Here is a 56,878-nt window from a genome sequence, read left to right on the forward strand (position 1 = left end):
GCCGTAGCTGTTCGTCTTGAAGTCGACGGTGATCCGCTCGCCCGCCTTCCCCGTGAAGGGGTGGCACACAAGGCCGAACGGTGAGACGGCGGAGCCGGTGACCGGCGGAAGATCCCAGGAGGTGCCCGTCTCCCGCGCACACCCGGTGGTGGCGGCGAGCGGGGTGACGGTCACCTGCGTCTCGAGCGGCTCGGTGCCCCAGCTCGTGTCGACGAGCTTCAGCGTGAAGGCCCCGGCCCGCGGCAGCGCGCACCAGCCGTCGCCCCACGTGTGGTCGTAGCAGTCCACCTGCGTCTCACCGTCGAAGACCTGAGCGGCTGTTCCAGTGCGCTCCGTGAGGACGCGGTGCAGGCCGGGCTCCTCGGCGGTGAACGTGAAACAGGCGCTGCCGTCCGCGGGCACGGCGGCCTTGCCGACCGCGGAACCCGGGTCGCCGAAGGGGGCGAGGGGCAGGGTGGGGCAGTCGTCGGCGGCGGTGTCCGACGCGGCTGCACCGGAGGCGGCACGTGACGCCGCAGGCTCCGTTGCGGTGGCCGTCGGAGTGGCTGTTGCTGTGGCTGCGGGCGTGGCGCCGTCGGCCGCCTGCGCCGCACCGACCGGCAGCAGGCCCGTCAGCAGCACCGAGAGTGCGACGGTGAACAAGACAACGGTGTACGCCACGGATCTTCCGCGCGCACACAGGTGGTAGGGCATGGCCATCCCCCCAGACGGCGTCGAACGACGCAGGTGAATGCCGGGGCCGCAGGTGACCGCGGGTCGAGGGCGGCGCCGGCGAAATCAGCGAATGATCGCACAGATGTGCCCCTTGATACACCTGTTGTCGAGTGCCCCGGAGCCACCCGCCGAACTGGAACGCGACATGGCGCGGCGCCGCCGCACACCCGGGCACCCGGCCTGGAACGACAAAGAACCCCCGGGTCTGGTGACCTGGGGGTTTCGCATGGAGCGGGTGACGAGAATCGAACTCGCGCTCTCAGCTTGGGAAGCTGATGTTCTACCATTAAACTACACCCGCGTAAGACGCCGACCGAGTCGGTGTCCGAGCGATCGCCACTTTACCTCATGTCGGGCCCCCGGTGTTGATGCCGCGGGGCCTGAGGCCGTTTCAGGCATGGGATGCGGCTGCGGGGGAACGGAGTTGGGGCGTACGGTGGTGCGGTCGAAGAGGGCCCCGGCGGGGATCGGAGTGCCGCCTGGAGGGTCGTCCTTTTGATCCCGTACTGTGGCTTTTGTCGTCAGGCGAGCAGCAGCCCGACGCGCCTCTTGGGGAAGGGACTCTTGGACTTGATGGAGCGCACCGTCGTCCGTTGTGCCGATGGGCACGTGTTCAGCACCGCTTCGTTCCCGATGCAGCAGGCCGAGCGACTCGGCCCCGGCCGGCTGCTTCGGTGCCCGCGCTGCGCGCGGCTGCGGAGCGTGGTTCCGGTGACCTTGCAGAAGCAGTAGCCGGGCAGGGCGCGGACCGTAGCGGACAAAGCGGGCATACAGCAGCGCGCAGGCGCGTGGAGTCGTCCGGTTGTGGGCGCTCCGCGCGCCTTGCGTATCCTCGGGGCGTGCTTCTCTCTGACAAGGACATCCGGGCCGAGATCGATGCCGGGCGGGTGCGTATCGATCCGTATGACGACGCGATGGTGCAGCCGTCGAGCATCGATGTGCGGCTGGACCGCTACTTCCGGGTGTTCGAGAACCACCGTCACCCCCACATCGACCCCGCCATCGAGCAGGCCGATCTGACCCGGCTCGTGGAGCCGGAGGGGGACGAGCCGTTCATCCTGCACCCCGGCGAGTTCGTCCTGGCGAGCACCTACGAGGTCATCACCCTGCCCGACGACCTCGCCTCTCGGCTGGAGGGCAAGAGCTCGCTCGGGCGGCTGGGCCTGGTGACGCACTCCACCGCCGGCTTCATCGACCCCGGCTTCAGCGGGCACGTCACCCTCGAGCTGTCCAACCTTGCCACCCTGCCCATCAAGCTCTGGCCGGGCATGAAGATCGGGCAGCTGTGTATGTTCCGGCTGACCTCGCCCGCCGACTTCCCCTACGGCAGCGAGCGGTACGGGTCGCGGTACCAGGGGCAGCGGGGACCGACCGCCTCCCGGTCGTTCCTCAACTTCCACCGGACCCAGGTGTGAGCGGGCCGGTCATGAGCGACGCTGGCAAGAGGACGGGCGAGGGGACACCGGCATGAGTGACGTACGCGAGAACCTGACCTACGAGAAGTTCGGCGTCGCCGTGCGCGAGCTGGCGCAGACCATCGCCGACGACGGCTACGAGCCCGACATCGTGCTGAGCATCGCCCGCGGCGGCGTCTTCGTGGCCGGTGGGCTGGCCTACGCCCTGGACTGCAAGAACATCCACCTGGTCAACGTGGAGTTCTACACGGGCGTCGGCACCACCCTGGAGATGCCGGTCATGCTGGCTCCCGTGCCGAACGTGATCGACTTCTCGCAGAAGAAGGTGCTGATCACCGACGACGTCGCCGACACCGGCAAGACGCTCAAGCTGGTGCGCGACTTCTGCCTCGACACCGTCGCCGAGGTGCGCAGCGCCGTCGTCTACGAGAAGTCGCAGTCGCTGGTGAAGTGCGAGTACGTCTGGAAGCGGACCGACGAGTGGATCAACTTCCCGTGGTCGGTCGAGCCGCCCGTGGTGCGGCGGGCCGGGCAGGTGCTCGATGCCTGAGTGCGGCTGAGCGACGTGGAACGGAGAAAGGGGCTCCCCTCGGGGAGCCCCTTTCTGTGTGCTGCGCGGGGCTCAGACGGTGCCGAGCTTCACGATCGACAGCAGGGCGATCAGCTGGATCGCGGACGCGCCCAGGGCCTTCGGCCAGGGCAGGTCGTGGGAACGGCTCACCATCAGCGTGAGCAGCAGGCCGCCCGCGACCCACGTGGCCCAGCCCAGCAGCTGCACGAACATCGCGTCGCCGCCGGCGAACATCGCGAAGACGAGGCGCGGCGCGTCCGTGAGCGACATGATCAGCATGGACAGGCCGACCGTGGGCTGCCAGGCGCCGTCGCCGCCGAGCTGACGGGCCAGGGTGTGGGTGACCACGCCCAGCACGAGGGCGCTGAGCACCATCGCGACGGCCGTCGTCAGGACGATGGGGATGGCGTTCGAGAGGGTCGCGTTGATCGCGTCCTCGCGGGCGCCGTCGAAGCCGAAGACCGCGAGCAGGCCGTAGAGGAACGTCACGATGAGGGCCGGGCCCCACATCGAGTAGTCCCGCATCTGCAGGAAGGTCTGGTTCGGGGCGAGGACGATCCCCTTCAGCAGGGCCTTCCAGTGCAGGCGCGGGCCGACCGGGCCGGGCGGCGGGGCCGCCGAGCCGGCGCGGTAGGTGTCGCCCTGGGTGTAGGGGTCCTCGCCGACCGAGAAGGCCTGGGTGTGGCCGGGGTTGTTGGCCGCGTACGGGTCCTGCGGGCCCTGCGGTCCGGGCGGGTACGCGCCGTCGCCGAAGTACTCCGGCTCACCGCCCTGCCCGCCGTAACCGCCGCCCTGCCCGCCGTGAGCGCCACCGTGCCCGCCGTGACCGGCGTTCGGCTGCGGCCAGCCCGGACCGCCGCCGCTGCCGTACGGCGGCTGCTGCGGGTAGGGCTGCGGCGCCTGCGGGTAGCCGTACGACGGCCCCTGCGGCGTCTGCTGCCCGTACGGAGGGTTGTGCGGTCGCGTCTGAGGAGCGCCGTTGTTACGGCCGCGTCCGATCCTGAATCCAGCCACGCCTTCGAACGTACCTGGTCCCGCGCGGTGGCGTGCCGGGCCCGGGGTTCCGGGCCCGGCTTTGCGGCCGAGCTGTGACATCCCTTAAGGGGCAGGGGCCTTGGGCCTCGGTGGGCCGTCGGGGTTCCGCCGTACGGGGGTCGCCCGGGCGCACCGGTGCGGGTCAGAGCATGTCCTGGCCGAGCCTCAGGTAGCCGGTCGTGGACATGTTGAGGGAGCCGGGGCCGAAGCTGACCGCGTTCTTCGTGGTGATGCCCGAGGCGGATCCGCGCAGGCTGTAGACCGCGCCGGAGGGGTGGTTCTCGCCGTCGGAGCCGATCGACAGGTCGGCCTTGCCGTCGCCGGTGAGGTCGGACAGGCGGACGGCGGAGCCGAAGCGGTCGGCGGACTCGGCGGTGCCGGGGACGCCCTCGGTGTTCTGTGTGAACGACCGGGCGCCGGTGCCGGTCAGGCCGGCCGCCGAGCCGCGCAGCACCGTGACGCTGCCGGCGATCTTCGCCGAGCCGACGGTCTCGTGGATCGTGCCGACGGCCAGGTCGCCGTAGCCGTCGCCGTTCACGTCGCCGACGGAGAGGTCGTTGCCGAACCAGTCGCCCTCCTCGTCGGCGCCCGGGACCCCGGCGGTGTCCTGGTCGATCGTGGTCTGCGGGCGGGTGCGGACCCCGTCGGCGCTGCCCGGCCATACGCTGACCGAGCCGCCGAGGCTGCGGCCGTCGCCGCCGTAGGCCGCGGTCACGACGTCGGCGAAGCCGTCCTTGTTCAGGTCGCCGACCGCGGCCACCTCCCAGCCGCCGCTGACCAGGAACGCCTGCTCGGTGAGACCGGAGGCGGCCCCGAGGTAGACGAAGCTGCCGTCCTCGTACGTGGACGCCTTGCTGCCGGTGGCGACCAGGTCGTCCGTGCCGTCGCCGTCGACGTCACCCGCGGCGAGGTGCTGGGCGCCGCGGATGCTGTTGCCGGGCTGGAGGCCGGTGGCGAGCTCGTACCGGGCCGTGGAGCCCGAGGTCTTGGTGAAACCGCGGTGGATCCAGACGTCGCTGCCGGTGCTGCCGGTCGCGAGGTCGGGGCGGTCGTCGCCGTCGAAGTCGCCGACCGCGAGGGACATGCCGTACTCGTCGTGGGCCGACACGGCCGGGTCGGCGACGCTCTTGCCGCCGGACAGGCCGTTCTTGCCGCCCCAGACGACGGTGACGGAGCCGCCGTCCGCGTCGGAGCCGACGTCCTCGCCGACGCTGCCGATCACGAGGTCGGCGTAGCCGTCGGCGTTCAGGTCGCCGGAGGCGAGGGCCTTGCCGAAGCGGTCGCCCTGCTCGGCGGTGCCGGGGATGCCGGCGGTGTCCTGGGTGAGGACGGTGCGGCGGGCGGCGCTGATGCCGTTCGCCGAGCCGTACGTGACGACGACGGCGCCGGCGTCGGTCCTGCCGCCGACGGGGGTGTAGGGGGCGGCGGTGGCCAGATCGCGGTAACCGTCGCCGTTGAAGTCGTCGGCGTACTTCGCGGGGGCGGCGGAGGCCGGTGCGGCGAGGAGGACCGGGGTGAGCCCGGTCGCCAGGAGGGTGGCGGCGAGGGCGGCCGCTGTCTGCCTGCGCATGGGTGACCTTTCTGTAGGGGTGTGGGTGAGGGGGTCTAGCCCGCGAGCACGTCTCCGAAGGCGGCGCCCTTGACCGGGCCGCCCACCGTCGCGGCGCCGAAGGACGTGGACCCGGTGGCCGTGACGCCGGACGAGGTGGACTTCAGCAGCCACACCGCGCCGTCGCCGTCGTTCTCGTAGGCCGCGCTGGACACCAGCTCGGCGCGGCCGTCGCCGCTCGCGTCGGTGAGCCGCACCGCGTAGCCGAAGGAGTCGTAGGCCTCGACGGTGCCGGGGACGCCCGCGGTGTCCTGGGAGAAGGACTTGGCGCCGCTGCCGGTCAGGCCGGACGCCGAGCCGCGCAGGACCGTGACCGTGCCCGCCTGCTTCCGCGAGCCGATGACCTCGTACGGGGCGCCGACCGCGATGTCGGTGTAGCCGTCGCCGTTGCTGTCGCCGGCGGACAGGCTCCAGCCGAAGCGGTCGTTCCTCTCGGCCGTGCCCGGCACGCCGGTGGTGGCCTGGGTGATGCGCACGGGGGCGCGGGTGCTCAGGCCGCCGGCCGCGCCGTAGGTCACGGTGACCGCGCCGCCGGGTCCGCCGTTCGGCTCGGTCGCCGACTTCTCCATGAAGTTGCCGGTGACGATGTCGCCGAAGCCGTCCTTGTTCACGTCCGCGACGACCGCGTCGTAACCGCCGGCGACCTTGCTGCCCGGCGTCAGCCCGGTGGCGGTGCCCTTGTAGAGCACACTGCGGGTGCGGTGGCCGTCGCCGGACGCCTCCTGGCCCATGACGAGCAGGTCCGAGCGGCCGTCGCCGGTCACGTCGCCCGCGACGATACGGTCGGTGTTGACGCCCGAGCGGGTGAGGGTGTCGATGCCGGTGTGTCCGGCGGCCTTGCCGGCGCGGGTGAACGGGCCCTTGAAGAGGTTCAGTTCGGGGTGGGCCATGTTGGCCGCCGCCAGGTCGGTGTCGCCGTCGCCGTCGAAGTCGCCGGTGGCCACGGACCAACCCAGTTCGTTGCGGTACTCGGGGAGGGGGCCGGTCAGGTCCGTCGCGCTCTTCAGGCCGCCCGCACCGCCCCAGACGACGGTGACGACGCCCGAGTCGTCCGTGGAGCCGATGCGCTCGCCGTGCACGCCGACGACCAGGTCCGTGTAGCCGTCGCCGTCCAGGTCGCCGGTGGTCATCCGGTCGCCGAAGTGGTCCTGCGTCTCGGGCACGCCCGGGATGCCGTCGGTGGCCTGGCTGATGATCTGCCGCCTGGAGCTGTCCAGGCCGGCGGCGGTGCCGTACACGACGGCGACGTACCCGGCCGCGGTCTTACCGCCGACTGTGCCGAGCGGAGCGGCGATGGCCAGGTCGCGGTGGCCGTCCCCGTCGAAGTCACCGGACAGGCCGGAGGGGGCGGTGGGGGCGGCGGTGGCCGTCGCCGGGAGGGCCGTGAGGAGGCTTGTGGTGAGGGCCGTGGTGAGGGTCGTGGCCAGGAGGAGGGTTCGTGTGCGCATCGGTTCGGTCCCGGGGGTCGGAGGCGGCGGTGACGGCGGCGGTTCGGGGGTGGTCAGGAGGAGAGAGCCGTGCCGTAGCCCGGGGTGCCCGCCGTGGAGACGCCGGTCGTGGCCGGGCCGAAGCTCGTCGATCCGGATGTCGTCGGGCCGGTGGCCGTGCCGCGCAGGAACCACACCGCCCCGTCGCCGGAGTTCTCGCCCGGCGCCGCGACCGACAGGTCGGCGCGGCGGTCGCCGGTGACGTCGGTGAGCGTGACCCGCTCGCCGAACCGGTCGCCCGGCTCCGAACCGCCGGGCACACCCGCGGTGTTCTGGGTGTAGGACGCGGAGCCCTTGGTGGTGAGGCCGGACGCCGAGCCGTACAGCACGGTGACGGCGCCGGCGGAGTCGTTCTCGCCCGCGGTGCCGACCACCAGGTCGGCGTGGCCGTCGCCGTCGACGTCACCGAGTGCCACGTCGCTGCCGAACCGGTCGCCCTTCTCCGAGGCTCCGGGCACGCCCGGGGTGTCCTGCGTCAGGACGAGCGGGGCGCGGTCCGTGGCGGGGCCCTCGGGGCCGCCGTAGACGACGGTGACCTTGCCGCCGAGGGCGCCGCCCGGGTCGGCGGAGGTCTCGCGGTCGTTCCCCACGACGATGTCGGCGTGACCGTCCCGGTCGATGTCGCCCACGGCGGAGACGAACCCGCCGGGCAGCTTCTGCAGCCAGTCGTCGTAGTTGCCGATCTTCAGGTCGGCGAGGCCGGTGGCGGCGGCACCGTCGTGCGCGGTGCGGCCGTGCAGCACCACGCGGGGGTGGCCGTCGCCGGTGACGTCCCCGGAGGAGAGGTGGGTGATGCCCGCGGCGGAGGACCACCAGGAGTTGCGGCCGCCCGAGGCGCCTTCGGGTGAACTCGTCCTCGTGATCGGCCCGTCGACCCGGGTGAGGGTGACCGGGCCGGTGGAGCCGGACGCGACGTCGAGGTCGCCGTCATCGTCGAAGTCGCCCACGGCGAGGGTCCGGCCGTAGCGGTCGTAGTCGGTGTCGAACGGGCTGTACAGCGAACGGGCGCCGCTCAGACCGGACTTGGATCCCCAGACGATGGTGACCGTGCCGTTGTTGGTGTCGTAGGAGTCCTCGCCGGGGACGCCGACCAGCAGGTCGGCGTAGCCGTCGGAGTCGAGGTCCGCGGAGGCCAGGGCCGAGCCGAAGGCGTCGTCGGCCTCGGCGGTGCCGGGGATGCCGGCGGTGTTCTGGGTGAGCAGCGTGCGCGTCGCGGTCTTCGGCCCGCCGGTGGCGCCGTAGACGACGCTCACCGCGCCCGCCCTGGCCTTTCCGGAGACGGTGGCGCCGGGTGCGCCGATCGCGAGGTCGGCGCGGCCGTCGCCGTTGAAGTCCCAGGGGGCGGCGGCCGGGGCGGCGTGCGCGGCGGCGGTGAGGGCGAGCGGGGTGAGGGCCGCCGCGAGCACGGCGGCGGCGATACGGGTGCGCATGGGGATGGGTGCCTCGCTGGGAAGTCGTCGGGGGGTCACTGGGCGAGCACGGAACCGAGGCCGGTGTAGCCCTTCAGGCCGGCACCGGAGGACGTGATGCCCTGGGCGCCGCTCGTGGTCAGGCCGGAGGCCGAACCGCGCAGCGTCCACAGGCCGCCCGTGTCGTTCTCGCCGCTGACGCCGACGGCCAGGTCCGCCTTGCCGTCCTTGGTCACGTCGGTGAGGCCGACCGATGAGCCGAAACGGTCCCCGGACTCGGCCGATCCGGGCACACCGGCGGTGTCCTGGGTGTACGACTTCACGCCGGTGGCCGTCCTCAGGCCGGAGGCGGAGCCGAACAGCACGGTGACCGAGCCCGCGTCCCGCGCCGAGCCGACGTCCTCGCCGGGGGCGGAGACCACGACGTCGGCGTAGCCGTCGCCGTTGACGTCGCCGGTGCTCACCGCCGAGCCGAAGGCGTCGTCGGCCTCACCCGCGCCGGGCACACCCGCCGTGTCCTGGTGGACGACGGTCGGCTGCTGCGCCGGGTCGGGGCCGTTCGGGCCGCCGTACCAGACGGTGACCTGGCCACCCTTGTGACCGCCGGGCTTCAGGTCGAACGGGTCCGTCGGGTCACCGAGGACGAGGTCGCCGAAGCCGTCGCGGTTGACGTCGCCGATCGCACCGGGGTAGCCGTCCGCGTTCGTCAGCTCGGACATCTTGTACGTCATGCCGGTCCAGCGGAACCAGTTGATCTCGCCGCCGTTGTCGCCGTCCACGTTGAACGGGTAGACGCGCTCGGCCGCGCCGTCGCCGGTGAGGTCGCCCGCGATCACCTCGAACGTGGTGCCGACCTCGCCGACGCGGACGTTGCTCACCGGGCCCCCGGTGCGCGTGAAGGGACCGTTGTAGAGGCGGGTGTGGCTCTGGCCGGTGAGGGTGACGTCCGTGTCGCCGTCGCCGTCGAAGTCACCGGTGGCGATGCCCCGGGAGAAGTTGCCGTACTCCGCGAGCGTGCTCGGCTGCGGCAGGCCCTTGCCGCCGGTCAGACCGGACTTGCTGCCCCACAGGACGGTGCCGGAGCCGACGCCGTCGCGGTCGCCGACGCTCTCGTTGGAGGCGCCGACCACGAGGTCGGAGTAACCGTCCCGGTCCAGGTCGCCGGCGGCGAGCGCGGAGCCGAACAGGTCGCCCGACTCGGCGGTGCCGGGTACGCCCGCGGAGTTCTGGGTGACGACGGCCTTGCGGGCGGCCGAGACGCCGGACGACGAGCCGTACAGCACGACGACGGCACCCGCGCAGGAGGCCGAACCGACGTCGGCGCACGGGGCGCCGGCCGCGACGTCACGGTACCCGTCGCCGTTGAAGTCCCCGGCGAGCCGGGAGGGGGCGGCCGAGGCGGGGCCGGCGGTGGTGAGGAGGCCGGTGGTGAGGGTGGCGGCCAGCAGGAGGGTGCGCTTGCGCAAGGGAGTGCTCCGGTGAGGAAGGGGCCGGACCTGGACGGCCCGGCCCCGAAGGGGTGGAAGAGAACGACTCGGTCGCCGGCTCAGTCGCCGAAGTTCGCGCCGAAGTTCGGGTAGCCGGTCGTGGAGACGCCCGTCGCGCCGGGCCCGATCGCCCGCGAGCCGGTCGCGGTGATCTTCGTGCCGGTGGACGGCAGGTAGAGGACCGAGCCGTCGCCCGCGTTCTCGAACGAGCCGGCCAGCAGGTCGGCGCGGCCGTCGCCGTTGACGTCGTCGAGCTTGACGTCGACGCCGAGCATGTCGCCCTTCTCGTCCGAGCCGGGGACGCCCGCGGTGCTCTGCGTGAAGGACTGCGCGCCGGAGGCCGTGTTGATGCCGGAGTCCGAGCCGTACAGCACGACCAGCTGGCCGGCGTCGGTGACGGAGCCGACGTTCTCGCCCGCGACGCCGATCACCAGGTCCTGCTTGCCGTCACCGTTGACGTCGCCGAGGTCCAGCTCGTAGCCGAAGTAGTCGTTCTTCTCCGAACTGCCGGGCACGTTCCCGGTGTTCTGGGTGATGCCGGTGGTGGAGCCGATGCCGTCCGCGGCGCCGTAGGTGATCCACACCTTGCCGCCGTCGGCGGCGCCGGGGAACTCCACGCCGCCGTCCGCCTTGTTCCAGTACATGCCGCTGACGATGTCACCGAAACCGTCGCCGTTGATGTCGCCGATGCCGGTGATGGGGCCGGCCTTCAGCTGCCGGGCCCCGGAAGCCGACAGGCCCGTGCTCGTGCCCAGCAGAAGGTAGTTGGCGTTCCAGTAGCGGCCGGTCTCCGTCTCGAAGCCGTCGACGACCAGGTCGGTGCGCCGGTCGCCGTTGACGTCGCCGGCGGTGAGGTTGACCGCCCCGGTCCCCTCGCCGGAGGTGTCCACCGGCGCCTTGACGGAGGTGCGGCCCTTGACGGCGGTGCCGGTGGGGCTGATGCCGCCCTTGAGCACGTAGATGACGTTGGAGGTCGTGCCGACGGCCAGGTCCGCCTTGCCGTCGCCGTCGAAGTCGCCGGCGGCGAGCTTCCTGCCCCAGCGGTCGTGCTTGGTGGGGGCCGCGTCCGCGATCGTGACGCCCTTGCCGGTGATGCCCTGCGCCGATCCCCACAGGACCGCGACGGTGCCGCCGTCCTTGTCGCTGCCGACGTCCTCCATGGGGGCGGAGACGGCGAGGTCGTCGTAGCCGTCGCCGTTGAAGTCGGCGTAGGCGCTGTCGACGCCGAATACGTCACCGGCCTCGGCGGTGCCCGGGCTGCCGGCGGTGTTCTGGCTGATCACGGACCGCTTCGCGGAGGTCACGCCGCTCTTCGTGCCGTACAGGACGACGAGCTGGCCGGCGTCCTTCTTGCCGCTCACGTACCCGCCGACGGCGGAGAACGCCACGTCGCCGATGCCGTCGTGGTTGAAGTCGGCCTGCGGGGTGTGCGTCGCGTCGGCGGCGGTCGCCGTACCCGCGGTGGCCGTCAGCAGGGTGCCGGTCAGCGCCGCGGCGGCGGCCGTCGCGAGGGCGAGGCGCGGGCGGGGGCGCGGCCCGGGGCCCAGGCCGTGGCGCCGGTGCGGGCGGGTGAGCGCGAACGGGCGCCCGGCGGGGCGCTCGTGCTGCTGCATGCGGGTCTCCTGCTGCATGCGGGGGACGTCTCGGGGACGTCCGCAGTCGATGTGGGGCCGGAACCATCCGGTTCGCCGGGAGTTGTCCGGGCGTTCACGGGCGGTCGGCGATCAGGAGACCTGTGTGAGGGCGTAAGGGTTGTACGTGAGTTCGGTGAACTTTTCGAGCGGTCCCACATCGTCGCCTGCCTGGTCGGGGGCCTCACATCACCCTTTCCGGCCGGAAGATGCCCAGAACGCCGACACCCCCGCCCGATGACCCGGGCAGGGGGTGTCCGACGTGAGGGTGGGCCGGGGGCTACTTCACCGGCTCCGGCTCCGGGGCGTCAGCGGAGTCCGACGTGCCCGCCGGCGGCTCGCCGTCGTCGCCGTCGGAGTCGTCCGGGCCGGCGTCGGCGGCCTCCGCCGGGACCGGCGTCTTCACCGAGTCCAGCAGCAGCTGGGCGACGTCGACGACCGTGATGGACTCCTTGGCCTTGCCGTCGTTCTTCTTGCCGTTGACCGAGTCGGTCAGCATGACCAGGCAGAACGGGCAGGCCGTCGAGACGATGTCGGGGTTGACCGACAGGGCCTCGTCCACGCGCTCGTTGTTGATGCGCTTGCCGATGCGCTCTTCCATCCACATCCGCGCGCCGCCCGCGCCGCAGCAGAAACCCCGCTCCTTGTGGCGGTGCATCTCCTCGTTGCGCACACCGGGGACGGCGGCGATGATCTCGCGCGGCGGCGTGTAGATCTTGTTGTGGCGGCCCAGGTAGCACGGGTCGTGGTAGGTGATGATGCCCTCGACGGGCGTGACCGGGATGAGCCTGCCCTCGTCCACCAGGTGCTGCAGCAGCTGCGTGTGGTGGACGACCTCGTAGTCGCCGCCGAGCTGCGGGTACTCGTTGCCGATCGTGTTGAGGCAGTGCGGGCAGGTGGCGACGATCTTCTTCGCGGACTTCGGCTTCGCCGACTCGGGCGTCACCTTGCCGTCGTCGTCCATCTCCTCGCCGAACGCCATGTTCAGCGCCATGACGTTCTCCATGCCGAGCTCCTGGAACAGGGGCTCGTTGCCCAGGCGGCGGGCGGAGTCACCGGTGCACTTCTCGTCGCCGCCCATGATGGCGAACTTGACGCCCGCGATGTGCAGCAGCTCCGCGAAGGCCTTCGTGGTCTTCTTGGCCCGGTCCTCCAGGGCGCCGGCGCAGCCGACCCAGTACAGGTACTCGACCTCGGTCAGGTCCTCGATGTCCTTGCCGACGACCGGGACCTCGAAGTCGACCTCCTTGAGCCACTCCAGGCGCTGCTTCTTCGCCAGGCCCCAGGGGTTGCCCTTCTTCTCCAGGTTCTTGAGCATCGTGCCCGCCTCGGACGGGAACGCCGACTCGATCATCACCTGGTAGCGGCGCATGTCGACGATGTGGTCGACGTGCTCGATGTCCACCGGGCACTGCTCGACGCACGCGCCGCAGGTGGTGCAGGACCACAGGACGTCCGGATCGATGACGCCGTTGTCCTCCAGCGACCCGACCAGGGGCCGCTCGGCCTCGGCGAGCGCGGACGCGGGGACGTCCTTCAGCTGTTCCTCGGACGCCTTCTCCTCGCCCTCCATCGTCTTGCCGCCGCCGGCCAGCAGGTACGGCGCCTTGGCGTGCGCGTGGTCGCGCAGCGACATGATCAGCAGCTTGGGGGAGAGGGGCTTGCCCGTGTTCCAGGCGGGGCACTGCGACTGGCAGCGGCCGCACTCGGTGCAGGTGGAGAAGTCCAGCAGGCCCTTCCAGGAGAACTGCTCGACCTGGGAGACGCCGAAGACGTCGTCGTCGCCCGGGTCGGTGAAGTCGATCGGCTTGCCGCCGGACGTCATCGGCTGCAGGGCTCCCAGAGCCGTGCCGCCGCTCGACTCGCGCTTGAACCAGATGTTCGGGAACGCCAGGAAGCGGTGCCAGGCGATGCCCATGTTCGTGTTCAGCGACACCACGATCATCCAGATGAACGAGGTGCTGATCTTGATCATGGCGACCAGGTAGACCAGGTTCTGCAGCGCCGTGACCGACAGGCCCTCGAAGGCGAGGACCAGCGGGTACGAGGCGAAGTAGGAGGCCTGGTAGTGGTCGACGTGGTGGAGCGCGCCCTCCAGGCCGCGGAGCACGTAGATCGCCAGGCCGATGGTGAGGATGACGTACTCGACGAAGTAGGCCTGGCCGGCCTTGGAGCCCGCGAAGCGGGACTTGCGGCCGGGCCGGTTCGGCAGGTTCAGCAGGCGGATCGCGATGAGGACGGCGATGCCCAGGACCGTCATCACGCCGATGAACTCGATGTACAGCTCGAACGGCAGGAACGTGCCGATGACCGGAAGCACCCAGTCGGCCTGGAACAACTGGCCGAAGGCCTGGGCGAGGGTCGGCGGCAGCGTCAGGAAGCCGACCGCGACGAACCAGTGCGCGATGCCGACGATGCCCCACCGGTTCATGCGCGTATGGCCGAGGAACTCCTTCACCAGCGTGACGCTGCGCTGGTAGGGGTTGTCGGTCCGGGCACCGGCCGGGACCGGCTGGCCCAGCTTGAAGTACCGGACGAACCGGCCGATCGCGCGTGCGAGCAGCGCGACGCCGACCACGGTCAGTACCAGCGACACGATGATCGCGGCGAGTTGCATGGGGGCTCCTCGGGCCTGCGAGGGGTTTCGTCGGGGTGACCTGTCGCTCTTCAGGCCCACCCGAAATTACTAAGCGGTAACTTATGCAGTCCGTCTGAGACTACCCCTATCTTCCGCCGCACTGTAGCCGGGTGGGCAGTGATCTGAATCGCTGAGGGTTGCCTCAGAACCACCACGGATGCCGTCGTGTTATTCGTACCGAATTGTCATAGTGACGCCTAACTTATATCCGTGCTCTACGGGATCGTCGCCGCCGCCTCCGCCCTGCTGCTCACCGCGCTGCTCGCGGCCGCCCTGAGGGGGCCCGCCCTGCGGTTGCGGCTGATCGAGCGACGGTCCCGGCGCGAGGTGCCGCTGTCCGGCGGAGTGGCGGTCGTCGCGGTCACCGGGACGGTCGTGGCGGTCAAGGACTGGTCGGCGGCCGGGACCGGCACCGGCGGGCTGCTCGCCGCCGGCGGCGCGGTCGCGCTCCTCGGCCTCGCCGACGACGTGTGGCGGCTGCGGCGGCGGGTCCTGGCCGGCGGTACGGCGGTCGCGGCCCTGTGCGTGGCGCCCTACGCGGAGGCGGGCGTGGCGACCGGACTGCTCGGCGCCGTGTGGGTCGTCGGGGTGACGCTGGGCCTGAGGGGGCTCGACCACGCCGACGGGCTCGCCGGGAGCGCCGGGGTGCTCGCCGCCTTCGGGGTGGCCGCCTGCGCCGCCGTCGACGTCATGGACGGCGTCGCCGGGCTGGCGAGCGTGCTGGCCGCCGCGCTGACCGGGTTCCTGCTGCACAACTGGCACCCCGCGCGCGTGGGTCTCGGCAGCTGCGGGTCGATGGCCGCCGGGTTCGTGATCGCCGCCGGCGCCGTGCAGGTCCGCGCGGGGTTCGGTGTGGCGGAGAGCGCCGGGGTGCTGTTCGCCCTGAGCGCCCTGGCGGGAGCCGACGTCGTCCTCGTCCTGCTGTCGCGGCGGCCGCCCGGGCGGGCCGTGGGGCGCAGTGGCCCGGACCACCTCGCCCACCGGTTGCGCCGGCTCGGGATGACCGTGCCGGGAATCACCGTGCTGCTCGGCGTCCTGGCGTCGTGCGGTGTGCTCGCCGGGGTACTCGCCCATGCCGGGTGGATCGGGGCGGGTGCCCTGTGGTGGGTGGTGGGAGCGGCCCTCCTGGTCGCGTTCGCCCTTTCGCGTGTCCCTGTGTACGCACCTCGACGCAGAGTATCTCCGCAGGTCGGAGCCCCATTGCGTGTAAGGAACGGATAAGAGTTGAGCCTGTTCGACTCAGCTCTGTTGACCGGTCGCGAACCGTCGTGCACACTTGAGTCCGTTGCACTCAAGTCAGCTGGAGGAACCAACCATGGCACGTGCGGTCGGCATCGACCTGGGCACGACTAACTCCGTCGTCAGCGTTCTGGAGGGCGGCGAGCCCACCGTCATCACCAACGCCGAGGGCGCCAGGACCACGCCGTCCGTCGTCGCCTTCGCCAAGAACGGTGAGGTGCTCGTCGGCGAGGTCGCCAAGCGTCAGGCGGTCACGAACGTGGACCGGACCATCCGGTCCGTCAAGCGCCACATGGGCACCGACTGGAAGATCGAGCTCGACGGCAAGCCCTTCAACCCGCAGCAGATCAGCGCCTTCGTGCTGCAGAAGCTGAAGCGGGACGCCGAGGCCTACCTGGGCGAGAAGGTCACCGACGCGGTCATCACCGTCCCGGCGTACTTCAACGACTCCGAGCGCCAGGCCACCAAGGAGGCCGGCGAGATCGCCGGCCTGAACGTCCTGCGCATCGTCAACGAGCCCACCGCGGCCGCCCTGGCGTACGGCCTGGACAAGGACGACCAGACCATCCTGGTCTTCGACCTCGGTGGCGGTACGTTCGACGTCTCGCTGCTGGAGATCGGCGACGGCGTCGTCGAGGTGAAGGCCACCAACGGTGACAACCACCTCGGTGGTGACGACTGGGACCAGCGCGTCGTCGACTACCTCGTCCAGCAGTTCCAGGCCGGCCACGGCGTGGACCTGGGCAAGGACAAGATGGCCCTGCAGCGTCTGCGCGAGGCCGCCGAGAAGGCGAAGATCGAGCTGTCCTCGTCCACCGAGACCTCGATCAACCTGCCCTACATCACCGCCTCCGCCGAGGGCCCCCTGCACCTCGACGAGAAGCTCACCCGCGCCCAGTTCCAGCAGCTGACCGCGGACCTGCTGGAGCGCTGCAAGACGCCGTTCCACAACGTCATCAAGGACGCCGGCATCTCCATCAGCGAGATCGACCACGTCGTCCTCGTCGGCGGCTCGACCCGCATGCCCGCCGTCGCCGAGCTCGTCAAGGAGCTGACCGGCGGCAAGGACGCCAACAAGGGCGTCAACCCGGACGAGGTCGTCGCCATCGGCGCCGCCCTGCAGGCCGGTGTCCTCAAGGGCGAGGTCAAGGACGTCCTGCTCCTCGACGTCACCCCGCTGTCCCTCGGCATCGAGACCAAGGGCGGCATCATGACCAAGCTCATCGAGCGGAACACGACGATCCCGACCAAGCGGTCCGAGATCTTCACCACCGCCGAGGACAACCAGCCCTCCGTGCAGATCCAGGTCTACCAGGGTGAGCGCGAGATCGCGGCGTACAACAAGAAGCTCGGGATGTTCGAGCTGACCGGTCTGCCCCCGGCGCCCCGCGGCGTCCCGCAGATCGAGGTGTCCTTCGACATCGACGCCAACGGCATCATGCACGTGACCGCCAAGGACCTGGGCACGGGCAAGGAGCAGAAGATGACCGTCACCGGCGGCTCCTCGCTGCCGAAGGACGAGGTCGACCGCATGCGCGAGGAGGCCGAGCGCTACGCGGAGGAGGACCACAAGCGCCGCGAGGCCGCCGAGACCCGCAACCAGGGCGAGCAGCTCGTCTACCAGACCGAGAAGTTCCTCAAGGACAACGAGGACAAGGTCCCGGGCGAGATCAAGACCGAGGTCGAGGAGGCCGTCGCCGAGCTGAAGGAGAAGCTCAAGGGCGAGGACACGGCCGAGATCCGCACCGCCACGGAGAAGGTCGCCGCCGTCTCCCAGAAGCTGGGCCAGGCCATGTACGCCGACGCGCAGGGCGCCCAGGCCGCCGGCGGTGCCTCCGCCGGAGCCGGGGCGGGTGCCGGTGAGGCCAAGGCCGACGACGACGTCGTCGACGCCGAGATCGTCGACGAGGACCGGAAGGACGGTGCCGCGTGACGGAGGAGACCCCGGGCTTCGACGAGCAGCAGCCCGACGTCCCTTCCGGCGCGACCTCCGACGACGCCGAGCCGAAGGCCGCCTCCCCCTCCGCGGAGGAGGGGGCGGCCCCGGCCGGGGACACGGGCCAGGACGCCGGTCTGGTGGCCCAGCTGGACCAGGTGCGCACCGCCCTCGGTGAGCGCACCGCGGACCTCCAGCGCCTCCAGGCCGAGTACCAGAACTACCGCCGCCGGGTCGAGCGCGACCGGGTCGCGGTCAAGGAGATCGCCGTGGCGAACCTCCTGACCGAACTCCTGCCCGTGCTCGACGACATCGGCCGCGCACGCGAACACGGCGAACTGGTCGGCGGCTTCAAGTCCGTCGCCGAGTCGCTGGAGAGCACCGCGGCGAAGATGGGCCTGCAGCAGTTCGGCAAGGAGGGCGAGCCCTTCGACCCGACGATCCACGAAGCCCTGATGCACAGCTACGCCCCGGACGTCACCGAGACGACCTGCGTGGCGATCCTGCAGCCCGGGTACCGGATCGGCGAGCGCACCATCCGCCCCGCGCGGGTGGCGGTGGCCGAGCCCCAGCCGGGGGCGCAGACGGTCAAGGCGGAGGAGTCCGCCGACGCCGACGACAAGGAGAGCGGTGGCCCGGACGAGGGCTGACGTCACGTACGAAGGGAAGGAGGGACGTCGGGGATGAGCACCAAGGACTTCATCGAGAAGGACTACTACAAGGTCCTCGGCGTCCCCAAGGACGCCACCGAGGCCGAGATCAAGAAGGCGTACCGCAAGCTCGCCCGCGAGTTCCACCCGGACGCCAACAAGGGGAACGTCAAGGCGGAGGAGCGCTTCAAGGAGATCTCCGAAGCCAACGACGTCCTCGGCGACCCCAAGAAGCGCAAGGAGTACGACGAGGCGCGCGCCCTCTTCGGCAGCGGTGCCTTCCGCCCGGGGCCGGGCGCGGGCGGCGGCTCCTTCAACTTCGACCTGGGCGACCTCTTCGGGGGCGCCCAGGGCGGGCAGGGGGCCGGCGGGTTCGGCGGCGGACTCGGTGACGTCTTCGGGGGCCTGTTCAACCGCGGCGGCGCGGGCCCGGGTTCGCGCACGCAGCCCAGGCGCGGCCAGGACATCGAGTCCGAGGTGACCCTCACCTTCACGGAGGCGATCGAGGGCGCGACCGTCCCGCTGCGGATGTCCTCGCAGTCGCCCTGCAAGGCCTGTTCGGGCACCGGCGACAAGAACGGCACACCGCGCGTGTGCCCGACCTGCGTCGGCACCGGGCAGGTCGCCCGGGGCAGCGGCGGCGGGTTCTCCCTCACCGACCCCTGCCCGGACTGCAAGGGCCGGGGCCTGATCGCCGAGACCCCCTGCGACGTCTGCAAGGGCAGCGGCCGGGCCAAGTCCTCGCGGACCATGCAGGTGCGCATCCCCGCGGGCGTCAGCGACGGCCAGCGGATCCGGCTGCGCGGCAAGGGCGCGCCGGGTGAGCGCGGCGGTCCGGCGGGCGACCTGTACGTGGTCGTGCACGTCGACTCCCACCCGGTGTTCGGGCGCAAGGACGACAACCTCACCGTCACCGTCCCGGTCACCTTCACCGAGGCGGCCCTCGGCGGCGAGGTCCGGGTGCCGACGCTGGGCGGCCCGCCCGTCACGCTGAAGCTGCCCCCCGGCACGCCGAACGGCCGTACGATGCGCGCCCGGGGCAAGGGCGCGGTGCGCAAGGACGGCACCCGAGGCGACCTCCTGGTCACCGTCGAGGTGAGTGTTCCGAAGGACCTGTCGGGGAAGGCTCGTGACGCGCTCGAGGCGTATCGCGAGGCGACCGCGGACGAGGATCCGCGGGCGGAGCTGTTCCAGGCCGCGAAGGGAGCATGAGGCAGATGGACGGTCGTCGACGCAACCCGTATGAACTGACCGAGGAGACCCCGGTCTACGTCATCTCGGTGGCGGCCCAGCTGTCCGGCCTGCACCCGCAGACCCTGCGCCAGTACGACCGGCTCGGCCTGGTCTCCCCGGACCGCACGGCCGGCCGGGGCCGGCGCTACTCGGCCCGCGACATCGAACTGCTCCGGCAGGTGCAGCAGTTGTCGCAGGACGAGGGCATCAACCTGGCCGGAATCAAGCGCATCATCGAACTGGAGAACCAGGTCGCCGCGCTCCAGTCCCGGGTGGCCGAGCTGGAGGACGCGCTCGACGGCGCGGCGGCGGCCATGCGCCAGCGCGAGGCGGCCGTGCACGCCTCCTACCGCCGTGACCTCGTGCCGTACCAGGAGGTGCAGCAGACCAGCGCACTGGTGGTGTGGCGGCCGAAGCGGCAGCAGCAGGCCGACTGAGGCGCCTCGCCGGGTGCGGCACGTCGAAGGGGCCGGGAGTCGACTCCCGGCCCTTTCGTGTGTCTTGGGATGGTTTCGCCGGGTCTCCCGTCGATGCCCGTGTGGTGCAGGGCACTTGGAGATGATTCCGCAGAGTCTTCACAACTGCTGCGGAGCGTGGTGTTGCCATCTCGTTAAGTGGTTCCGCTTGACGCTGGGGGCGCGTCGGCGTTGGCTTTTCAGTCACATGGGCCACAAAGCTGTGCCCACGTCCGAATCACACGCGAAGTGAGCTTCCCGATGCGTCGTATCGCCATATCCGTGGCAGCCGCCACGATGTCCGTCACGCTGGCCGGATGCGGCGTGCTCAACGCGAGTGGGAGCAGTGACGACGCGAGCCCGGCCAAGGGCGACGACATCACGGTGGGCCTGCTGCTGCCGGAGAAGGCGAACACCCGGTACGAGAACTTCGACTACCCCATCATCAAGCGGAAGGTCGAGTCCCTCACCAACGACAAGGGCCGCGTCGAGTACGCGAACGCCGAGGCCAGCGCGGACAAGCAGGCCGACCAGATGCAGCGGATGATCGACGACCGGGTCGACGTGATCCTGCTGGACGCGGTCGACTCGCACGCCATCGCCAGTGGCGTGAAGAAGGCCAAGGCGGCCGGCATCCCGGTCATCGCCTACGACCGGCTGGCCGAAGGCCCGATCGACGCGTACATCTCCTTCGACAACGAACTCGTCGGCGAGGTGCAGGGCCGCACCCTGCTGGAGGCCATCGGCGAGGACGTGAGCCTGTCCGACAAGATCGTGATGATGAACGGCTCGCCGACGGACCCGAACGCCAAGCAGTTCAAGGCCGGGGCGCTGTCCGAGCTGAACGGCAAGGTCACGATCGCGAAGTCCTACGACACCAAGGACTGGAAGCCGGAGAACGCCCAGGCGAACATGGCCCAGGCCATCGCCGAGATCGGCAAGGGCGACATCGCGGCCGTCTACTCGGCCAACGACGGCATGGCCGGCGGCATCGTCGACGCCCTGAAGGCCGCGGGCGTGACCAAGCTGCCGCCCATCACCGGGCAGGACGCCGAACTGGCCGCGGTGCAGCGGATCGTCTCCGGCGAGCAGTACATGAGCGTGTACAAGTCGTACCCGCAGGAGGCGGAGAACGCCGCGGAGATGGCGGTCGCGAAGGTCCAGGGCCGGGACATCCAGTTCGCCGCCCTCACCCGGGACCGGGTCGACAGCCCCACGGACAAGGGCATCCCGGCCCAGCTCGTCCCCGTGGTCGCGCTGACCAAGGAGAACATCAAGGACACCGTCGTCGCGGACGACATCTACAAGCTGTCCGACATCTGCACGGCGAAGTACAAGTCGGACTGCGCGGCGGCGGGCCTCGAGTAGGCGCACCCGGGGAGAGCCCGGCCGGTACCGCAGCTCCTGATGCCCACCGGGCCGAGGCCGTTGGCCGGCTCGTCCAGGACGATCAGCCGCGGCCGGGCGTCTCGTCCGCCGTCGGCTCCGGGGCCACAGGCCGGGCACCTCGATGAGCGCCCCGGCCTCGCGCCCGGCGGCACCTTCATCAGGGTGGTCCTCCCGGCGCCGGTCGGCCCGAGCAGCCCGTAGACCTCGCCCGCGGCGACCGTGAGGTCCACCCCGTCCGGGGCGGCGGGCGCCGTAGTGCTCAGCGTGGCCGTCGCCGTCATGGACAGCCCCACCAGCCCGGGCAGGCAGACCGCGGCAGCAGGGCGCGGTGGTGCTGATCGCCGGCCGGCAGGTCCTCGGCGCCGCCCGGGCCCTGGGGCACGGCACCACGTCTCCCGCACGGTCGGCGGCGGCCCTGCTCGCCACGAACCGGTGCGCCCCGTAAGGGCGTCGGTTCTCCGGGGCCGGGAGCGTCCGCCCACCGGCCCGGCCCTCGGCCTGCTGCATCGGCCGTCAACGGGCATACGGATACCGGATGCGATCGGGTGGAGACGAATCGCCGCCGGGACGGAGCCGTGTTGCGGAGCACCGTCCGGCCGCGCATAGTTGCCGCTGCGGCGAGACGGCGAACCGGGGGTGGGATGGGCGATGGCCGGGCACGGGGCGGAGGAGCATCCACATGGTGCCGACCGACTGTGCGAGGCCGGGGATCGCGTGTATTCCCGGGCCGTACGGCGGGGCCGGGTGCCGCGCCGGGACGCGCAACCGGTGCCCTGCCTGCTGGAACTCGCCCTGCTGCACCCCGATCCCGACGACATGGACTGGCTGGTGCCGACCTCCCCGCAGGAGGTCATGACCCGGCTGCTGCGCGGGATGTACGACGAAGTCAGCGCGAACCAGCGGCGGGTGGGCTCGGCCGTGGCCGCCGTCGAGTGGTACGCCGGGCTGGGCCGCCAGGTCCGGCCCGCCCCGTCGGCCGGCGAGGGCTCGGCGATCCGGGTCCTCGACGGACTGGCCCGCATCCAGGCCGCGATGGACGAGGCGACCGAGGCGTGCACGACCGAGGTGCTCACCGTCCAGCCCGGCGGCATCCGCCGTGAGGCGGAACTCTCCGAGGGCCTGCACCGCGCGCTGGCGCTGCGCGGCAGGGGCGTACGGATGCGGGACCTGTACACGCACGTCGCCCGGCACGGGCAGGGGCTGCTGACGTACCTGGAGATCATGGGCGACGCCGTGGAGGCGCGCACGCTCGACGAGGTCATCGACCGGCTGATCCTGTTCGACCGGACGGTGGCGTTCGTCCCCGCCAACAGCGACCGCACGATGGCCCTGGAGCTGCGGCACCCCGCGCTCGTCGCCTACCTGGTCACGGTCTTCGAGCGGCTCTGGCGCCTGGCGATCCCGCTGACCGCGCCGCTGCCCGACACGGGCATCGAGGGCATCTCCCACCGGGAGCGGTCCATCGCGGCGCTGCTGGCGGAGGGGCACCAGGACGCGGTCATCGCGGAACGGCTGGGCATCAGCGTGCGGACGTGCCGGGCGCACATCGCGCGTCTGTCGGAGACGCTGGGGGCGGCCAGCCGGACCCAGCTGGGTGTGCGGATCGCCCAGGCGGGGCTGGACGGGCCCCCGCGGGCGGCCGCCTCCCCGACGCTCAGTGCTCCCGGTCGAGAATCCCGGACCGCCCGATGAGGTAGCCGAGCTGGGCCCTGCTCCGGCTCCCCTCTCCACGAGCAGCGCGGCGACGGCGTGCTGCCGGGGGGTGACGCCGCCGGGGGAGGGCTCGGGGACGGCTTCGGGGTACATGGGGGTGGCAAGGCGCCGGAGACGGTCGAAGGCGACGCCGAGGTACTGCACGATCGCCGGGTGCCTGATCTCGGGAGCGAGTCCGCCGTCCTGGCCGGCCGGGACGAAGGCCACCGAGCCGTCGACGAGACGGTCGGGGACCTCGTCGAGCGTGCGTATCCGCACGTCGCCCTCGAGGCGCTCGCAGCGGGCGGTGATGATCGGGAAGTGGCGCGGCGTGTGCGGGTAGAGGGTGCGTATGTGGCAGCCGCGGTCCAGCGCGGCCTGGTCGCGGCCCGGTGACGTGCCGTCGGCGACCTGACCGCGCTCGCCGGTGAGTCCCGCGCGGGGCTGGACGGTGATCAGCTCGTCGGTTGCCTCGGCCATGGCGTCGGTGATGGCACGGTTGATCCGTTCCGTGCCCTGGAGCAGTTGGAGCGTGCTGCTGTCGGCCGGCGGGGCCTGCGGGCCGGCGATCCGCATGAGCGCGCCGAACGTCTCCGCCGGCCGCGCCTCACGCCGCCGTTCGCTCGCGATCCGTTCCCCGGAGCTCCGCAGCAGCCGGTGCAGTGCAGCACAGGTCGCCCTCGCCGTGCTCGGGGTGAGGTGGGCTCACCGGCTCACCGGCTCACCGGCTCACCGGCTCACTGCGGGGCACCCGTGCGGTCCAGGATGCCCGACTGTGCGATGAGGAAGCCCAGTTGGGCCCGGCTCCCACTGCCCAGGGCCGACGCGAGCTTGGCGATGTGAGCCCGGCAGGTGCGCACGTTCATGCCCAGGCGCCGGGCGATGGCCTCGTCGACGTGGCCTTCGACGAGAAGTTTGGCTATGGAGTGCTGGATCTCGGTGATGCCGTCGGGGGCGGTTTCGTAGGGGGCGCCGGCGCTCAGCGGTACCGCCCGGTCCCACATGAACTCGAAGACCTTGATCAGATACGAGACGAGACCGGGGTGGCGCAGTTCGAGAGCGACCTTCTGGTCGTCGCGCGTGGGGATGAAGGCGACGGTCTCGTCGCAGACGATGAGCCGCTCGACCAGCCCGTCGATGGTCCGGTACTCGACCTTGCCGTCGGTGAACTGGCTGGCGTAGGCGAGCCTTTCGGAGTTGTACCGCGCCGTGTGCGGATACAGCGTCCGGATGCGCACACCACGTTCGATCAGCGGGCGGTCGCGCTCCAGGCCCTGGATCAGGCTGCGTTCGGGCCTGTGACCGCTCGGCTGGATCGTGAGCATCTCGGTCTGGCACTGGGACGTGGCCAGGTTGAGCGCCGCGTTGATGCGCTCGCTGCCCTCCAGGACCGTGATGGAGTCGCTGCTCGTCATGGTCTGGGCGCTCAGCGCCATGAAGGGGGCGAAGGCGTCGGACAGCTCGATCGACACGCGCCGGCGCTCGGTGATCTCGCTCTCGATGGGATTGAGCCGCTGGGCAAGTGCCACGGCCGGGGGGATGGGGCGCAGCCAGTCCGGATCGTCGGGATCCGGGTGGAGAAGGGCGAACTCCATCAGGCAGGGAGCCGCTTCCGCGTCCGTTCGCAGAATGCGCCCCGCACGCAGGGCGTTCGCGTACAGTCGGCCACCTTCCTCGCACATCTCGGTCACCACATGGGGATGTGTCGCCTTGGTCCGATTCGTAATCAAATCTCCACCCCCCAGGGTCCTGAACATGCAGGAACATGATGCATTGATTCTGTGGCCATGACGTGCCCGAATGAGCCATCGTCGTACTCGACGGGGGAAGAGGGGACCTTCAAGTGAGGACGAAGCCGACTATGCGTAACAGAATGCTTCGCTTGGGGCTTGTCGCCGCCTTCTCCGCCGTCGTGGCCTTCGGAACCGTGAGCGCCCTCTCGGGCCCGAACGGCGATGACCGGGCGGACAGTGTCTGGCCGGCAACCGCCAAGAGTCATGTTCTGGCCGACAGTGTGTGGCCGGCGGCGGCACAGTCCACCGTCGGTACCGCAGACGGAGCCGGGGGCTGATCGTGACCACTCCACCCGACGACCGCTCCTTCCGTCGTGAGATGGCCACCGCCTACCGTTCCGGCTGGCACTTCATCGACCTGGTCACCGCCATCCCCCACAGCGGTGACTCCCTGATGGTGACCGTGTTCGGAGAGCCGGTCGTCGTCACGCGGGACGAGGACGGAGACGTGCGGGCCTACCGGTGCCTGCGGCGGCCTCGGGGGGCGCCGCAGCCCGTCCGGTGCGCCGTACGGTACGGAATGATCTTTGTGAACCTGGACCAGCGGGATCATCAGCAGGTGGAGGCCGACTCGCCTGTCCCGCGGACCATCTCTGCCACCCCCCGCAGTGCCTGACGCGATTCCCCCGTCGTAACAGATCGCTCAGGTGCTTCCCCCCGCAGCGGCGTCACCGTGACCTGAACACGGTGACGCCGCTGCAGTTTTCCGGGTACATGTCCGGGTATCGCCCTCGTCGGGGCGCCTCAGGCTGTGGCCGGATCCGGCCGGTTCCCGGTGTGGATGTTCACTTCCGTCAACCGCGCCCCATCGCCCGCGTCAGCCGGATCTCGATGACCACCCGGGCCGGATTCGGCGTCGGCGTCCTGCCGTAGCGCTCCGCGTACCGCCGCTCCGCCTCCGCGACCCGCTCCGGTTCCCGGCGCACGACGGCCCGGCCCTCCAGCGTGGCCCAGCGGCGGCCCTCCAGTTGGCAGACCGCGACGGCCGCTCCCTCCTCCCCGGCGGCCAGCACGTTGCGCACCTTCGTGCTCGCCCCGTTGGCGATCACCCGGGCCAGACGGGCCTCGGGATCGTAGGTGACCCCGACGGGTACTACGTGCGGTGTGCCGTCCGGGCGCGGGGTCGTCAGGGTGCACACGTGCCGTTCCCGCCAGAAGCCGAGGTACGAGGGGTCGGGAGCACCCGGGTCCACGGAGTACTTGGTCGCCATGGACGGAACTTAACGCTCCCACCCTCCCCGAATCGGCCTTGAGTGGAATAGACTCAACTTTGTGGACGTTGACCCAGTCAGAACGGACTGCCCGAGGAGACGTCGCACACAGCTGCACGCAAGGAGGAGAACGCGAACGTGGACGCCGAGCTGACCAACCGGAGCCGGGACGCGATCAACGCTGCCAGCAACCGGGCCGTGACCGAGGGACACCCCGACCTCACGCCCGCCCACCTGCTCCTCGCGCTGCTCCAGGGGCAGGACAACGAGAACATCACCGACCTGCTCGCCGCGGTCGACGCCGACCAGGCGGCCGTGCGCGCCGGTGCCGAGCGCGTGCTCGCCGGGCTGCCCAGCGTCACCGGCTCGACCGTGGCACCGCCCCAGCCCAACCGCGAGATGCTCGCCGTCGTCGCCGACGCGCAGTCCCGCGCCAAGGACCTGGGCGACGAGTACCTGTCCACCGAGCACCTGCTGATCGGGATCGCCGCCAAGGGCGGCGCGGCCGGCGAGGTGCTCACCCGCCAGGGCGCCGACGCCGGGAAGCTGCAGGCCGCCTTCCAGAAGACACGAGGACAACGCCGCGTGACCACCGCCGACCCCGAGGGCCAGTACAAGGCCCTGGAGAAGTTCGGGACCGACTTCACCGCCGCCGCGCGCGAGGGCAAGCTCGACCCGGTCATCGGCCGCGACCAGGAGATCCGGCGCGTGGTGCAGGTGCTGTCGCGGCGCACCAAGAACAACCCCGTGCTGATCGGTGAGCCCGGCGTCGGCAAGACCGCCGTCGTGGAAGGGCTCGCCCAGCGGATCGTCAAGGGCGACGTGCCCGAGTCGCTGAAGGACAAGCGGCTCGTCGCGCTCGACCTGGGCGCGATGGTCGCGGGCGCCAAGTACCGGGGCGAGTTCGAGGAGCGGCTGAAGACCGTGCTCGCGGAGATCAAGGACTCCGACGGGCAGATCATCACCTTCATCGACGAGCTGCACACCGTCGTGGGCGCCGGTGCCGGCGGCGACTCCGCCATGGACGCGGGCAACATGCTCAAGCCCATGCTCGCCCGCGGTGAGCTGCGCATGGTCGGCGCGACGACCCTCGACGAGTACCGCGAGCGGATCGAGAAGGACCCCGCCCTGGAGCGCCGCTTCCAGCAGGTGCTGGTCGCCGAGCCCACCGTCGAGGACTCCATCGCGATCCTGCGCGGACTCAAGGGCCGCTACGAGGCCCACCACAAGGTGCAGATCGCCGACAGCGCGCTCGTCGCCGCCGCCACCCTCTCCGACCGGTACATCACCTCCCGCTTCCTGCCCGACAAGGCCATCGACCTCGTCGACGAGGCGGCCTCCCGGCTGCGCATGGAGATCGACTCCTCGCCCGTCGAGATCGACGAGCTCCAGCGCGCCGTCGACCGGCTGAAGATGGAGGAGCTGGCGATCGGCAAGGAGACCGACGCGGCCTCCCGCGAGCGGCTGGAGAAGCTGCGCCGCGACCTCGCCGACAAGGAGGAGGAGCTGCGCGGCCTCACCGCCCGCTGGGAGAAGGAGAAGCAGTCCCTCAACCGCGTCGGTGAGCTGAAGGAGCGCCTCGACGAGGTCCGCGGCCAGGCCGAACGCGCCCAGCGCGACGGCGACTTCGACACCGCCTCCAAGCTGCTGTACGGCGAGATCCCGGCCCTGGAGAAGGAGCTGGAGGCCGCCTCCGAGGCGGAGGAGGAGGTGGCCAGGGACACCATGGTCAAGGAGGAGGTCGGCGCCGACGACATCGCCGACGTCGTCGCCTCCTGGACCGGCATCCCCGCCGGCCGGCTGCTGGAGGGAGAGACGCAGAAGCTGCTGCGCATGGAGGACGAGCTGGGCAAGCGGCTCATCGGCCAGAGCGAGGCCGTGCGGGCCGTCTCCGACGCGGTACGCCGCTCCCGCGCCGGGATCGCCGACCCCGACCGGCCCACCGGGTCCTTCCTCTTCCTCGGCCCGACCGGCGTCGGCAAGACCGAACTGGCCAAGGCCCTCGCCGACTTCCTCTTCGACGACGAGCGGGCGATGGTCCGCATCGACATGTCGGAGTACAGCGAGAAGCACAGCGTGGCCCGCCTCGTCGGCGCCCCGCCCGGGTACGTCGGCTACGAGGAGGGCGGCCAGCTCACCGAGGCCGTGCGCCGCCGTCCGTACTCCGTCGTCCTGCTGGACGAGGTGGAGAAGGCCCACCCCGAGGTCTTCGACATCCTCCTCCAGGTGCTGGACGACGGGCGCCTGACCGACGGCCAGGGCCGCACCGTCGACTTCCGCAACACGATCCTGGTGCTGACCTCCAACCTCGGCAGCCAGTTCCTGGTCGACCCGCTCACCAGCGAGACGGAGAAGAGGGAGCAGGTGCTGGAGGTGGTCCGGGCCTCCTTCAAGCCGGAGTTCCTCAACCGCCTGGACGACCTGGTCGTCTTCTCGGCGCTGACCAAGCCCGAGCTGGAGCGCATCGCCGAGCTGCAGATCGACCGCCTGGCCAAGCGCCTGGCCGAGCGGCGCCTGAGCCTCGACATCACCCCGGAGGCCCTGGCGTGGCTCGCCGAGGAGGGCCTGGACCCGGCGTACGGGGCCCGGCCGCTGCGGCGGCTCGTGCAGTCCGCCATCGGCGACCGGCTCGCCAAGGAGATCCTGTCCGGGGAGATCAAGGACGGCGACACCGTCCGGGTGGACCGCTTCGAGGACGGCCTCCTCGTGGGCCCCGCCACCACCGGAAAGACGCTGTAGGGCCGGACCGGGACCCGGACGTCACATCGTGAACGCCGAGAAGCGCACCAGCGCCGTCTCGGCGTTCTCGTTCTCCACGCGCACCTGCACCACGTGCGCCCCGGCGGTGCCGGGCAGCCCGTCGTCGTGGGTCACGTCCAGGCAGAGCGCGCCGCAGGGCCCGCCGCCCGTACGGGGTTCCGGCGCGTCCGGGTACGTCGCCCGCAGCCAGCCGCGCACGTCCTCGCGGGGCATGCGCAGCACCGCGCTGTAGGAGGTGTCGATGCCCCGCCGGACCGTGCAGTCGCGTACGTCCGCGCCTTCCGGGCGCTGGGCGGCCCCGAAGGCCAGGGCCTCGGCGCAGGGGACCCCGGCCGCGGCGCCCCCGCGCGCACCGTCCTCCTCGCCGGAGGATGCCCACCACAGGGCGATGCCCGCGACCAGGGCCCCGAGGACGATCACCGGCACCGCCAGGATCGGCAGGACCAGCTCCCACCGGGCAGGGCCTCGCTCCGGTGCCGCCATGACCACCGCCCCCTTCGTCCGCCGCCCAGGAGGACGGTGCCGCGCCGGTGGAGGTTGTCCGGTGACCCGTCCGGTGACCGGATCGTGTCAGCCGAGGGCTGACAGGGCCTGTCGGGGCTTGCCACCCCCCTCCCCGCATGGGGGAGGATGGCGGGATCCGTACGAAGGGAAAATCACGGTGACCATCGACCCGTCCTCGATTCCGAACTTCGGGGGCCAGCCCGAGCCGCAGCCGCAAGGACCGGCGGGCCCCGTCGTCCCGGATCAGGACCTCGTGAAGCAGCTCCTCGACCAGATGGAGCTCAAGTACGTCGTCGACGACGAGGGAGACCTCGCGGCGCCGTGGGAGCAGTTCCGCACTTACTTCATGTTCCGTGGAGAGGGAGACCAGCAGGTCTTCTCCGTGCGGACCTTCTACGACCGGCCCCACCAGATCGAGGCCAAGCCGCAGATCCTGGAGTCCATCGACGACTGGAACCGCCGCACCCTGTGGCCCAAGGTCTACAGCCACACCCACGACGACGGCACGGTCCGCCTGATCGGCGAGGCCCAGATGCTGATCGGCATGGGCGTCAGCCTGGAGCACTTCGTCTCCTCGACGGTCAGCTGGGTGCGCGCCGCGATCGAGTTCGACAAGTGGCTCGTCGAGCAGCTCGGCCTGGAGCAGGAGATCGACGAGGCGGAGAAGCCCCAGGACGACGAGTAGTCCCCCAGGCGACCTCTCACGGCGCGTCGGCACGCACGAGCAGTGCGCGCCGCACGCGCCGTCCGCCTTTACCGCCCGTTTCCGGGCGCGGCCCGTGCGTCAGCCGCCGGCGACGCCCTTCAGCCGCCGCACCGCCTCCTGAAGCACCCCGGTCCGCTTGCAGAACGCGAAGCGGACGAACGGGGCGCCCTCCTCGCGGTGGTCGTAGAAGACCGCGTTGGGGATGGCGACGACTCCGGCGCGCTCCGGCAGGGCGCGGCAGAAGGCGAAGCCGTCGCTCTCGCCGAGGGGGCGGACGTCGGTGGTGACGAAGTACGTGCCCGACGGGCGGAAGACCCGGAAGCCGGCCTCCTCCAGGCCCGCGGCCAGCAGGTTCCGCTTGGCCAGCATGTCGGCGCGGAAGTCCGTGAAGTACGACTCGGGCAGCGACAGCGCCTCGGCGATCGCGTACTGGAAGGGGCCCGCCGAGACGTAGGTCAGGTACTGCTTCGCCGAGCGCACCGCCGTGACCAGCTCCGGGGCGGCCGTCACCCAGCCGACCTTCCAGCCGGTGAAGGAGTACGTCTTGCCGCTGCTGGAGATGGTCACCGTGCGCTCGCGCATCCCCGGGAACGTCGCCAGCGGCACGTGCTCGGCGTCGTCGAAGACCAGGTGCTCGTACACCTCGTCCGTCACCACCAGCAGGTCCCGCTCCACCGCCAGCTCGGCGATCGCGGCCAGCTCCGCCCGGGTGAGGACCGTGCCGGTCGGGTTGTGCGGGGTGTTGACCAGCAGCAGCCGGGTGCGGTCGGTGACGGCGTCGCGCAGCTCGTCCAGGTCCAGGCGGAAGCGCCCCTCCTCGACGTCGGCGCGCAGGGTGACCGGCACCCGGCGCCCGCCCGCCATCGCGATGCACGCCGCGTAGGAGTCGTAGTACGGCTCCAGGGCGACGACCTCGTCACCCGGCTCCACCAGGGCCAGCAGCGCGGCCGCGATGGCCTCGGTGGCGCCCGCGGTGACCAGGACCTCGGTGTCCGGGTCGAGGGACAGGCCGTAGCGGCGCCGCTGGTGGGCGGCGATCGCGGTGCGCAGCTCGGGGACACCGGGGCCGGGCGGGTACTGGTTGCCGCGGCCGTCGCGCAGCGCCCGCACCGCCGCCTCCCTGACCTCCTCGGGGCCGTCGGTGTCCGGGAAGCCCTGGCCGAGGTTGATGGCCCCGGTGCTCAGGGCCAGGGCCGACATCTCGGCGAAGATCGTCGTCCCGAACTCGGCGAGCCGGCGGTTGAGGAGGGGGCGCGCACTGGAGGTCATGCCGGCCATCCTGCGCCGAAGCTCTGGAGTTCCTCAACTCTGCTTTGGCGCGCGTGGGCGACGGGCATCTCCCGGTCACGCAAGAGCGAGGCGCCCACGGGGGGCCGCTTCGGGGGAAACGGAAGGAGGGTGACGCCATGTTCGTCGGCATCATCCTGGCGGTGATCGCGGTCCTGTTCGTCGGGGCGCTGGTGTCGCTCGCCCGCAGGGGCGGCTCCCGCCGTCCGGCGGGTGCGCGGACGGGCGGCAGGTCGTCCCGCGACAGCGGTAACACGAGCTGGTGGGCGGGCGGGGGAGACGGCCACCACGGAGGAAGCTCCTGCGGCGGGGGCTCGTCCTGCGGAGGCGGGTCGTCCTGCGGCGGAGGCGGTGGCTGCGGCGGCGGAGGCAGCTGACCGAGGCCGGCGGCACCTCCCCGACGGGAGGACCGGGGCCGCAACCACCGCACGCGGGGCCCGCACCTGGGACGGGCCCCGCGTCGTCGTGTCCGGGAAGAGCGGCGGTGCCGCACGTGGGGCGGCCCCCTCCCGCCCGGCCGCTCCCCTCGAGGCGGATGCCTCGAACCTCTGACCCCGTGCGTCACGTGCGAACGAGCGGCCCCGTCCGTCCGCGGGACCGACGGGGCCGACGGAAGCGGGCCCCTCGCATCGGATCGGGCAACTGGCGCTCCCGGGACGCGACTTCGGTCGGCCGTCGGGACGCCCGCGCGTCCACCCCCTCCCGGCTGTGTGCGCGGCAGCACCGCGCACCGGCGCACGCCTCCCCGGCGCGGGCGCACGCCGTGGTTGAACAGTTGAGCTGTGGAGCCCTCTGAGGGATGGAAACCCTACGAACTTGGGTAAAAACGCTGTGACGGGGGCACGGTTCATGATTCCCTCTGAATCAACCAACGCAGCCCCCCGGACGTTCTGCGGACACCTGCCGGCAACCGGCCGACCGGGCTGACCGGTCCGACATCCTCCGGCGCGACCGGGGCACCACGGACCCAACTCCCCTCCTCACTCTCCATGTGTGCTTGCGGAGCCGATCGATGCTCACGACCCTGAACACCTCCTACACCGACACGCGCGCGGACGATCTCGCCTGGGCCCTGGGGCGCGAGCCGCTCCCGGCGCTGGCCACGCTCGACCTCGAACTGACCGGCATAAAACTCCAGTTGAGGCTGCTCGGCGCGTCGCACCAGGTCGTACTGGAGGAGCAGGGCGGCATCCGCTCGGAGACGGTGGCGTGCATCCCGGGCAGCAGCGCCCCGCTCCCGCTCGGCGTCGCCAAGCGGGTGGGGGACTGGGAGTACGAGTTCGCGGCCCGCATCGAGGTCCTCTCACCCGGTTCCTTCGCGGGCCGGGCCCAGGAGTTGCTGGACCTGGTCTCCGACCACCCGCACGGCCTCGCCGGCGTCTTCCCCGGCAGCCCGCACGCCTTCACCGCGCTGCTCGCCCAGCACCACGAGGGGCAGGTGCACTGGCGGACCTGGCACGCCTACCCGCAGGAAGGGCAGTTGGTGGCGACCCGCTCCCGGGTGGGGGTGCGCAGCCGGACGGCCCAGCCCGTCCCGTGACGCCCACGGGGAGCGGGACGGCAGCCGGCGGGCGGGCCGGAACGCAGCTCGTACCGCCGTCCGGCCGCCGTAAACCACCACCACTCCTGTGGGTGACGGTCCGCTGTCGGTGCGTGACGTAACGTCGCAGGGTGATCGAGCCGCACGCGCCCGCCCCGCCCGGTTCCCCGCCGCCCTGGAGCGACTCGGGCGGCCCGGCGGGCGGCCCGGCGGACCCGGCGCGACTGCCCGTGCGGCCCGGCACCGGACGGTTCCTCGTCCTGGCGGGCGTGTTCGTCTGTGCGGCCTGCGGACTCGTGTACGAGCTGGAACTGGTGGCCGTCGCCTCGTACTTGATGGGCGACTCCGTCACCCAGGCCTCCGTCGTGCTGTCGGTCATGGTCTTCGCGATGGGCCTCGGCTCCCTGGCCGCCAAGCGGCTGCGCGGGCTGGCCGCGGCCGGGTTCGGCGCCGTCGAGGCCCTGCTCGCGCTGGTGGGCGGCTGCAGCGCGATGGCGCTGCACGCGGTGTTCGCCTGGACCGGTGACGGGGGCGGCACGGGAGCCGGCGGGCCGCGCGGCCTCCTGGTCGCCTTCTCCCTCGCCACCGGGCTGCTCATCGGCGCCGAGATCCCGCTGCTGATGGAGCTGATCCAGCGCATCCGCCGCCAGGACCCGGGCGGGGCGGTCGCCGACCTGTTCGCCGCGGACTACGTCGGCGCCCTCGTCGGCGGACTGGCGTTCCCCTTCCTGCTGCTGCCGCTCCTCGGGCAGCTGACCGGCGCACTCCTCACCGGTGCCGTCAACGCGGTCGTCGGCTGCGCCCTGGTGTGCGGCCTGTTCCGGCGGGACCTGAGCCGGCGCGCCCGGCGGCTGCTGCTGCTCGCCAACGTCCTCGTCCTCGCGCTCCTGGCCACGGCCGCCGTCCTCGCCGACGACTTCGAACGGGCCGCGCGGCACGCGGTGTACGGCGGCGACGTGCGGGTGGCGCTGCGCAGCGGGGTGCAGGAGATCGTCCTGGCCGGGGGCACCCGGGGGCGGCCCCTGCACCTGTACCTCGACGGGCGGCTGAGGGCCGGCGGGCCCGACGGGCGGCGCCACCACGAGGCCCTGGTCCACCCGGCCATGGCCGGGCCGCACGCGCGCGTGCTCGTCCTCGGCGGCGGGGACGGCCTGGCGGTCCGCGAGGTGCTGCGCCACCGGGGGGTGGAGCGGATCGACGTCGTCGAGAGCGACGAGGAGGTGATCCGGCTGGCCCGCGCCGACCCGGGCCTGTCCGCGCTGAACGGGCACGCCTTCGGCGACCGCCGCGTGCGCGTGACGATCGACGACGCCTTCGGCCGGCTGCGCACCACACCCCCGGCGGCGTACGACGTGATCGTCTGCGACCTGCCGGACCCCGGTCTCACGGCCGGCGCGAAGCTGTACTCGCAGGAGTTCTACGGCCTCGCGCGGCGCGCCCTGGCCCCCGGTGGCCGGCTGGTCGTGCACGCCGGGCCGGTCGCGGCCGGGCCGCGGGTCTTCTGGACCGTCGAGGCGTCGGTCCGCGCCGCCGGCCTGCGCACCGCCCCCTACGGCGTGAGCGCGCGCAGCGCCGGGCGGAACGCCGGCCCCGGCCGCTTCCGGCCGCCGCGCGACCGGGGATTCGTCCTGGCCGCCCGCACGGAACCGCGGCCGCGGATCGACCCGGACGGGCCGCGGCCCGGGGAGCTGACACCCGCGGCGCTGCGGGCCGGGACCCGGCAGGTCCGCGCGACGCGGATCGCCGGGCTGCCGGCCTCGACCCTGCTGCATCCCCGGTACTGACGGGTCGGCGGCGCAGGCCGGGGGCGAGGGCGGCGAGGATACGCCCGGCGGGGGTGGATCGGGAGTGAATCCCTCAGGCGGGGGTGCGATCCGGCCCGTGCTGGGTAGAGTCCGTCGACATGGAGCACGAGGTGTTCGTCCCGGTCCCGGCCGAGCGGCTCAGGGGGGTGCTGGACGACCCCGCGCGGGTCGCCCGGGCCGTTCCCGGGCTCCAGCAGGACGCGGGCGCCGAGCCCGTCGCCGGCCGGCTGAAGGTCCGGGTCGGCAGCCACTCCGTCACCTACCGCGGTGCCGTCCGGCTGTCCCGGCGGGACGACGGGTCGTACGCCGCCGACGGGACGGCGGAGGAGGCGCGCGGCAGCGGCTCGGTGACGCTCGCGCTGCGGATCACCCTGCGGGAGGCGGAGGACGGCTGCACGGTCGTGTTCGACGGCACGGCCGCCGCGGACGGCCGCATCAAGGACCTTCCGGCGGACGCGGTGGACGGTGCCGTCACCCGCCTGCTGAACCGATTCGCGGAGCACCTGGCCGAGGCCGCCCCCGAACCGGCCGCACGGCCGGAGCCGACCGCACGGCCGGAGAAGACCGCACAGCCCGGGCCGACGCCACCCCCCGCCACGCGGGGTCCCGGACCTCGCGCCACGAGCGACCACGGGACGGCCCCCGACGCGGACGGCCCGCCACCGCCCCCGGCGGCATCCGGCGAGGACACCGCGGCCGGGGCCGGGGAGGGCGGCGACGAACCCGCCGGGCCCGGTCTCACCGAGGAACCGGGCTCCGCCTCCGGCACCGGTCCCGCGCCCTCCGCCCCCGAACCGGCGGGGGACGGCGATGAGGAGGAGGACGGCATCGCCGAGGCCGCCCACGCCCGCCGGACCATGATCGGGCGCAGTGCCGAGGAGGTGGACCACGCCCCGCCGCGCGGCCGGTACGCGCCCGTGCCCGCCCCGCAGACCGTGTCGCCCCCGGCGCCCCTGCGCTGGGCGGCCCCGGCGGCGGCCCTCGCCCTGGCCTCGGCCGTCGTCGCGGTCCGGGCCCTGCGCCGCCGCCGCTGAGATCCCGCCCGGCGGCGGACACCGTCCACGGGATCAGGCCCTCTTGATCCACCCCAGTAGGGTCGTCACGTGAGCGACGAAGAGATCACGCTGACCGCGGGTGACGCGGAGGCGACGGTGCAGCCGGGCAACGGCGGCCGCATCGGAGGGCTGCGCATCGGCGGTGTGGAACTGCTGCGCCAGGGCGAGCGGTTCGGCTGCTTCCCGATGGTGCCGTGGTGCGGGCGCACCCGCCACGGCCGCTTCCTCGACGGCGCCGAGGTGCGGCAGCTGCCGCTCAACGCCCCGCCCCACGCCATCCACGGCACCGTCCGCGACACCGCCTGGCGCACCGCCCGCCGGACCGCGTCCGAGGCCGTCATCACCTGCGAGCTCACCGACCCCTGGCCGCACCCGGGCCGCGTCACCCAGGTCGTCGCCCTCGGCGAGGACTCCCTGACGCTGACGATCTCGGTGGAGACGTACGAGTCGTCCTTCCCGGCGCAGATCGGCTGGCACCCCTGGTTCAACCGCAACCTCGGCGGCGAGGACGTCACGCTCGACTTCGCCCCCGCCTGGCAGGAGGAGCGCGGCGACGACCACCTGCCCACCGGCCACCGCGTCGATCCCAAGCCCGGCCCCTGGGACGACTGCTTCGGCATGCCCGGCGGCGTCGAGGCCACGCTGACCTGGCCCGGGCAGCTGGAGCTGACCGTGTCCAGCCGGGCGGAGTGGGTGGTCGTCTACGACGAGCAGCGGGAGGCCGTGTGCGTCGAGCCGCAGACCGGCCCGCCCGACGGTCTCAACACCCTGCCGCGGCTGGTCACGCCCCTGGAGCCGCTGGAGGCCGGCACCACCTGGCGCTGGCGCCGCCTCTAAGCTGGGCGGCATGACGGACACGCGCGGCGCGCTGCTGCAGCAGATCAAGGACAAGGCCGTGGTGCACGGCAAGGTGACCCTGTCGTCGGGTCTCGAGGCCGACTACTACGTGGACCTGCGCCGCGTCACCCTCGACGGCGAGGCCGCCCCGCTGGTCGGGCAGGTACTGCTGGACCTGACCGCGGAGCTGGACTTCGACGCCGTCGGCGGGCTGACCATGGGTGCCGACCCGGTCGCCGCCGCCATGCTGCACGCGGCCGCCGCCCGCGGCAGGCGCCTGGACGCCTTCGTGGTGCGCAAGGCCGCCAAGGCGCACGGCCTGCAGCGCCGCGTCGAGGGCCCGGACATCGCCGGCCGCCGCGTGCTGGTCGTCGAGGACACCTCCACCACCGGCGGCTCACCGCTCACCGCCGTGGAGGCCGTGCGCGGGGCCGGGGCCGAGGTCGTCGCCGTCGCGACCATCGTCGACCGGGCGACCGGCGCCGCCGAGAAGATCCGGGAGGGCGCCGGGGTGCCGTACCTGTACGCCTTCTCCAAGGACGAGCTGGGCCTGGACTGACCAGGGCGTGGACAGCGATCTGGACCTTCCGGCCGAGTCTGGAAAGATGGGGCCGACGATGACGTCGCACCCCAAGGTCTAGGTCAGGGCCGTAGACACAGCAGTACGTCAACCCGCAGATACAAGGAGCGGACGCATGCCCATCGCAACTCCCGAGGTCTACAACGAGATGCTGGACCGGGCGAAGGCAGGAAAGTTCGCCTACCCGGCCATCAACGTGACCTCCACCCAGACCCTGCACGCGGCCCTGCGCGGTTTCGCTGAGGCGGAGAGCGACGGCATCGTCCAGATCTCCACGGGTGGCGCCGAGTTCCTCGGTGGCCAGTACAGCAAGGACATGGTCACCGGCGCCGTCGCGCTGGCCGAGTTCGCGCACATCGTCGCCGAGAAGTACCCGGTGAACATCGCGCTGCACACCGACCACTGCCCGAAGGACAAGCTCGACGGGTACGTACGCCCGCTGCTGGCCCTGTCCAAGAAGCGCGTCGACGCCGGCCTGGCCCCGCTGTTCCAGTCCCACATGTGGGACGGCTCCGCCGAGACCCTCGCCGACAACCTCGCCATCGCGCAGGAGCTGCTGGAGCAGGCCCGCGCCGCGAAGATCATCCTCGAGGTGGAGATCACGCCGACCGGCGGCGAGGAGGACGGCGTCTCGCACGAGATCAACGACTCCCTCTACACCACGGTCGACGACGCGATCCGCACCGCCGAGGCCCTCGGCCTGGGCGAGAAGGGCCGCTACCTGCTCGCCGCGTCCTTCGGCAACGTGCACGGCGTGTACAAGCCGGGCAACGTCGTCCTGCGCCCCGAGCTGCTGAAGGAGCTGAACGAGGGCGTCGCCGCCAAGTTCGGCAAGGGCTCCCCGTTCGACTTCGTCTTCCACGGCGGCTCCGGCTCCACGGAGGAGGAGATCCGCACCGCGCTGGAGAACGGCGTCGTGAAGATGAACATCGACACGGACACCCAGTACGCCTTCACCCGCCCGGTCGCGGACCACATGTTCCGCAACTACGACGGTGTCCTGAAGGTCGACGGCGAGGTCGGCAACAAGAAGACCTACGACCCGCGCACCTGGGGCAAGCTGGCCGAGGCGTCCATGGCCGCCCGCGTGGTCGAGGCCTGCGGCCACCTGCGCTCGACCGGCACGAAGATCAAGTAACTCCGGTCCCGCTCACGCCGAGCCCGGCACCCGCCGCGGTGCCGGGCTCGTCCCGTGCCGCGGGCCGGCATGCCGCAGACTTGGGGCATGTCCATTCACGAGAACCTGCTCGGGGGCCCGCCCCCGACCCACCTGCCCGACGACCCCGGTCCGCGCGAGATGCTCGCGTCGGGCGCCGCGCCCGCCGAGGTCGCCGCCGCGCACCCCACCTCCTCGCTCGCCTGGGCGCAGCTCGCCGACGAGGCGTTCGAGCGGGGCGCGGCCGTGGAGTCGTACGCGTACGCCCGGACGGGCTACCACCGCGGGCTGGACGCGCTGCGCCGCAACGGCTGGAAGGGGCACGGCCCGGTGCCGTGGGAGCACGAGCCGAACCGCGGCTTCCTGCGCGCCCTGCACGCCCTCGCCCGCGCCGCGCAGGCGATCGGGGAGACGGAGGAGTACGAGCGCTGCTCGCAGTTCCTGAAGGACTCCTCGCCCACGGCGGCCCAGGTCCTGGGCTGAGCACAGCCCCCCGCCGGCACGAGGCCCGTCTCCCGGGAGGCGGGCCTTGCGGTTCCGGGGCACGATTGCGGAGTATTCCCGTGGGGACCGGGGCCCCCGTGCCGGCATCGGCAGGGGCGGACCGCTACCCGGAGTTATCTGCAGGAGACAGCGATGTCCCACGAGGCTCACGAGCCCGAGACCCCGCATCTCGACTTCCACGGCACGACGCCGTACGAGGACTACGTCAAGGCGGACGTGCTCACGCACCTCCAGCACACCCTCTCCGACGATCCCGGGGAGATGGTCTTCCTGGTGACGACCCAGGTGATGGAGTTGTGGTTCACCGTCATCGTCCACGAGTGGGAGACGGCGGCCCGCGCGCTGAGGAGCGACGACGTGCCCACCGCCACGGCCGCGCTGAAGAGGTCGGTGCGCGAGCTGGAGGCGCTCAACGCGTCCTGGAAGCCGCTCGGCCAGCTCACGCCGGCCCAGTTCAACTCGTACCGCAGCGCCCTCGGTGAGGGCTCCGGCTTCCAGTCGGCGATGTACCGGCGCATGGAGTTCCTGCTCGGCGACAAGTCGGCGTCCATGCTCGTCCCGCACCGCGGCTCCCCGCGCGTGCACGCCGAGCTGGAGAAGGCGCTGCACGAGCCGAGCCTGTACGACGAGGTCGTGCGGCTGCTGGCCCGGCGCGGGTACGACATCCCCGAGGCGGTGCTGCAGCGCGACGTCGCGCGGCGCTACGAGCCGGCGCCGGAGGTGGAGGCCGCCTGGACGGCCGTCTACTCCGCTGACGAGAGCGACGAACTGGCCCGCCTCGGCGAGGCGCTGAGCGACGTGGCCGAGCTGGTGTGGCGCTGGCGCAACGACCACCTGGTCGCCACCCGCCGCGCGATGGGCGCCAAGACCGGAACGGGCGGTTCCGCCGGGGTGGCCTGGCTGGAGAAGCGCGCGCAGAAGAACGTGTTCCCCGAGCTGTGGACGGCGCGGTCCTATGTCTGAGCTGAGGGCGCGCGCGGAGAAGCTGGACGCCGCCGACGAACTGGCGCACAAGCGGGCCGCGTTCGTGCTGGACGACGTCGTCTACCTCGACGGCAACTCCCTGGGGGCGCTGCCGGCCGTGGTGCCCGGCCGGGTGGAGGACGTCGTCCGCCGCCAGTGGGGCGAACTGCGCATCCGGTCCTGGGAGGAGAGCGGCTGGTGGACGGCGCCCGAGCGGATCGGCGACCGGATCGCCCCGCTGGTCGGGGCCGCGCCCGGGCAGATCGTGGTGGGCGACTCGACCAGCGTCAACGTGTTCAAGGCGCTGGTGGGCGCGGTGCGCCTGGCCGGTGAGGGCCGGGACGAGATCGTCGTGGACGCCACGACCTTCCCCACCGACGGGTACATCGCCGAGTCCGCCGCGCGGATGACCGGCTGCACCCTGCGGCCGGTGCCCCCCGCCGAGGTGCCGGGCGCGCTGGGCGGGCGGACCGCCGCGGTCCTGCTCAACCACGTGGACTACCGCACCGGCCGGCTGCACGACCTGCCGGCGCTGACGGCCGCCGTGCACGCGGCCGGGGCGTACGCGGTGTGGGACCTGTGCCACTCCGCGGGCGCGCTGCCCGTCGGTCTGGACGCGCACCGGGTGGATTTCGCGGTCGGCTGCACCTACAAGTACCTGAACGGCGGGCCGGGTTCACCGGCCTTCCTGTACGTGCGCGCCGGGCTGCAGGACCGCTTCGACTCGCCGCTGCCCGGCTGGAACTCGCACGCCGAGCCGTTCGGGATGCGGACCGGCTACGAACCGGCCGCCGGTGCCCTGCGCGGCCGGGTCGGCACGCCGGACATCCTCTCCATGCTCGCCCTGGAGGCGGCCCTGGAGGTGTGGGACGGGGTGTCCGTCGACGCGGTGCGGGCCAAGTCCCTCGCCCTGACGGACTTCTTCCTGGAGTGCGTCGCGGAGTACGTGCCCGGGGGGCGGGTCGAGTGCCTGACGCCCCTGGCCCACGCGGAGCGCGGCAGCCAGGTCGCGCTGCGCTGCCCCGACGCCGGTGACGTGATGAAGGCCCTGGTCGAGCGGGGTGTGGTCGGCGACTTCCGGGCGCCGGACGTGCTGCGCTTCGGCTTCACCCCGCTGTACGTGGGCTTCACCGACGTGGAGCGGGCGGCCCGCGTACTGGCCGCGACGCTGGCGTGAGCCGCCGGGGCCGGTCCGCACCGCGCGGACCGGCCCCGCCGCCCGCCCGCGCACCCGCCCGTCCGGCCCTCACCGAGCGTGACATCCCCGTGTCCGCCCATGTCACGCGCCTGGTACCGTCCCGGCCAACGGCGCAACACCCCCTACCGGTTCGCCGTTCACGGCTCATCGCTGGAAGGGTGGAGCATGACGGACGACGTCGCAGCCGCACGGGCCGCTGCCGAGGAGAGGTCGGCTCTCTCCCACGCGCCCGTCGACCCCGACGCCACCGCGGCCTACGGCGGCCACCCCGACCAGGTGATCGACTTCTTCGCCCCACGCGGCGAGGGCGGCCCGGGCGGTCCCGCCCCGGTCGTGGTGGTGCTGCACGGCGGCGCCTGGCGGGCGCCCCACGACCGGCGCCACATCAGCCCGTTCGCCGGTTTCCTGGCCCGGCACGGGTTCGCCGTGGCCAGCGTCGAGTACCGGCGCGGCACCGACGACGCCTCCGTCGCGGGCCGCTGGCCCGACACCCTCGACGACGTGGCCGCGGCGCTGGACGCCCTGCCCGCGCTGGTGCGGGAGAAGCTGCCGCAGGCCGATCCGCGCCGTACCGTCCTCACCGGCCACTCGGCGGGCGGGCACCTGGCCCTGTGGGGCGCGGCCCGGCACGTCCTGCCGGCCGGCTCGCCCTGGCGCAGCACCGCCCCGGCGGCCCTGCGCGGTGTGGTCGCCCTCGCCCCGATCGCGGATCTCGCCGTCGCCGACAAGCTCGGCGTGTGCGACGGTGCGGTACGGCAACTCCTGGGCGGGCCGGAGCACTTCGCGCAACGGCAGCCGTACGCGGACCCGGCGCTGCTGCTGCCCACCGGCATCGCCACCACCGTCGTGCAGGGCCGCGCCGACCTCGACGTGCCGCAGGCGGTCGCCGAGTCGTACGCGGACGCGGCGGCGAAGGCCGGCGAGGTGGTCGGGGTGACGCTGCTGGAGGACGTGGGGCACTTCCCGCTGATCGACCCGGCGGCCGACGCCTGCGCCGTGGTGGTCGAGGAGATCGCCCAACTGGCCTGGTGACCGGGGGCGTTCGGTGGGGCGGGGCGGTGCGGCGCTCGGCGGACGGCTCCTCCGTCCCTCCGCCCCTCCACCCCTGCGGCCGGCCCCGGTCGTACCCGTAGTACCTGAGAGCTACCCGGCAGGTGAGCTCCGCGGTGGGACGCGGACGAGACCGCCGGCTCCGTAACTTCCCTTCCGGGCGAGCCCGATGGCCGGGCGCTCAGGAGGGGGAACGACCGTGGGACGCGCACAGGGGCACCGCCGCCGGGCCGGCCGATGGCGGCGGGCCGCGCTCGCAGCGCTGGTCGCGGCCGCGGTGGTGTTCCCCCTGTCCGGGGCCGGCCGGCCCGAGGTCCCCGCCCCGCCACCCGCCGCCCTCCCGCCGCTCGGCGTCACGACGCTCGACGCGGTGTACGCGGCCAACCGCGCCAACGCCGCCGAGGCGGCCCGCACGGCGGCCGCGCACCACGCCCGGCACCGGGCCGCCGCCGACCGTGCCCTGGCGGCCCCGGCCCGCCGGCTCCTGGCGTTCGACGGCCGCGGCCCCGGCCGGGTCACCGAGGTCCTGGGCGACCTCCGCCGCGCCCAGCGCGTCGCCGTCCTGGTCCCCGGGTCCGACACGAGCCTGGACACCTACGGCCGGTTCCGCGCCGCCGCCACCGCTCTCCACGAGCAGCTCGCCCGGCGCGCCCGCGGGGGCGGACCGCGCACGGCGGTGGTGGCCTGGCTGGGCTACGAGACCCCCGGCACGGTCAGCCCGGCGGTGGCCACCACCGGCAGGGCCGAGCAGGCGGCCCCGCGACTGCGCGCCCTCGTCGAGGACCTGCGCGCCGTGACGGGCGGCGCGGCCCGCGTCGCCCTGCTGTGCCACTCGTACGGCACGGTCGTGTGCGGGCGGGCCGCGCCCGGCCTGGACGTGGACGACATCGCGCTCGTCGGCAGCCCCGGCACCGGCGCGGACACCGCCGCCGCTCTGCGCACCCGCGCCCGGATCTGGGCGGCACGGGGCGGCGACGACTGGGTGGAGCACGTCCCCCACCTCGACGCCGAGCTGTTCGGCACCACCGTGGGCTTCGGCACCGACCCCGTCTCACCGGAGTTCGGCGCCCGGGTCTTCGCCGCGGGCGACGGCGGCCACAGCGACTACTTCGGGCCCGCGACGGCCTCCCTGTCCAACCTGACCCGGATCGTCCTGGGCGAGAGCGAGGCGGTGACCCATGACTGACATCCGCGTACGAAGGGCCCGGCAGGCGCTGCGCCGGGGCGCCGCACGGATCGGCGCGGCCACACCCGCGGGCCGCGACCGGGCCGTGGACGGCCTGCGCGCGGCCGCCGTCCTCGGGGTCGTCCTCGGGCACTGGCTGGTCACGGCGCTGGTGTCCGACGGCGGCACCCTGCGCGCGGCGAGCCCGCTGCAGCACCTGCCCGCCCTGGCACCCGTCTCCTGGGTCCTCCAGACGCTCGCCGTGTTCTTCCTGGTCGGCGGACATGTCGCCACCCGCGGCCACGCCTCGGCCCGGGCACGCGGGGTGCCGTACCACCGGTGGCTGCGGGGCCGGCTGGCCCGGCTGTGCACGCCCGTGGCCGCCGTCCTCGCGTTGTGGGCGGCCGCCGCGTTCGCCCTGCTGCTGTCGGGCGCCGAGTCCGGGACCGTCCGCACGCTGGTGAAGCTCGCCCTGTCCCCGCTGTGGTTCCTCGTGGTGTTCGCCGGCCTGACCGCGGCGACCCCGCTGCTGGCCCGGATCTCCCCGCTGTGGCCGCTGGCCGTCGTCCTGCACGTGGACCTGCTGCGCTTCGGCCTGGGCGGCCCCTCCTGGCTGGGCTGGGCGAACGTGGCGGCGGGCTGGGCCGTGCCCTACGCGCTCGGAGCGGCCTGGACCCGGGGCGAGCTGGAGGGCCGCCGTGCCGGCTGGATCCTCCTCACCGCGGGGACGGCGACGACCGCGGCCCTGGTCGCCCTCGCGGGCTACCCCGCGTCGATGGTCGGCGTCCCCGGGCAGGAGGTGTCCAACCTGGACCCGCCGACCCTGGCCGCGGTCACCTTCGGCCTGGCCCAGTGCGGCCTCGCCCTGCTGCTGCGCGAGCGGCTGCGTCGCGCCCTGCGCCGGCCCCTGGCCTGGGCGGCCGTGGCGCTGGTCAACCTCTCGGCGATGACCGTCTTCCTGTGGCACCAGACGGCCCTGATGGCCACCACCGCCACCGGCCTGCTCGCGGGCCGCCTCCCCGGGCTGCACACCGCGCCCGACGGTCCCGGCTGGGTCGTGGCACGGTTGCTGTGGCTGCCGGTGTTCGCCCTGGTCCTCGCCCTGTGCGGGGCCGCGTTCCGCTCCTTCGAGCGGGGCGGCCGGCCGGGCGGGCGGTCACGGGTGGTGCGCGCACACCGGCCCGCCGACCGGGGTGCGGCGACGGAGGCCCGCCATGTCTAGGCTGAGCCGTGTGACGGACACGGGGGTGGGCCGCGCGCTGCGGGCGCGCGTCGACGGCCGGCTGCGCGCCCTGCGCGCGGACCTGTGGACCGTCCGCCCCGACCCGTTGCCGCCCTCCACCTGGCTGCGCTGGCTGCCGCACGGCGTGCTGTGCCTGGCCGCGTTCGGCATCACTGTCGCCGCCCTGCACGATCTCCAGGACAACGGGCACCTGGCGTTCGGTCCGGCCCTGCTGGTCGCCATCGGGCAGGGCGGCGCCGTCGTCCTCGGCCTGTGGCGGCCGGTCCCGGCGTGGTGGCTGTCGCTGGGCGTGTTCGTGCTGTGCGCCGCCGTGGTGCGGGCCCGGCTGGGACCCGGCCCGGAGACCTACACCTGGCCCTGGACCGCGGCGGGGATCATCGCCGAGCTGCTCGTACTGCTGCTGCTGGCGCTGCGGGTGCCCACCCGCGCGTCGGCCGCGGCCCTGGCCGTCACCGCGCTGGCGACCTGGCTCGCCCAGAGCGCCGCGGCCGGGGCGGCGCACGACGAGACCGGCACGCTCCTGCTCTCCCTGGCCACCGTCGTCGTCATCGTGGGCACCGCCCTGCGCGGCCGCCGCGTGGCCCGCGCCCAGCTCGTGGAGCAGACCACGCTCACCGCCGAGGAGCGCACCCGCCGCACCCTGCTGGAGGAGCGCAGCCGCATCGCCCGGGAGCTGCACGACGTGGTGGCCCACCACATGTCGGTCATCTCCATCCAGGCGCAGGTCGCCCCGCACCTCGTGAAGGACCCGCCCGAGGAGCTGACGGAGAACCTCGCGGGCATCCGGCAGAACGCGCTGGATGCGCTGACCGAGCTGCGGCGGGTGCTGGGCGTGCTGCGCTCGGAGCACCCCGGGCCCGGGGACGCGCCGGCCGGCCCCGGCGGGGAAGCCGCCCCGTACGCCCCGCAGCCCACCCTCGACCGGCTCGGCGCGCTGGTGGAGAACACCCGGGCCGCGGGCCGCGAGGTCGTCACCGAGATCGGCGGCGAGCGGCGCACGCTGCCGCAGGGCGTGGAGCTGTCGGCGTACCGGATCGTGCAGGAGGCCCTGAGCAACGCCCTGCGGCACGCGCCCGGCGCCGCGATCACCGTCCGGCTGGGCTACCGGCCCGACGGCCTGCGCGTGGAGGTCGTCAACGACCGCCCCACCGAGCCCCCGCCACCGTCCACCGGGGCGGGGCACGGACTGCTCGGCATGCGCGAGCGCGTCGCGATGCTCGGCGGCACCATGACCGCGCACCCCCGGCGGCAGGGCGGCTTCGAGGTCACCGCGTTCCTCCCCGACACCCCGCCCGCGGACACCCCGGGCACCGGCCGCACCACCGATCCCCGGAAGGGACGACCATGACGAGCCGCACCGGCGACCCCATCCGGGTCCTCATCGCCGACGACCAGGCGATGGTCCGGCAGGGCTTCACCGTGCTGCTCGGCACCCAGCCCGACATCGAGGTCGTCGGCGACGCGTGCGACGGCGCCGAAGCCGTGACCCGCACCGCAGAGACCTCCCCGGACGTCGTTCTGATGGACATCCGCATGCCGGGCGTCGGCGGCATCGAGGCCACCGCACGGATCACCGCCGCGCATCCGGAGGTGCGGGTGCTGGTCCTCACCACCTTCGACCTCGACGAGTACGTCTACGAGGCGCTGCGCGCCGGGGCCTCCGGGTTCCTGCTGAAGGACGCCTCCTCCGAGCAGCTCGCCGAGGCGGTGCGGGTGGTGGCGCAAGGGGAGGCACTGCTCGCGCCGGTCGTCACGCGCAAGCTGATCGCCGAGTTCTCCCGTCTCGACGACCGCCCCCGCGCCCCGCTCAAGGACCGCGTCGGGGAGCTGACCGGGCGGGAGACCGAGGTGCTCGCCCTGATCGCGCAGGGCCTGTCGAACGCGGAGATCGCCCGGCACCTGTTCGTCGCCGAGCAGACCGTGAAGACGCACGTGGGACGCATCCTGGTGAAGCTGGGCCTGCGGGACCGGACGCAGGCGGCGGTCTTCGCCTACGAGTCGGGGCTCGTGCGGCCGTCGGGCCGCTGAGCGGCCCAGGGGCGGGCGCGTAGTACCTGAGAGGGACCCCCGGTGACCCCTCTCACTGGGGACGACCGCGACCCCCGGGTCCCCCTACCGTTCTGTACGTGACCGAGACGACTCACCTGCACACCACGCCGCCGGGGGACGGGACGCCCTCGCGCAGCCCGGAGTACCGGGTGGCCGTGGACTCCCTGCGCGGACTGCGGCAGGACCTCTTCCACGACGCCTTCGCCTACCGCCCGCTGCCCCGCAGGAGCCCGGACGGCCGGTTCGTCCGGCGGCTGCCGCGACGGCTGCGCGAGTACGCGACCTGGACCCCGCACGCGCTGATCGTCACGGCGGCCCTGTTCAGTTTGATGCTCGGGACCATCGACGGCCCCCTGCTGTTCATGGCCCTGCTGACCGCGCTGCCGGTGCTGGCCACCATGATCCGGCCCGTGGGGGCGTTCTGGCTGTCCATGGCCGCCACACCCGTCACCGGCGCGCTCGGCGGCACCTGGAGCGACTGGCCCTGGCAGGCCGGCAGCTTCCTGTGCCACCTCACGGTGCTGACGGTCGTGGCGATACGCACCCGGCCCCGCACCGCCGGGTGGATGTGGACGCTGACCGCGCTGTACGCGCTGATCGCGGACGCCGGTGTGGGCCCGAGCCACATGTACGGCACCAACTCGGCGCCCATGCTGATCCTGTCGGCCCTGATCCTGCTGTGCGTGACCGTGTGGCACACCCGCAAGGAGGCCGCGCAGGAGGTCACCGCCCAGCAGACGGTCACCGCGCACGAACGGTCGCGGCGCACCCTGCTGGAGGAGCGCACCACGATCGCCCGCGAGCTGCACGACGTGGTGGCCCACCACATGTCGGTGGTCGCCATCCAGGCCGAGGCCGCCCCCTACCGGGTGGAGAACCCGCCGCCCGAGCTGGAGAAGGCGTTCGCGACGATCCGGGAGAACGCGGTGGCGGCCCTGACCGAGCTGCGCCGGGTCCTGGGCGTCGTGCGCGCCGAGGACTACGAGGCCCCGGACGCCCCGCAGCCGACGCTCGCCGACCTCGACGCGCTGCTGGCCAATGTGCGCGAGGCCGGACCGACCGTGGACAAGGTGGTGACGGGCGCGGTGCGGGAGCTGCCGCAGGGCGTGGAGCTGTCGGCGTACCGGATCGTGCAGGAGGCCCTGAGCAACACCCTGCGGCACGCCCCCGGCGCGACCGCCCGGGTGGAGATCGGGTACGTGCTCGGCGGCCTGGGGCTGCGCGTGGTCAACGGCCCGCCGCCCGAGCCACGCCTGATCAAGCCCTCGCCGGGCGCCGGGCACGGCATCACGGGCATGCGCGAGCGCGTGACCATGCTGGGCGGCGAGATGACGGCGGGCCGCACGGACGAGGGAGGCTACGAGGTGGCGGTGTTCCTGCCGGTCACCCTGCCGGACGAGGACGAGGCATGACGATCCGCGTCCTGATCGCGGACGACCAGATGATGGTCCGCGAGGGCTTCTCGGTGCTGCTGAACGCGATGCCGGACATGGAGGTCGTCGGTGAGGCGGTGAACGGCCGGGAGGCCGTCGCCAAGGTCCGCGAACTCGCCCCGGACGTCGTGCTGATGGACATCCGCATGCCCGAGCTGAACGGCATCGAGGCGACCCGTGAGATCGTCGCGGCGGACAGCGCGGCGAAGGTGCTGGTGCTCACCACCTTCGACCTCGACGAGTACGTGTACCAGGCGCTGCGCGCGGGCGCCTCCGGCTTCCTGCTCAAGGACGCCTCGGCCCGCCAGCTCGCCGACGGCGTCCGCGTGGTGGCCTCCGGCGAGGCGCTGCTGGCGCCCTCGGTGACCCGGCGGCTGATCACCGAGTTCTCCAGGCTCTCCGAGAGCCCGCGCCTGATGCCCTCCGCGCAGGCCGCGTACGGGGACCTCACCGACCGGGAGACGGAGGTGCTGGTCCTGATCGCGCAGGGCCTGTCGAACGCGGAGATCGCCGGGCGGCTGGTGGTCGCCGAGTCGACGATCAAGACGCACGTCAGCCGGATCCTGGTGAAGCTGGGCCTGCGCGACCGCACCCAGGCGGCGGTGTTCGCCTACGAGGCCCGGCTGGTCACCCCGGGCTGACGGGCCGGCCGGGGCGACGGGACGGCGGATCGGTGGCGCCCCTGGTCAGAGTGGGGTGCGCCGGGCTAGCGTCCGTCCATGGCAGCTGTCTCCGACACCGGGTTCGACCCGTGGGACCCGGCGTTCCTGGCCGACCCCTACCCCGCCCTCGCCGAGCTGCGGGCCGCCGGCCGCGTGCACCGCTTCGAGCCCACGAACCAGTGGCTGGTGCCGCACCACGCGGACGTCTCGGCCCTGCTGCGCGACCGGTGCCTGGGCCGCACCTACCAGCACCGCTTCACGCACGAGGAGTTCGGCCGCAGCGCGCCCCCGGCGGAACACGAGCCGTTCCACACGCTCAACGACCACGGCATGCTCGACCTGGAGCCGCCGGACCACACCCGGATCCGCCGCCTGGTGTCGAAGGCGTTCACCCCGCGCACGGTCGAACGCCTCAAGCCGTACGTGCGGGCCCTGGCCGGCGAGCTGGTCTCCGCCCTGGCCGACGCGGGCGGCGGCGACCTGCTGAAGGACGTCGCCGAGCCCCTGCCCGTCGCCGTCATCGCGGAGATGCTCGGCATCCCGGAGTCCGACCGGGCCCCGCTGCGGCCCTGGTCGGCGGACATCTGCGGCATGTACGAGCTGAACCCGTCCGAGGAGACGGCGGCCAGGGCGGTCCGTGCGTCGGTCGAGTTCTCCGCCTACTTGCGCGAACTGATCGCCGCGCGCCGCAAGGAACCCGGTGACGACCTCGTCTCGGGGCTCATCGAGGCGCACGACGAGGGCGACCGCCTCACCGAGCAGGAGATGATCTCCACCTGCGTGCTGCTGCTGAACGCGGGCCACGAGGCCACCGTGAACGCCACGGTCAACGGCTGGTACGCCCTGTTCCGCAACCCCGCCCAGCTTCGGCTGCTGCGCGCCGACCACTCGCTCGTCCCCACCGCGGTCGAGGAGCTGATGCGCTACGACACCCCGTTGCAGCTCTTCGAGCGCTGGGTCCTGGACGACGTCGAGATCGCCGGAACGACGATCCCGCGCGGCGCGGAGATCGCCCTGCTCTTCGGCTCCGCGAACCACGACGAAGCGGTGTTCGACCGCCCCTCGGCGCTCGACCTGACCCGCCGGGACAACCCGCACATCTCCTTCAGCGCCGGCATCCACTACTGCATCGGCGCCCCGCTGGCCCGCATCGAGCTGGCCGCGTCGATGAGGGCCCTGCTGGAGAAGGCGCCCACCCTGCGCCTGGCGGCGGAGCCCGCCCGCAAGCCGAACTTCGTGATCAGGGGGCTGGAGGGACTGGCCGTCGAGGTCGGGTGAGCGGGAGGGAGCGGGGGCGGCGTCGGCCCCCGCCCTGCCTCCGGCCTCACGCCCCCGCCGGGACCGTCAGGCTCCAGGCCCCCTCGCGCACCACCCACGTGCGGGTGCGCACCGGGCCCGAGACCAGGGAGTCCGCCCGGTAGCGGAAGTGCGCCCCGGACACCGTCACCGTGCGGCCCTCGGCCAGCAGCGGTGAGGCCTCCGCGCCCACCGACACCGGCCTGACCTCCACCGAGGCGACACCCGAGGCGGACGGGGCCACCGACACCGCCTCCACCGGCTGGTTCAGGTCCACGAGGGTCTCCCCGTCCACCTCGACCCGCAGCCGGGACGGCCCCGGCTCCGGCGGGGACACGGGACGGGAGGGGCGGGAGGCCGGGACCAGGGTGCGCACCAGCGACTGGCAGGTCCGCAGCCAGGGCCGCCCCGCGGCGTCCTCCGCGTCGGGCACCGGCTCCCGCGCGCCCTCCCCGTCGGGCGAGGGGGACAGCGGCGGTATGCGCAGCGCGCCCAGCACCACCCCGTCGCTGTCGTCGACCATCAGGTCCATCCGCCGCTCGACCCCGTCGAGCACCGCCCGGGCCGCCGCCACCGTCCCGGTCGGCACCCCCAGGGAGCGGGCCAGGGACAGCGCGCGGCCGACCGGCACCAGCGACAGCCCGCACGCCGCCAGCTCCCGCTGCCGGTGCAGCACCGACACCGCCCGCAGCAGGGCCCGGTCGTCGCCCACCACCACCGGGCGCCGGGCACCGCGCCGGGCCAGCGCCCGGGCGAACTCCTCCGGGCCGTCCGGCAGGCACAGCTTCATGCCGGCCCCCGCGCCGAGCACGTCCTTCGCGATCCTGACGGACTCGCCGTCCGACCTACGGGCGACCGGGTCGACCACCACCAGCAGCTGCTCGGACGTCGCGGAAGTCGCCACCTCGGCCATGCCTCGCTTCCTCGGGTAGCATCTTTGTGCAAGAGCCCCTTGCGCTATTGCGCCAGGGGCTTCGTCTATTCCGGGGCATCCGGTCCGACGGTTGGCGGCCAACGGCGGTCGCGGTGCACGCGGCGGACACCTCCGCGTACGCCCTCGACCATGGACATGCCCCGCCCGGAAGGGGTGTACGCGCGTGCCCGCACTTGTGCTGCTCGGTGCTCAGTGGGGTGACGAAGGCAAGGGAAAGGCCACCGACCTGCTCGGTGGTTCGGTGGACTATGTGGTGCGTTACCAGGGTGGTAACAACGCAGGCCACACGGTGGTCGTGGGCGACCAGAAGTACGCCCTCCACCTCCTCCCTTCCGGAATCCTGTCCCCCGGCTGCACGCCGGTCATCGGCAACGGCGTCGTCGTCGACCCGTCGGTCCTGTTCTCCGAGCTGAACGGGCTGAACGAGCGAGGCGTCGACACGTCCAAGCTCCTCATCAGCGGAAACGCGCACATCATCACGCCGTACAACGTGACGGTGGACAAGGTGACCGAGCGCTTCCTCGGCAAGCGGAAGATCGGCACCACCGGGCGCGGCATCGGCCCGACCTACGCCGACAAGATCAACCGCGTCGGCATCCGGGTGCAGGACCTGTACGACGAGTCGATCCTGACGCAGAAGGTCGAGGCGGCCCTCGACGTCAAGAACCAGATGCTCACCAAGCTCTACAACCGGCGGGCGATCGCCGTGGAGCAGGTGGTCGAGGAGCTGCTGGGCTACGCCGACAAGCTCGCGCCGTACGTCGCCGACACGGTCCTGGTCCTCAACCAGGCGCTGGACGAGGACAAGGTCGTCCTGTTCGAGGGCGGGCAGGGCACCCTGCTCGACATCGACCACGGCACCTACCCCTTCGTGACCTCGTCGAACCCGACCGCCGGCGGTGCCTGCACCGGCGCCGGTGTGGGCCCGACGAAGATCAGCCGGGTCATCGGCATCCTCAAGGCGTACACCACCCGCGTCGGCGCCGGTCCCTTCCCGACCGAGCTGTTCGACGAGGACGGCGAGGCGCTGCGGCGCATCGGCGGCGAGCGCGGTGTCACCACCGGCCGCGACCGCCGCTGCGGCTGGTTCGACGCGGTCATCGCCCGCTACGCGACCCGCGTGAACGGCCTGACGGACTTCTTCCTCACCAAGCTCGACGTCCTCACCGGCTGGGAGCAGATCCCGGTCTGCGTGGCCTACGAGATCGACGGCAGGCGCGTCGAGGAGCTGCCGTACTCGCAGACGGACTTCCACCACGCGAAGCCGGTCTACGAGATGCTGCCGGGCTGGAGCGAGGACATCTCCACGGCCAAGTCCTTCTCGGACCTGCCCAAGAACGCGCAGGCGTACGTGAAGGCACTGGAGGAGATGTCCGGAGCGCCGATCTCCGCGATCGGCGTGGGCCCGGGCCGTGACGAGACGATCGAGATCAACTCGTTCCTCTGATCCGCTCCGCTCCGCTCCGCGTCCGCCGGCCGCTCCCTGCCCAGGGGGGCGGCCGGCGTTCTTCTCCGCCGGGTGGCCCGCCCGGAACGGGCATAGGCTGAAACCCACACCCCGCGTGCGTCGACACAGAAGAAGGTGAGTGCGATGCGCGTACTGCTCAAGGCCTGCATGGACACCGAGAAGGCCAACGAGGCCATCCGGAACGGCACCATGGGCAAGCTCCTCCAGGAGTCGCTGGAGCTGATCAGGCCCGAGGCGGCCTACTTCACCTCCGAGAACGGCAGGCGCACGGCCTTCATGGTCTTCGACATGCAGGACAGCGCCCAGATGCCGGTGCTCAGCGAACCCTTCTTCCTCAACCTCGGCGCGGAGATCACGTACACGCCCGTGATGAACGTGGAGGACGTGCAGAAGGGCCTGTCCCAGCTGGGGCGCTGAATGCGGCTCAGCTGAAGACGATCATCGAGCCCTGCGCGAGGCTGCGGGTCGCGGCCGCGTGCAGGCCCAGCCAGACGTGCCGCTCCCGGGCGAAGGGGCTCGGGTCGTAGGGCGCCGGGACGGCGGGCTCCTCCAGCTCCGTGGGCGCCAGCGGCGGCCGGGGGGCCGCCGGCGGGTTGGCCGGGTCGATGCCGATGACCGGGGCGACCACCTCCAGCTCGCGCAGCAGCGCGTGCGAGGAGCCCAGCGGGCCGCCGCCCGCCAGGAGGTCGTCGTCGGCGAGCGGGCTCGGGAAGTCGACCGGGACGTAGGCGCCGGCGTGGTCGTAGTGCCAGACCAGGTGCGACCGCTGGGCCGTCGACTCGAACATCTCCAGCAACTGCTCGTAGTCGCCGCCCAGTTCGTCCACGGGCGTCACCGGCAGCCCGCACACCTGGAGCAGGTAGGCGCGGCGCAGGAAGTGCAGCGCGTCGTAGTCGAAGCCCGCGACCGGGGCGACCTCGCCGGACAGGCCCGGCATGTACTGGTACACCGGCACCGGCGGCAGCCCGGCCTCGGCGAGCACCTTGTTGTATTGCGCGAGTTCCTCGGCGAACGGGTTGTCCGGCGTGTGGCACAACACGTCGACGAGCGGTACCAGCCACAGGTCACAGGCCAAAGAAGGCTCCTCGCTCAGCGCGGTCGTCGGGGTAGCACGGTGGTCAAGAAGGGTAGCGGCGCGGCACGGTCACGGCTCCCGCCGTGCATGTCCCATACCCATACGGACCGCCTCGACGCCGGTCACCGGGAAGCGAGCCGCTCGATGAGCGCGAGCGAGTGCGCGTTGTAGGCGGCGAGGATCGCGCGGGCGGCTGCGTGGTCGCCCGCGATCAGCGCGTCGACCAGCTCGGTGTGCCCGGCCCACAGCGCGCCGCGCAGATCGGGCAGCCGGCGCAGGTGCTGCACGGCGCACACCCAGGTCTGCACGCGCAGCCGGTTCAGGAAGTCGGCGAGGTAGGGGTTGCCGAAGCAGGCGCCCAGCTCGCGCCAGAAGCGCAGGTCGTACCCGATCAGGACGGTCAGATCACCGGCGGCGGCGGCCCGCTGCGCCTCCTCGCCGCGCCTGCGGACCCCGGCGACGACGGATGCGGCCCGCGGGTCGTCGGGCCGCACGGCGTCGGGACGCCCCTGGGACAGGGCGAGGAACATCCCCTCGACGACCAGGCCGCGGGCCTCGATCATGCCGCGGAAGTCCTCGGCCGAGTACTCGTGGACGCGGAAGCCGCGGTGCTGGTCGGCGTCGAGCAGCCCTTGCGCGGAGAGGTCGACGAGCGCCTCGCGGACCGGTGTGGCGGACACCCCGTACTGCTCGGCGATCTCCTTGACCGTGAACTCCTGCCCCGGCTGGAGCCGTCCGGCCAGCACCTCGTCGCGGAGTGCTTCGGCGATCTGCTGGCGCAGGGTGCTGCGCATCACGGCGCCGTTGCCGGTGCTGCCGGGCATGGTCAGGGCGTCTCCTCGTCGCGTGCGGGTGGCGTGCTCGTCCATGACTACGAGCACGCCACCTTACGCGTTCGAACGGCGTCCGAGGTTGTCGTCCGCTGACGGGTTCGTGTCCGTTTACGCGATGTATTCGTCCGCGACCGACAGGGCGGCGTCCAGCGCCGCGAGCCCTTCCTTCAGCTCCGCCTCGCCGATGTTGCAGGGCGGCACGACGTGCGTCCGGTTCATGTTCACGAACGGCCACAGACCGTTGCCCTTCGCGGCGGCGGCGAAGGCGGCCATCGGCGCGTTCGCCTCACCGGCGGCGTTGTACGCCACCAGCGGCTCCCGCGTCTCGCGGTCGCGCACCAGTTCCAGCGCCCAGAACATGCCGACGCCGCGCACCTCGCCCACGCTCGGATGCCGCTCGGCCAGCGCGCGCAGCTCCGGCCCGAGCACGGTCCGGCCCAGCCGGGCCGCGTGCTCCACCACGCCCTCCCGTGCCATCACGCCGATCGTGGCGACGGCGGCGGCGCACGCCAGCGGGTGCCCGGAGTACGTCAGCCCGCCCGGGTAGGGGCGCCGGCCGAACGTCTCCGCGATCGCGCCGGAGATCGCCACGCCGCCCAGCGGCACGTACCCGCTGTTCACGCCCTTGGCGAAGGTCAGCAGGTCGGGCGTGACGCCGAACAGGTCCGCCGCGAACCACTCACCGGTCCGCCCGAAGCCCGCCATGACCTCGTCGAGGACGAAGACGATGCCGTACTGGTCGCACAGCTCGCGCACTCCGGCGAGGTAGCCGGGCGGCGGGACCATGATCCCCGCCGTGCCGGGGACGGTCTCCAGGATGATCGCGGCGATCGTCGAGGGCCCCTCGAAGGTGATCGTCGCCTCCAGGTGCTCCAGCGCCCGCGCGCACTCCTGCTCCTCGGTCTCGGCGTAGAAGCGGGAGCGGTAGAGGTAGGGCGCCCAGAAGTGCACGACGCCGGCCGTGCCGCTGTCGGAGGCCCAGCGGCGCGGGTCGCCGGTGATGTTCACGGCCTGCTGGGTGCCGCCGTGGTACGAGCGGTACGCGGAGAGCACCTTGGGGCGGCCCGTGTGCAGGCGGGCCATCCGGATCGCGTGCTCGACGGCGTCGGCGCCGCCGTTGGTGAAGAAGATCTTGTCCAGGTCGCCCGGGGTCCGCTCGGCGATCAGCCGGGCCGCCTCCGAGCGCGCCTCCACCGCGAAGGCGGGCGCGAACGTCGTCAGCCGCGCCGCCTGCTCCTGGATCGCGGCGACGACCTCGGGGTGCTGGTAGCCGATGTTGGTGTAGACGAGCCCGCTGGAGAAGTCCAGGTAGCGGCGGCCGTCGTAGTCCCAGAAGTACGGCCCCTCGGCACCGGCGACGGCGAGCGGGTCGATGAGTTCCTGCGCGGACCAGGAGTGGAACACGTGGTCACGGTCGGCGGCCTTGACGGCGGCGCCGGCCTCGGGGTTCGGCTGAGGGGTCATGCGGGTGAGCGTAGGCGCGGGGGAGCGGGCGGTGACATCGGCGGCCTGTCTGCCGTCGGCGGCATTCCGCGACACGTTGTCCAGACGCACCCGCGACTATTGACAGCCTCCTGTCGTAATGGCAGCATGCTGTCATAGCCACCGGTCCGAGGAGGAGCCGTGAACGCCACCGCAGACCGCAAGCCCGTCCATCTCGCCGTCTACGACACCCTCGCCGACTGGGAGACCGGCCACGCCACGGCCCAGGTCGCCCGGGCGGGCCGGGAGATCCGCACGGTCGGTCCGTCCACCGCTCCCGTCCGCAGCACCGGCGGACTGCGCATCCGGCCCGACCTGGCCCTGCGCGAGGTGCGGCCCGAGGACAGCGCGCTGCTGATCCTGCCGGGCGCGGACCTCTGGGACACGGGCGACGACCTGGCCCCCTTCGCGCGCACGGCCCGGGCCTTCCTGGACGCGGGCGTGCCCGTCGCCGCGATCTGCGGGGCCACCGCCGGACTCGCCCGCGAGGGCCTGCTCGACGACCGCGCCCACACCAGCGCCGTCTCCTTCTACCTGGCCGCCACCGGCTACGCGGGCGCCGGGCGCTACGTCGAGGCGGACGCCGTCACCGACCGCGGCCTGGTCACCGCCGGACCGACCGAGCCGGTCGCGTTCGCCCGGGAGATCCTGCGGCTGCTCGGGGTCTACGAGGGCGAGGTGCTGGACGCCTGGTACCGGCTGTTCCACGACTCCGACGCCGCGGCCTACGGGGTGCTGGAGAAGGCCGGGGCACTGTGAGCCGTCAGCGCCAGGAGCTGCTCAGCCGCAGTGCGCTCGGGGTGTTCCGGCTGAACGGCCAGTTCCTCGCCGTCGCGGAGGAACTGGCCCGGCCCGCCGGGCTCACCGCCGCCCGGTGGCAGGTGCTCGGCGCGGTCCTCGGCGAGCCGCTGCCCGTCTCCGGCGTCGCCCGCGCCATGGGCGTCACCCGGCAGAGCGTGCAGCGCGTCGCCGATCTGCTGGTGGAGCGGGGACTCGCCGAGTACCGGCCCAACCCGGCGCACCGCCGCGCCAAGCTCCTCGCACCGACCGAGGAGGGCCGGGCGGCGGTCGCCCGGATCGACCCGGGGCACGCGGCCTTCGCCGACCGGCTGGCCGAAGCGTTCGGGGAGGCGGAGCTGGCCCGGGCCGTGGCCCTGCTGGAACGGCTGTCGGAGGTGCTGGACCGGGTGGGGCCGCCCGGACCCGGCACACCGGCGGGCGCGCCTGTTACGGAACCGTAGAGATCGCCCGGGCCACCCCGGCCCGGGCCCGCACTATTCTCGATCCGTTGCTCACGTGTGGGGGGAAGGCGGCTGAGCGATGGAGAAGCTGGGGCCCGGGGATCCGCCGCGCATCGGTGCGTACCGGCTGCTGGCGCGGCTGGGTGCGGGAGGCATGGGGCACGTCTACCTGGCCCGCTCCCAGCGGGGCCGGACGGTCGCCGTGAAGCTCGTGCGCGAGGAACTGGCCGCGCAGGAGGAGTTCCGCGAGCGGTTCCGCCAGGAGGTGCGCTCCGCGCGGCGGGTCGGCGGGTACTGGACCGCGCCCGTGCTGGACGCGGACACCGAGGCCACGGTGCCGTGGGTCGCCACCGGGTACGTCGCCGGGCCGAGCCTGCAGCAGGTCGTCGGGCACGACCACGGGGCCCTGCCCGAGCGGTCGGTCCGCATCCTGGCGGCCGGGCTCGCGCACGCGCTCG

The 56,878-nt window shown here is 72.7% G+C and carries 52 protein-coding genes and 1 tRNA gene (2 of these 53 cut by a window edge); 36 read left to right on the top strand and 17 right to left on the bottom strand.

Annotated features, from left to right (window positions below):
* Together Q5694_RS09440 and Q5694_RS09445 are read right to left on the bottom strand one after the other, a co-directional pair.
* Positions 1–693, bottom strand: partial view of an FG-GAP-like repeat-containing protein gene (locus tag Q5694_RS09440; RefSeq protein WP_333932071.1) — the beginning only. It extends 3,090 nt beyond the left edge of the window; only the first 693 of its 3,783 coding nucleotides appear in the window; the start codon lies at positions 691–693; its stop codon lies beyond the left edge, outside the window.
* A 248-nt stretch (positions 694–941) separates the two neighbouring features.
* Positions 942–1,015 (bottom strand) — tRNA-Gly (locus Q5694_RS09445).
* Positions 1,016–1,553: 538 nt separating this feature from the next.
* Here Q5694_RS09445 and dcd point away from each other — a divergent pair.
* The gene (gene dcd, locus Q5694_RS09450; RefSeq protein ID WP_333932072.1) at positions 1,554–2,129 is read left to right on the top strand and encodes a dCTP deaminase; all 576 of its coding nucleotides are present in this window, start codon (positions 1,554–1,556) and stop codon (positions 2,127–2,129) included.
* 52 nt (positions 2,130–2,181) lie between these two features.
* Positions 2,182–2,679, top strand: coding sequence for a phosphoribosyltransferase (locus tag Q5694_RS09455; protein WP_333932073.1), 498 nt, complete (start codon positions 2,182–2,184; stop codon positions 2,677–2,679).
* Between the two features lie 72 nt (positions 2,680–2,751).
* Here Q5694_RS09455 and Q5694_RS09460 read toward each other — a convergent pair whose 3' ends face one another.
* The 7 genes from Q5694_RS09460 to Q5694_RS09490 form a co-directional block, all read right to left on the bottom strand.
* Complete coding sequence (locus Q5694_RS09460) at positions 2,752–3,795, bottom strand: Yip1 family protein (RefSeq protein ID WP_333932074.1); 1,044 nt, start codon at positions 3,793–3,795, stop codon at positions 2,752–2,754.
* 82 nt (positions 3,796–3,877) lie between these two features.
* Entirely contained in the window at positions 3,878–5,305 is a 1,428-nt protein-coding gene (locus Q5694_RS09465; RefSeq protein WP_333932075.1) for an FG-GAP-like repeat-containing protein, read from the bottom strand.
* A gap of 35 nt (positions 5,306–5,340) precedes the next feature.
* Entirely contained in the window at positions 5,341–6,792 is a 1,452-nt protein-coding gene (locus Q5694_RS09470) for an FG-GAP and VCBS repeat-containing protein (protein ID WP_333932076.1), read from the bottom strand.
* A gap of 53 nt (positions 6,793–6,845) precedes the next feature.
* The gene (locus Q5694_RS09475; RefSeq protein ID WP_333932077.1) at positions 6,846–8,261 is read right to left on the bottom strand and encodes an FG-GAP-like repeat-containing protein; all 1,416 of its coding nucleotides are present in this window, start codon (positions 8,259–8,261) and stop codon (positions 6,846–6,848) included.
* A gap of 35 nt (positions 8,262–8,296) precedes the next feature.
* On the bottom strand, positions 8,297–9,706 hold the full coding sequence (locus Q5694_RS09480) for an FG-GAP-like repeat-containing protein (RefSeq protein ID WP_333932078.1): 1,410 nt from the start codon (positions 9,704–9,706) through the stop codon (positions 8,297–8,299).
* 80 nt (positions 9,707–9,786) lie between these two features.
* Positions 9,787–11,340: a VCBS repeat-containing protein gene (locus tag Q5694_RS09485; protein WP_333932079.1), complete on the bottom strand. Its 1,554-nt coding sequence runs from the start codon at positions 11,338–11,340 to the stop codon at positions 9,787–9,789.
* A gap of 298 nt (positions 11,341–11,638) precedes the next feature.
* Positions 11,639–13,975 (bottom strand): (Fe-S)-binding protein, encoded by a 2,337-nt coding sequence (locus tag Q5694_RS09490; RefSeq protein ID WP_333932080.1) that lies wholly within the window; start codon positions 13,973–13,975, stop codon positions 11,639–11,641.
* Positions 13,976–14,206: 231 nt separating this feature from the next.
* On the opposite strand from Q5694_RS09490, the gene Q5694_RS09495 reads away from it, so the two are divergent.
* From Q5694_RS09495 to Q5694_RS09530, 8 genes are all read left to right on the top strand, one after another.
* Positions 14,207–15,217, top strand: coding sequence for an MraY family glycosyltransferase (locus Q5694_RS09495; protein ID WP_333932081.1), 1,011 nt, complete (start codon positions 14,207–14,209; stop codon positions 15,215–15,217).
* Between the two features lie 94 nt (positions 15,218–15,311).
* Positions 15,312–17,168, top strand: coding sequence for a molecular chaperone DnaK (dnaK, locus tag Q5694_RS09500; protein WP_333932082.1), 1,857 nt, complete (start codon positions 15,312–15,314; stop codon positions 17,166–17,168).
* Positions 17,165–17,821, top strand: coding sequence for a nucleotide exchange factor GrpE (gene grpE / locus Q5694_RS09505; RefSeq protein ID WP_333932083.1), 657 nt, complete (start codon positions 17,165–17,167; stop codon positions 17,819–17,821). The genes dnaK and grpE overlap by 4 nt, the downstream gene beginning before the upstream one ends.
* Positions 17,822–17,854: 33 nt before the next feature.
* Positions 17,855–19,033: a molecular chaperone DnaJ gene (gene dnaJ, locus Q5694_RS09510; RefSeq protein WP_333932084.1), complete on the top strand. Its 1,179-nt coding sequence runs from the start codon at positions 17,855–17,857 to the stop codon at positions 19,031–19,033.
* A 5-nt stretch (positions 19,034–19,038) separates the two neighbouring features.
* Complete coding sequence (locus Q5694_RS09515) at positions 19,039–19,491, top strand: heat shock protein transcriptional repressor HspR (protein ID WP_333932085.1); 453 nt, start codon at positions 19,039–19,041, stop codon at positions 19,489–19,491.
* Positions 19,492–19,770: 279 nt separating this feature from the next.
* Positions 19,771–20,877 (top strand): sugar ABC transporter substrate-binding protein, encoded by a 1,107-nt coding sequence (locus Q5694_RS09520; protein ID WP_443040838.1) that lies wholly within the window; start codon positions 19,771–19,773, stop codon positions 20,875–20,877.
* Between the two features lie 669 nt (positions 20,878–21,546).
* Positions 21,547–22,590: a helix-turn-helix transcriptional regulator gene (locus Q5694_RS09525; RefSeq protein WP_333932087.1), complete on the top strand. Its 1,044-nt coding sequence runs from the start codon at positions 21,547–21,549 to the stop codon at positions 22,588–22,590.
* 174 nt (positions 22,591–22,764) lie between these two features.
* Positions 22,765–22,986, top strand: coding sequence for a hypothetical protein (locus tag Q5694_RS09530; RefSeq protein WP_333932088.1), 222 nt, complete (start codon positions 22,765–22,767; stop codon positions 22,984–22,986).
* 341 nt (positions 22,987–23,327) lie between these two features.
* Here the strand turns inward: Q5694_RS09530 and Q5694_RS09535 are convergent, their stop codons facing one another.
* Positions 23,328–24,347, bottom strand: coding sequence for a helix-turn-helix transcriptional regulator (locus Q5694_RS09535; protein WP_333932089.1), 1,020 nt, complete (start codon positions 24,345–24,347; stop codon positions 23,328–23,330).
* A gap of 316 nt (positions 24,348–24,663) precedes the next feature.
* On the opposite strand from Q5694_RS09535, the gene Q5694_RS09540 reads away from it, so the two are divergent.
* A complete protein-coding gene (locus tag Q5694_RS09540) occupies positions 24,664–24,999 on the top strand; it encodes a hypothetical protein (protein ID WP_094054633.1) in 336 nt (111 codons plus the stop codon).
* Between the two features lie 178 nt (positions 25,000–25,177).
* Here the strand turns inward: Q5694_RS09540 and Q5694_RS09545 are convergent, their stop codons facing one another.
* Positions 25,178–25,594 (bottom strand): pyridoxamine 5'-phosphate oxidase family protein, encoded by a 417-nt coding sequence (locus Q5694_RS09545; protein ID WP_333932091.1) that lies wholly within the window; start codon positions 25,592–25,594, stop codon positions 25,178–25,180.
* A 138-nt stretch (positions 25,595–25,732) separates the two neighbouring features.
* On the opposite strand from Q5694_RS09545, the gene clpB reads away from it, so the two are divergent.
* On the top strand, positions 25,733–28,333 hold the full coding sequence (clpB, locus tag Q5694_RS09550) for an ATP-dependent chaperone ClpB (protein WP_333932092.1): 2,601 nt from the start codon (positions 25,733–25,735) through the stop codon (positions 28,331–28,333).
* Positions 28,334–28,354: 21 nt separating this feature from the next.
* Here clpB and Q5694_RS09555 read toward each other — a convergent pair whose 3' ends face one another.
* Positions 28,355–28,837 (bottom strand): hypothetical protein, encoded by a 483-nt coding sequence (locus tag Q5694_RS09555; protein ID WP_333932093.1) that lies wholly within the window; start codon positions 28,835–28,837, stop codon positions 28,355–28,357.
* Between the two features lie 178 nt (positions 28,838–29,015).
* Between Q5694_RS09555 and Q5694_RS09560 the strand changes: the two genes are divergently transcribed.
* Positions 29,016–29,543: a YbjN domain-containing protein gene (locus tag Q5694_RS09560; RefSeq protein WP_333932094.1), complete on the top strand. Its 528-nt coding sequence runs from the start codon at positions 29,016–29,018 to the stop codon at positions 29,541–29,543.
* A 99-nt stretch (positions 29,544–29,642) separates the two neighbouring features.
* Here Q5694_RS09560 and Q5694_RS09565 read toward each other — a convergent pair whose 3' ends face one another.
* Positions 29,643–30,842: a pyridoxal phosphate-dependent aminotransferase gene (locus tag Q5694_RS09565; RefSeq protein ID WP_333932095.1), complete on the bottom strand. Its 1,200-nt coding sequence runs from the start codon at positions 30,840–30,842 to the stop codon at positions 29,643–29,645.
* Between the two features lie 128 nt (positions 30,843–30,970).
* On the opposite strand from Q5694_RS09565, the gene Q5694_RS09570 reads away from it, so the two are divergent.
* The 18 genes from Q5694_RS09570 to Q5694_RS09655 all read left to right on the top strand — a co-directional run bounded on the left by Q5694_RS09570 (position 30,971) and on the right by Q5694_RS09655 (position 49,369).
* Positions 30,971–31,228 (top strand): hypothetical protein, encoded by a 258-nt coding sequence (locus Q5694_RS09570; RefSeq protein WP_333932096.1) that lies wholly within the window; start codon positions 30,971–30,973, stop codon positions 31,226–31,228.
* A 635-nt stretch (positions 31,229–31,863) separates the two neighbouring features.
* Entirely contained in the window at positions 31,864–32,391 is a 528-nt protein-coding gene (locus Q5694_RS09575; protein WP_333932097.1) for a DUF2617 family protein, read from the top strand.
* Between the two features lie 131 nt (positions 32,392–32,522).
* Positions 32,523–34,175, top strand: coding sequence for a polyamine aminopropyltransferase (locus Q5694_RS09580; protein WP_333932098.1), 1,653 nt, complete (start codon positions 32,523–32,525; stop codon positions 34,173–34,175).
* A 119-nt stretch (positions 34,176–34,294) separates the two neighbouring features.
* Entirely contained in the window at positions 34,295–35,230 is a 936-nt protein-coding gene (locus Q5694_RS09585; RefSeq protein WP_333932099.1) for an SRPBCC domain-containing protein, read from the top strand.
* 69 nt (positions 35,231–35,299) lie between these two features.
* Positions 35,300–36,088 (top strand): aldose epimerase family protein, encoded by a 789-nt coding sequence (locus Q5694_RS09590; RefSeq protein ID WP_333932100.1) that lies wholly within the window; start codon positions 35,300–35,302, stop codon positions 36,086–36,088.
* Positions 36,089–36,098: 10 nt separating this feature from the next.
* Complete coding sequence (gene pyrE / locus Q5694_RS09595) at positions 36,099–36,647, top strand: orotate phosphoribosyltransferase (protein ID WP_333932101.1); 549 nt, start codon at positions 36,099–36,101, stop codon at positions 36,645–36,647.
* 136 nt (positions 36,648–36,783) lie between these two features.
* Positions 36,784–37,806 (top strand): class II fructose-bisphosphate aldolase, encoded by a 1,023-nt coding sequence (fbaA, locus tag Q5694_RS09600; protein ID WP_333932102.1) that lies wholly within the window; start codon positions 36,784–36,786, stop codon positions 37,804–37,806.
* A gap of 87 nt (positions 37,807–37,893) precedes the next feature.
* A complete protein-coding gene (locus tag Q5694_RS09605) occupies positions 37,894–38,307 on the top strand; it encodes a DUF3151 domain-containing protein (RefSeq protein WP_333932103.1) in 414 nt (137 codons plus the stop codon).
* Between the two features lie 153 nt (positions 38,308–38,460).
* Positions 38,461–39,291, top strand: a complete 831-nt coding sequence (locus Q5694_RS09610; protein WP_333932104.1) for a tryptophan 2,3-dioxygenase family protein — start codon at positions 38,461–38,463, stop codon at positions 39,289–39,291.
* The gene (gene kynU, locus Q5694_RS09615; protein WP_333932105.1) at positions 39,284–40,468 is read left to right on the top strand and encodes a kynureninase; all 1,185 of its coding nucleotides are present in this window, start codon (positions 39,284–39,286) and stop codon (positions 40,466–40,468) included. Before Q5694_RS09610 ends, kynU begins: the two co-directional genes overlap by 8 nt.
* 186 nt (positions 40,469–40,654) lie before the next feature.
* Positions 40,655–41,521, top strand: coding sequence for an alpha/beta hydrolase (locus Q5694_RS09620; RefSeq protein WP_333932106.1), 867 nt, complete (start codon positions 40,655–40,657; stop codon positions 41,519–41,521).
* Between the two features lie 187 nt (positions 41,522–41,708).
* A complete protein-coding gene (locus tag Q5694_RS09625; protein ID WP_443040839.1) occupies positions 41,709–42,725 on the top strand; it encodes an alpha/beta hydrolase in 1,017 nt (338 codons plus the stop codon).
* Positions 42,718–43,926, top strand: a complete 1,209-nt coding sequence (locus Q5694_RS09630; protein WP_333932108.1) for an acyltransferase family protein — start codon at positions 42,718–42,720, stop codon at positions 43,924–43,926. The genes Q5694_RS09625 and Q5694_RS09630 overlap by 8 nt, the downstream gene beginning before the upstream one ends.
* Positions 43,919–45,295 carry a sensor histidine kinase gene (locus Q5694_RS09635; RefSeq protein ID WP_333932109.1) on the top strand — a complete coding sequence of 459 codons (1,377 nt, stop codon included), beginning with the start codon at positions 43,919–43,921 and terminating at the stop codon, positions 45,293–45,295. Before Q5694_RS09630 ends, Q5694_RS09635 begins: the two co-directional genes overlap by 8 nt.
* Positions 45,292–45,975: a response regulator transcription factor gene (locus Q5694_RS09640; RefSeq protein ID WP_333932111.1), complete on the top strand. Its 684-nt coding sequence runs from the start codon at positions 45,292–45,294 to the stop codon at positions 45,973–45,975. Before Q5694_RS09635 ends, Q5694_RS09640 begins: the two co-directional genes overlap by 4 nt.
* Before the next feature lie 98 nt (positions 45,976–46,073).
* On the top strand, positions 46,074–47,408 hold the full coding sequence (locus tag Q5694_RS09645) for a sensor histidine kinase (RefSeq protein WP_333932112.1): 1,335 nt from the start codon (positions 46,074–46,076) through the stop codon (positions 47,406–47,408).
* Entirely contained in the window at positions 47,405–48,070 is a 666-nt protein-coding gene (locus Q5694_RS09650) for a response regulator transcription factor (protein ID WP_333932113.1), read from the top strand. Before Q5694_RS09645 ends, Q5694_RS09650 begins: the two co-directional genes overlap by 4 nt.
* 78 nt (positions 48,071–48,148) lie before the next feature.
* Positions 48,149–49,369 (top strand): cytochrome P450, encoded by a 1,221-nt coding sequence (locus Q5694_RS09655; protein ID WP_333932114.1) that lies wholly within the window; start codon positions 48,149–48,151, stop codon positions 49,367–49,369.
* A gap of 46 nt (positions 49,370–49,415) precedes the next feature.
* On the opposite strand, the gene Q5694_RS09660 is transcribed toward Q5694_RS09655, so the two are convergent.
* Positions 49,416–50,300, bottom strand: a complete 885-nt coding sequence (locus Q5694_RS09660) for a diacylglycerol kinase (protein WP_333932115.1) — start codon at positions 50,298–50,300, stop codon at positions 49,416–49,418.
* Between the two features lie 184 nt (positions 50,301–50,484).
* Between Q5694_RS09660 and Q5694_RS09665 the strand changes: the two genes are divergently transcribed.
* Both Q5694_RS09665 and Q5694_RS09670 read left to right on the top strand, forming a co-directional pair.
* Positions 50,485–51,768 carry an adenylosuccinate synthase gene (locus Q5694_RS09665; protein ID WP_333932116.1) on the top strand — a complete coding sequence of 428 codons (1,284 nt, stop codon included), beginning with the start codon at positions 50,485–50,487 and terminating at the stop codon, positions 51,766–51,768.
* Positions 51,769–51,912: 144 nt separating this feature from the next.
* A complete protein-coding gene (locus Q5694_RS09670) occupies positions 51,913–52,206 on the top strand; it encodes a hypothetical protein (protein WP_333932117.1) in 294 nt (97 codons plus the stop codon).
* A 7-nt stretch (positions 52,207–52,213) separates the two neighbouring features.
* Here the strand turns inward: Q5694_RS09670 and Q5694_RS09675 are convergent, their stop codons facing one another.
* The 3 genes from Q5694_RS09675 to Q5694_RS09685 form a co-directional block, all read right to left on the bottom strand.
* Entirely contained in the window at positions 52,214–52,864 is a 651-nt protein-coding gene (locus Q5694_RS09675) for a hypothetical protein (protein WP_333932118.1), read from the bottom strand.
* A 122-nt stretch (positions 52,865–52,986) separates the two neighbouring features.
* On the bottom strand, positions 52,987–53,688 hold the full coding sequence (locus Q5694_RS09680; RefSeq protein ID WP_333932322.1) for a GntR family transcriptional regulator: 702 nt from the start codon (positions 53,686–53,688) through the stop codon (positions 52,987–52,989).
* Positions 53,689–53,805: 117 nt separating this feature from the next.
* Entirely contained in the window at positions 53,806–55,161 is a 1,356-nt protein-coding gene (locus tag Q5694_RS09685; protein WP_333932119.1) for an aspartate aminotransferase family protein, read from the bottom strand.
* 159 nt (positions 55,162–55,320) lie between these two features.
* Between Q5694_RS09685 and Q5694_RS09690 the strand changes: the two genes are divergently transcribed.
* The 3 genes from Q5694_RS09690 to Q5694_RS09700 all read left to right on the top strand — a co-directional run.
* Positions 55,321–55,938, top strand: coding sequence for a DJ-1/PfpI family protein (locus tag Q5694_RS09690; RefSeq protein WP_333932120.1), 618 nt, complete (start codon positions 55,321–55,323; stop codon positions 55,936–55,938).
* Entirely contained in the window at positions 55,935–56,420 is a 486-nt protein-coding gene (locus Q5694_RS09695; RefSeq protein WP_333932121.1) for a MarR family winged helix-turn-helix transcriptional regulator, read from the top strand. Before Q5694_RS09690 ends, Q5694_RS09695 begins: the two co-directional genes overlap by 4 nt.
* A 79-nt stretch (positions 56,421–56,499) precedes the next feature.
* Positions 56,500–56,878 carry the beginning of a serine/threonine-protein kinase gene (locus Q5694_RS09700; protein WP_333932122.1) on the top strand. Its footprint extends 1,793 nt past the window's final position, so the window shows 379 of its 2,172 coding nt (coding positions 1–379); its start codon is at positions 56,500–56,502; the stop codon falls past the right edge of the window.

Source organism: Streptomyces sp. AHA2 (genome assembly GCF_036857595.1).
Taxonomy (GTDB): Bacteria; Actinomycetota; Actinomycetes; order Streptomycetales; family Streptomycetaceae; genus Streptomyces.

Coding starts and splice junctions, on each gene's coding strand:
- Q5694_RS09455 (WP_333932073.1), top strand. CDS start 2,182: ATGAGTGACGTACGCGAGAACCTGACCTACGAGAAGTTCGGCGTCGCC.
- Q5694_RS09460 (WP_333932074.1), bottom strand. CDS start 3,795: ATGTCACAGCTCGGCCGCAAAGCCGGGCCCGGAACCCCGGGCCCGGCA.
- Q5694_RS09465 (WP_333932075.1), bottom strand. CDS start 5,305: ATGCGCAGGCAGACAGCGGCCGCCCTCGCCGCCACCCTCCTGGCGACC.
- Q5694_RS09470 (WP_333932076.1), bottom strand. CDS start 6,792: ATGCGCACACGAACCCTCCTCCTGGCCACGACCCTCACCACGGCCCTC.
- Q5694_RS09475 (WP_333932077.1), bottom strand. CDS start 8,261: ATGCGCACCCGTATCGCCGCCGCCGTGCTCGCGGCGGCCCTCACCCCG.
- Q5694_RS09485 (WP_333932079.1), bottom strand. CDS start 11,340: ATGCAGCAGCACGAGCGCCCCGCCGGGCGCCCGTTCGCGCTCACCCGC.
- Q5694_RS09490 (WP_333932080.1), bottom strand. CDS start 13,975: ATGCAACTCGCCGCGATCATCGTGTCGCTGGTACTGACCGTGGTCGGC.
- dnaK (WP_333932082.1), top strand. CDS start 15,312: ATGGCACGTGCGGTCGGCATCGACCTGGGCACGACTAACTCCGTCGTC.
- dnaJ (WP_333932084.1), top strand. CDS start 17,855: ATGAGCACCAAGGACTTCATCGAGAAGGACTACTACAAGGTCCTCGGC.
- Q5694_RS09515 (WP_333932085.1), top strand. CDS start 19,039: ATGGACGGTCGTCGACGCAACCCGTATGAACTGACCGAGGAGACCCCG.
- Q5694_RS09520 (WP_443040838.1), top strand. CDS start 19,771: ATGCGTCGTATCGCCATATCCGTGGCAGCCGCCACGATGTCCGTCACG.
- Q5694_RS09525 (WP_333932087.1), top strand. CDS start 21,547: ATGGCCGGGCACGGGGCGGAGGAGCATCCACATGGTGCCGACCGACTG.
- Q5694_RS09535 (WP_333932089.1), bottom strand. CDS start 24,347: ATGTTCAGGACCCTGGGGGGTGGAGATTTGATTACGAATCGGACCAAG.
- Q5694_RS09545 (WP_333932091.1), bottom strand. CDS start 25,594: ATGGCGACCAAGTACTCCGTGGACCCGGGTGCTCCCGACCCCTCGTAC.
- Q5694_RS09555 (WP_333932093.1), bottom strand. CDS start 28,837: ATGGCGGCACCGGAGCGAGGCCCTGCCCGGTGGGAGCTGGTCCTGCCG.
- Q5694_RS09565 (WP_333932095.1), bottom strand. CDS start 30,842: ATGGCCGGCATGACCTCCAGTGCGCGCCCCCTCCTCAACCGCCGGCTC.
- Q5694_RS09570 (WP_333932096.1), top strand. CDS start 30,971: ATGTTCGTCGGCATCATCCTGGCGGTGATCGCGGTCCTGTTCGTCGGG.
- Q5694_RS09575 (WP_333932097.1), top strand. CDS start 31,864: ATGCTCACGACCCTGAACACCTCCTACACCGACACGCGCGCGGACGAT.
- Q5694_RS09585 (WP_333932099.1), top strand. CDS start 34,295: ATGGAGCACGAGGTGTTCGTCCCGGTCCCGGCCGAGCGGCTCAGGGGG.
- pyrE (WP_333932101.1), top strand. CDS start 36,099: ATGACGGACACGCGCGGCGCGCTGCTGCAGCAGATCAAGGACAAGGCC.
- fbaA (WP_333932102.1), top strand. CDS start 36,784: ATGCCCATCGCAACTCCCGAGGTCTACAACGAGATGCTGGACCGGGCG.
- Q5694_RS09605 (WP_333932103.1), top strand. CDS start 37,894: ATGTCCATTCACGAGAACCTGCTCGGGGGCCCGCCCCCGACCCACCTG.
- Q5694_RS09610 (WP_333932104.1), top strand. CDS start 38,461: ATGTCCCACGAGGCTCACGAGCCCGAGACCCCGCATCTCGACTTCCAC.
- kynU (WP_333932105.1), top strand. CDS start 39,284: ATGTCTGAGCTGAGGGCGCGCGCGGAGAAGCTGGACGCCGCCGACGAA.
- Q5694_RS09620 (WP_333932106.1), top strand. CDS start 40,655: ATGACGGACGACGTCGCAGCCGCACGGGCCGCTGCCGAGGAGAGGTCG.
- Q5694_RS09625 (WP_443040839.1), top strand. CDS start 41,709: ATGGCCGGGCGCTCAGGAGGGGGAACGACCGTGGGACGCGCACAGGGG.
- Q5694_RS09630 (WP_333932108.1), top strand. CDS start 42,718: ATGACTGACATCCGCGTACGAAGGGCCCGGCAGGCGCTGCGCCGGGGC.
- Q5694_RS09635 (WP_333932109.1), top strand. CDS start 43,919: ATGTCTAGGCTGAGCCGTGTGACGGACACGGGGGTGGGCCGCGCGCTG.
- Q5694_RS09640 (WP_333932111.1), top strand. CDS start 45,292: ATGACGAGCCGCACCGGCGACCCCATCCGGGTCCTCATCGCCGACGAC.
- Q5694_RS09650 (WP_333932113.1), top strand. CDS start 47,405: ATGACGATCCGCGTCCTGATCGCGGACGACCAGATGATGGTCCGCGAG.
- Q5694_RS09655 (WP_333932114.1), top strand. CDS start 48,149: ATGGCAGCTGTCTCCGACACCGGGTTCGACCCGTGGGACCCGGCGTTC.
- Q5694_RS09660 (WP_333932115.1), bottom strand. CDS start 50,300: ATGGCCGAGGTGGCGACTTCCGCGACGTCCGAGCAGCTGCTGGTGGTG.
- Q5694_RS09670 (WP_333932117.1), top strand. CDS start 51,913: ATGCGCGTACTGCTCAAGGCCTGCATGGACACCGAGAAGGCCAACGAG.
- Q5694_RS09680 (WP_333932322.1), bottom strand. CDS start 53,688: ATGCCCGGCAGCACCGGCAACGGCGCCGTGATGCGCAGCACCCTGCGC.
- Q5694_RS09685 (WP_333932119.1), bottom strand. CDS start 55,161: ATGACCCCTCAGCCGAACCCCGAGGCCGGCGCCGCCGTCAAGGCCGCC.